Source organism: Nostoc sp. NMS9, from assembly GCF_017114995.1.
In the GTDB taxonomy this organism is placed as follows: domain Bacteria; phylum Cyanobacteriota; class Cyanobacteriia; order Cyanobacteriales; family Nostocaceae; genus Nostoc.
This window is the reverse complement of the sequence record NZ_JABXKL010000015.1, coordinates 57,953-115,623: the sequence shown is the minus strand read 5'-3', so window position 1 is coordinate 115,623 and position 57,671 is coordinate 57,953. Positions and strand designations below refer to the sequence as shown.

The 57,671-nt window shown below is 41.6% G+C and carries 45 protein-coding genes and 2 pseudogenes; 19 read left to right on the top strand and 28 right to left on the bottom strand.

The window, feature by feature from the left end; all coding sequences use genetic code 11:
* Positions 1-593: 593 nt before the first annotated feature.
* Positions 594-2,540: an amino acid transporter gene (locus tag HWQ40_RS05725; RefSeq protein ID WP_292775493.1), complete on the top strand. Its 1,947-nt coding sequence runs from the start codon at positions 594-596 to the stop codon at positions 2,538-2,540.
* A 229-nt stretch (positions 2,541-2,769) separates the two neighbouring features.
* On the top strand, positions 2,770-6,012 hold the full coding sequence (locus HWQ40_RS05720; protein ID WP_292775492.1) for a PAS domain-containing protein: 3,243 nt from the start codon (positions 2,770-2,772) through the stop codon (positions 6,010-6,012).
* Positions 6,013-6,092: 80 nt separating this feature from the next.
* On the opposite strand, the gene recR is transcribed toward HWQ40_RS05720, so the two are convergent.
* The 5 genes from recR to HWQ40_RS05695 all read right to left on the bottom strand — a co-directional run bounded on the left by recR (position 6,093) and on the right by HWQ40_RS05695 (position 10,787).
* Positions 6,093-6,650 carry a recombination mediator RecR gene (gene recR, locus HWQ40_RS05715; RefSeq protein WP_292775491.1) on the bottom strand — a complete coding sequence of 186 codons (558 nt, stop codon included), beginning with the start codon at positions 6,648-6,650 and terminating at the stop codon, positions 6,093-6,095.
* Between the two features lie 104 nt (positions 6,651-6,754).
* Positions 6,755-8,449 carry an AAA family ATPase gene (locus HWQ40_RS05710; protein ID WP_292775490.1) on the bottom strand — a complete coding sequence of 565 codons (1,695 nt, stop codon included), beginning with the start codon at positions 8,447-8,449 and terminating at the stop codon, positions 6,755-6,757.
* Complete coding sequence (locus HWQ40_RS05705) at positions 8,446-8,970, bottom strand: helix-turn-helix domain-containing protein (RefSeq protein ID WP_292775489.1); 525 nt, start codon at positions 8,968-8,970, stop codon at positions 8,446-8,448. The genes HWQ40_RS05710 and HWQ40_RS05705 overlap by 4 nt, the downstream gene beginning before the upstream one ends.
* A complete protein-coding gene (locus HWQ40_RS05700; RefSeq protein WP_292775488.1) occupies positions 8,960-9,355 on the bottom strand; it encodes a type II toxin-antitoxin system RelE/ParE family toxin in 396 nt (131 codons plus the stop codon). The genes HWQ40_RS05705 and HWQ40_RS05700 overlap by 11 nt, the downstream gene beginning before the upstream one ends.
* Before the next feature lie 394 nt (positions 9,356-9,749).
* Positions 9,750-10,787, bottom strand: coding sequence for an aldo/keto reductase (locus tag HWQ40_RS05695; RefSeq protein ID WP_292775636.1), 1,038 nt, complete (start codon positions 10,785-10,787; stop codon positions 9,750-9,752).
* Between the two features lie 167 nt (positions 10,788-10,954).
* Here HWQ40_RS05695 and HWQ40_RS05690 point away from each other — a divergent pair, with 167 nt between their 5' ends.
* The 4 genes from HWQ40_RS05690 to HWQ40_RS05675 all read left to right on the top strand — a co-directional run bounded on the left by HWQ40_RS05690 (position 10,955) and on the right by HWQ40_RS05675 (position 15,544).
* Positions 10,955-11,329, top strand: a complete 375-nt coding sequence (locus HWQ40_RS05690) for a hypothetical protein (protein ID WP_292775487.1) — start codon at positions 10,955-10,957, stop codon at positions 11,327-11,329.
* A 92-nt stretch (positions 11,330-11,421) separates the two neighbouring features.
* Entirely contained in the window at positions 11,422-13,314 is a 1,893-nt protein-coding gene (locus HWQ40_RS05685) for a lipoxygenase family protein (RefSeq protein ID WP_292775486.1), read from the top strand.
* A 118-nt stretch (positions 13,315-13,432) separates the two neighbouring features.
* Positions 13,433-14,782 carry a cytochrome P450 gene (locus HWQ40_RS05680; protein ID WP_292775485.1) on the top strand — a complete coding sequence of 450 codons (1,350 nt, stop codon included), beginning with the start codon at positions 13,433-13,435 and terminating at the stop codon, positions 14,780-14,782.
* 201 nt (positions 14,783-14,983) lie between these two features.
* Entirely contained in the window at positions 14,984-15,544 is a 561-nt protein-coding gene (locus tag HWQ40_RS05675) for a hypothetical protein (RefSeq protein ID WP_292775484.1), read from the top strand.
* 50 nt (positions 15,545-15,594) lie between these two features.
* Here the strand turns inward: HWQ40_RS05675 and HWQ40_RS05670 are convergent, their stop codons facing one another.
* Both HWQ40_RS05670 and HWQ40_RS05665 read right to left on the bottom strand, forming a co-directional pair.
* Positions 15,595-16,335 (bottom strand): chromophore lyase CpcT/CpeT, encoded by a 741-nt coding sequence (locus HWQ40_RS05670; protein ID WP_292775483.1) that lies wholly within the window; start codon positions 16,333-16,335, stop codon positions 15,595-15,597.
* Positions 16,336-16,541: 206 nt separating this feature from the next.
* A complete protein-coding gene (locus HWQ40_RS05665; protein WP_292775482.1) occupies positions 16,542-17,039 on the bottom strand; it encodes a GNAT family N-acetyltransferase in 498 nt (165 codons plus the stop codon).
* Positions 17,040-17,309: 270 nt separating this feature from the next.
* Here HWQ40_RS05665 and HWQ40_RS05660 point away from each other — a divergent pair, with 270 nt between their 5' ends.
* Both HWQ40_RS05660 and HWQ40_RS05655 read left to right on the top strand, forming a co-directional pair.
* Positions 17,310-17,900 carry a flavodoxin family protein gene (locus HWQ40_RS05660; protein ID WP_292775480.1) on the top strand — a complete coding sequence of 197 codons (591 nt, stop codon included), beginning with the start codon at positions 17,310-17,312 and terminating at the stop codon, positions 17,898-17,900.
* Positions 17,901-18,070: 170 nt separating this feature from the next.
* A complete protein-coding gene (locus tag HWQ40_RS05655) occupies positions 18,071-19,090 on the top strand; it encodes a tRNA-dihydrouridine synthase family protein (RefSeq protein WP_292775479.1) in 1,020 nt (339 codons plus the stop codon).
* 28 nt (positions 19,091-19,118) lie between these two features.
* On the opposite strand, the gene HWQ40_RS05650 is transcribed toward HWQ40_RS05655, so the two are convergent.
* Positions 19,119-19,922: an SDR family NAD(P)-dependent oxidoreductase gene (locus HWQ40_RS05650; protein ID WP_292775478.1), complete on the bottom strand. Its 804-nt coding sequence runs from the start codon at positions 19,920-19,922 to the stop codon at positions 19,119-19,121.
* Between the two features lie 536 nt (positions 19,923-20,458).
* The gene (gene dpdE, locus HWQ40_RS05645; protein WP_292775477.1) at positions 20,459-23,770 is read right to left on the bottom strand and encodes a protein DpdE; all 3,312 of its coding nucleotides are present in this window, start codon (positions 23,768-23,770) and stop codon (positions 20,459-20,461) included.
* An 867-nt stretch (positions 23,771-24,637) separates the two neighbouring features.
* On the opposite strand from dpdE, the gene HWQ40_RS05640 reads away from it, so the two are divergent.
* From HWQ40_RS05640 to HWQ40_RS05625, 4 genes are all read left to right on the top strand, one after another.
* Positions 24,638-24,841 (top strand): hypothetical protein, encoded by a 204-nt coding sequence (locus tag HWQ40_RS05640; RefSeq protein ID WP_292775476.1) that lies wholly within the window; start codon positions 24,638-24,640, stop codon positions 24,839-24,841.
* Positions 24,842-24,903: 62 nt separating this feature from the next.
* The gene (locus HWQ40_RS05635; RefSeq protein WP_292775475.1) at positions 24,904-25,158 is read left to right on the top strand and encodes an RNA-binding S4 domain-containing protein; all 255 of its coding nucleotides are present in this window, start codon (positions 24,904-24,906) and stop codon (positions 25,156-25,158) included.
* A gap of 47 nt (positions 25,159-25,205) precedes the next feature.
* Positions 25,206-25,622, top strand: coding sequence for an alternative ribosome rescue aminoacyl-tRNA hydrolase ArfB (gene arfB / locus HWQ40_RS05630; protein WP_292775474.1), 417 nt, complete (start codon positions 25,206-25,208; stop codon positions 25,620-25,622).
* Positions 25,623-25,671: 49 nt separating this feature from the next.
* On the top strand, positions 25,672-25,848 hold the full coding sequence (locus HWQ40_RS05625) for a hypothetical protein (protein ID WP_292775473.1): 177 nt from the start codon (positions 25,672-25,674) through the stop codon (positions 25,846-25,848).
* Positions 25,849-26,151: 303 nt separating this feature from the next.
* On the opposite strand, the gene HWQ40_RS05620 is transcribed toward HWQ40_RS05625, so the two are convergent.
* The 3 genes from HWQ40_RS05620 to HWQ40_RS05610 form a co-directional block, all read right to left on the bottom strand.
* Complete coding sequence (locus tag HWQ40_RS05620; RefSeq protein WP_292775472.1) at positions 26,152-27,078, bottom strand: NmrA family NAD(P)-binding protein; 927 nt, start codon at positions 27,076-27,078, stop codon at positions 26,152-26,154.
* A 136-nt stretch (positions 27,079-27,214) separates the two neighbouring features.
* Positions 27,215-27,724, bottom strand: a complete 510-nt coding sequence (locus HWQ40_RS05615; RefSeq protein WP_292775470.1) for a quercetin 2,3-dioxygenase — start codon at positions 27,722-27,724, stop codon at positions 27,215-27,217.
* Between the two features lie 174 nt (positions 27,725-27,898).
* The gene (locus HWQ40_RS05610) at positions 27,899-28,747 is read right to left on the bottom strand and encodes an AraC family transcriptional regulator (protein WP_292775469.1); all 849 of its coding nucleotides are present in this window, start codon (positions 28,745-28,747) and stop codon (positions 27,899-27,901) included.
* A 443-nt stretch (positions 28,748-29,190) separates the two neighbouring features.
* On the opposite strand from HWQ40_RS05610, the gene HWQ40_RS05605 reads away from it, so the two are divergent.
* The 4 genes from HWQ40_RS05605 (at position 29,191) to HWQ40_RS05590 (ending at position 33,085) form a co-directional block, all read left to right on the top strand.
* On the top strand, positions 29,191-30,075 hold the full coding sequence (locus tag HWQ40_RS05605) for a lipid kinase (protein WP_292775468.1): 885 nt from the start codon (positions 29,191-29,193) through the stop codon (positions 30,073-30,075).
* A gap of 124 nt (positions 30,076-30,199) precedes the next feature.
* Positions 30,200-30,805, top strand: coding sequence for an exopolysaccharide biosynthesis protein (locus HWQ40_RS05600; RefSeq protein ID WP_292775634.1), 606 nt, complete (start codon positions 30,200-30,202; stop codon positions 30,803-30,805).
* A gap of 740 nt (positions 30,806-31,545) precedes the next feature.
* Positions 31,546-32,103 (top strand): hypothetical protein, encoded by a 558-nt coding sequence (locus HWQ40_RS05595; protein ID WP_292775467.1) that lies wholly within the window; start codon positions 31,546-31,548, stop codon positions 32,101-32,103.
* 205 nt (positions 32,104-32,308) lie between these two features.
* Positions 32,309-33,085 carry an SDR family oxidoreductase gene (locus HWQ40_RS05590; protein WP_292775466.1) on the top strand — a complete coding sequence of 259 codons (777 nt, stop codon included), beginning with the start codon at positions 32,309-32,311 and terminating at the stop codon, positions 33,083-33,085.
* A 145-nt stretch (positions 33,086-33,230) separates the two neighbouring features.
* On the opposite strand, the gene HWQ40_RS05585 is transcribed toward HWQ40_RS05590, so the two are convergent.
* From HWQ40_RS05585 to HWQ40_RS05535, 11 genes and pseudogenes are all read right to left on the bottom strand, one after another.
* Positions 33,231-34,010 (bottom strand): photosystem II S4 domain protein, encoded by a 780-nt coding sequence (locus HWQ40_RS05585; RefSeq protein WP_292775465.1) that lies wholly within the window; start codon positions 34,008-34,010, stop codon positions 33,231-33,233.
* 205 nt (positions 34,011-34,215) lie between these two features.
* Positions 34,216-34,725, bottom strand: a complete 510-nt coding sequence (locus tag HWQ40_RS05580; RefSeq protein ID WP_292775464.1) for a hypothetical protein — start codon at positions 34,723-34,725, stop codon at positions 34,216-34,218.
* A 296-nt stretch (positions 34,726-35,021) separates the two neighbouring features.
* Positions 35,022-35,399 carry a hypothetical protein gene (locus HWQ40_RS05575; RefSeq protein WP_292775463.1) on the bottom strand — a complete coding sequence of 126 codons (378 nt, stop codon included), beginning with the start codon at positions 35,397-35,399 and terminating at the stop codon, positions 35,022-35,024.
* A gap of 298 nt (positions 35,400-35,697) precedes the next feature.
* Positions 35,698-37,515, bottom strand: a pseudogene (locus HWQ40_RS05570) (transglycosylase domain-containing protein); the annotation flags it as partial.
* Between the two features lie 552 nt (positions 37,516-38,067).
* Positions 38,068-38,703, bottom strand: a pseudogene (locus tag HWQ40_RS05565) (caspase family protein); the annotation flags it as partial.
* Between the two features lie 13 nt (positions 38,704-38,716).
* Positions 38,717-39,106 carry a hypothetical protein gene (locus tag HWQ40_RS05560; RefSeq protein ID WP_292775462.1) on the bottom strand — a complete coding sequence of 130 codons (390 nt, stop codon included), beginning with the start codon at positions 39,104-39,106 and terminating at the stop codon, positions 38,717-38,719.
* A 26-nt stretch (positions 39,107-39,132) separates the two neighbouring features.
* A complete protein-coding gene (locus HWQ40_RS05555) occupies positions 39,133-39,339 on the bottom strand; it encodes a DNA-binding domain-containing protein (RefSeq protein ID WP_292775461.1) in 207 nt (68 codons plus the stop codon).
* A gap of 581 nt (positions 39,340-39,920) precedes the next feature.
* Entirely contained in the window at positions 39,921-42,191 is a 2,271-nt protein-coding gene (locus HWQ40_RS05550) for a TolC family protein (RefSeq protein WP_292775460.1), read from the bottom strand.
* Positions 42,192-42,294: 103 nt separating this feature from the next.
* Positions 42,295-43,857, bottom strand: a complete 1,563-nt coding sequence (gene kaiC / locus HWQ40_RS05545) for a circadian clock protein KaiC (protein ID WP_292775459.1) — start codon at positions 43,855-43,857, stop codon at positions 42,295-42,297.
* A 76-nt stretch (positions 43,858-43,933) separates the two neighbouring features.
* The gene (gene kaiB / locus HWQ40_RS05540; protein WP_289797294.1) at positions 43,934-44,248 is read right to left on the bottom strand and encodes a circadian clock protein KaiB; all 315 of its coding nucleotides are present in this window, start codon (positions 44,246-44,248) and stop codon (positions 43,934-43,936) included.
* A gap of 101 nt (positions 44,249-44,349) precedes the next feature.
* A complete protein-coding gene (locus HWQ40_RS05535) occupies positions 44,350-44,931 on the bottom strand; it encodes a KaiA family protein (protein WP_292775458.1) in 582 nt (193 codons plus the stop codon).
* Positions 44,932-45,591: 660 nt separating this feature from the next.
* Between HWQ40_RS05535 and HWQ40_RS05530 the strand changes: the two genes are divergently transcribed.
* Positions 45,592-48,828, top strand: a complete 3,237-nt coding sequence (locus HWQ40_RS05530) for an ATP-binding protein (protein WP_292775633.1) — start codon at positions 45,592-45,594, stop codon at positions 48,826-48,828.
* Between the two features lie 128 nt (positions 48,829-48,956).
* On the opposite strand, the gene HWQ40_RS05525 is transcribed toward HWQ40_RS05530, so the two are convergent.
* On the bottom strand, positions 48,957-50,897 hold the full coding sequence (locus HWQ40_RS05525) for a glycosyltransferase family 39 protein (RefSeq protein ID WP_292775456.1): 1,941 nt from the start codon (positions 50,895-50,897) through the stop codon (positions 48,957-48,959).
* 212 nt (positions 50,898-51,109) lie between these two features.
* The gene (locus HWQ40_RS05520; RefSeq protein WP_292775455.1) at positions 51,110-51,748 is read right to left on the bottom strand and encodes a hypothetical protein; all 639 of its coding nucleotides are present in this window, start codon (positions 51,746-51,748) and stop codon (positions 51,110-51,112) included.
* Positions 51,749-52,556: 808 nt separating this feature from the next.
* Between HWQ40_RS05520 and HWQ40_RS05515 the strand changes: the two genes are divergently transcribed.
* The gene (locus tag HWQ40_RS05515) at positions 52,557-52,889 is read left to right on the top strand and encodes a DUF565 domain-containing protein (protein ID WP_292775454.1); all 333 of its coding nucleotides are present in this window, start codon (positions 52,557-52,559) and stop codon (positions 52,887-52,889) included.
* A gap of 15 nt (positions 52,890-52,904) precedes the next feature.
* Positions 52,905-53,957 (top strand): glycerate kinase, encoded by a 1,053-nt coding sequence (locus HWQ40_RS05510; RefSeq protein WP_292775452.1) that lies wholly within the window; start codon positions 52,905-52,907, stop codon positions 53,955-53,957.
* A gap of 17 nt (positions 53,958-53,974) precedes the next feature.
* Here HWQ40_RS05510 and HWQ40_RS05505 read toward each other — a convergent pair whose 3' ends face one another.
* The 3 genes from HWQ40_RS05505 to HWQ40_RS05495 all read right to left on the bottom strand — a co-directional run.
* A complete protein-coding gene (locus tag HWQ40_RS05505; protein WP_292775451.1) occupies positions 53,975-55,228 on the bottom strand; it encodes a hypothetical protein in 1,254 nt (417 codons plus the stop codon).
* 3 nt (positions 55,229-55,231) lie between these two features.
* Positions 55,232-55,960, bottom strand: coding sequence for a hypothetical protein (locus tag HWQ40_RS05500; protein ID WP_292775450.1), 729 nt, complete (start codon positions 55,958-55,960; stop codon positions 55,232-55,234).
* 54 nt (positions 55,961-56,014) lie between these two features.
* The coding region (locus tag HWQ40_RS05495; protein WP_292775449.1) for a serine protease at positions 56,015-57,671 on the bottom strand (1,657 nt) is incomplete at its 5' end.

The following is a 57,671-nucleotide window of genomic DNA, read 5'->3' as shown; positions in this document are numbered from 1 at the left end:
TCGCATGATGCTGGGAACCTATTTAATACATTGTCTGTATGTTGTGTACGACTATATGTCCATAATTCCATCAAACTAAAGTCTGCGTCTATACAAACAGAGTTATAGATTAGCCGATTAATTATTTTATAGTCAATTACACAAACATCATATAGGACTCCTATTTGATTTTTGAACAATCAAGCTGCCTAGAAGCTTGACATACAAAGCTTGACTTCTCAGTATACTGAGCAAGATTCAAGTAGGATTCCTATATAACTAAAAATGACTTTTATTTTAGGGGTGATTTGTTAATTGCGTACATACCTTGTTTAGCAGCGTCGTTTTTTTAGAACTGATAAAGCTTGAAGGTGCTAAGGATACGAAAGCGTTAATCCCCAAATATACGGTTGCAGTATTGATTATTCCTATACCACAACCTGCAACCGATCTTGATATGGTAGACGACTACGAACAGCTACTATATATTTTGTAAATCGGACAGGATGCTTAACATACAATAATAGTGCTATGCCTTTGTAGTTAAAAATTTTAATAAACCACGAAGGCTTAAAAAAATCACAAAGCCGACTTTTGCAACACAACCGTATTTGATGGCTAAATCAATTGTTTCAACAAAACGGCTCGGCAGCCAGTTAATCCATTGGTTGCTTGAAGAAAACCGACAAGAAAAAAAAGGGCCTTACCGCAAGGAAGAAGCACATCGCCAGCATTCTTGGTGGCAGGTGATGTGCTTGACTGGTGTAGATTATTTCTCGACCCTTGGCTATCAACCAGGGATTGCAGCACTGGCGGCTGGCGCTCTTTCTCCTATAGCTACCCTGATTCTGGTTTTGCTGACGCTCTTTGGAGCGTTGCCAATTTATCGGCGCATTGCTGCCGAAAGCCCTCATGGTGAAGGGTCGATCGCAATGTTAGAGCGTTTACTTCCCTGGTGGCAAGGCAAATTGCTTGTACTGTGCTTACTTGGCTTTGTGGCAACTGACTTTATTATTACCATTACTTTGTCAGCAGCTGATGCCACAGCCCATATCGTCGAAAATCCGCTTATACCAATTTGGCTTCACAATCAGACGATCGCAATTACCCTGATATTAGTTGCATTACTAGGTGCAGTTTTCTTGAAAGGTTTCCGAGAAGCCATTGGGATTGCAGTAGTTTTGGTGGCAGCTTATCTGCTGTTGAACTTTATTGTCGTTAGCGTCGGTGTGTATCAGATATTAACTCACACAGAAGCGATCGCGAACTGGCAAACTGCACTTTTTACACGCCATTCTAACCCTTTGATCCTAATCGGCATCTCTCTCCTCATATTCCCCAAACTCGCACTGGGATTATCAGGTTTTGAGACTGGTGTTACCGTTATGCCTCTGGTTAAAGGTAGCAGTAACAAGACTTCTCAGCATTCCAAAGGGCGGATTCGGAATACACGCAAGCTGCTCACCACTGCTGCTCTGATTATGAGCTTCTTTTTGCTTACCACCAGCTTTATAACCACTCTACTGATTCCAACTGCCGAATTTGCATCGGGGGGCAAAGCCAATGGACGGGCCCTTGCTTATTTAGCACATCTGTATTTAGGCAATGGCTTTGGCACAATTTACGATTTAAGTACTATTTCTATTTTGTGGTTTGCAGGTGCATCTGCAATGGCAGGGCTGTTAAATATTGTGCCTCGCTACCTACCACGCTATGGCATGGCACCCAATTGGGCACGAGTAACCCGACCTTTAGTGTTAGTCTACACAGCGATCGCTTTTGTTGTCACAATTATCTTCAAAGCAAGTGTAGAAGCCCAAGGTGGGGCTTACGCAACTGGTGTGCTTGTATTGATCACCTCAGCCGCCTTTGCCGTAACTTTATCAGCCCACCGTCACAGACAGAAGCGGGCCAGACTCGTTTTTGCCATTATTACACTGTTATTTGTATATACCACCATTGTCAATATCATCGAAAGACCAGAAGGGATTAGGATTGCTGGGTTTTTCATCGGTGCGATCATTTTTACCTCGCTGGTTTCTCGTGTTTGGCGTTCAACGGAACTGCGAGCAGAGCGAATTGAAGTTGACGAACTTGCTAGCCAATTCTTTGCTGAAGATAGCCAGGGAACAATACGACTGATTGCAAATCGGTTGAATACGGGCGATGTCCTAGAGTATTTTATGAAAGAGAAAGAGGTACGCGAAGACAATCATATTCCACCTAACGATCCAATTCTGTTTCTAGAAATTCATGTATCCGATGCTTCAGAATTTGCGGATGTGATCGTAGTAAAAGGGGTGCAAGTTGGTGACTATCGCATCCTCCGGGCTGAAAGTGCAGCAGTACCAAATGCGATCGCAGCTTTACTACTTTACATTCGTGACCAAACGGGTAAGATTCCCCATGCTTACTTCGGCTGGGTTGAGGGAAATCCCATACAATACCTATTGCGTTTTATCTTGTTTGGCGAAGGTGACATTGCTGTAGTTACCCGTGAAGTACTGCGTCGGGCTGAAAAGAATCCCCACATGCGACCTGGTATTCATGTTGGGGGTTGATTCAGGAGTGCTGAGTGCTGAGTAAATTAAAATCACTCAGCACTGTTTCGTTAACAGAGTTCTTTTTTCTCCTTGTCCCCTTGTCCTATAAAGATGTGGCAAAAAATAAACCAGTGATAGAAGTAGCGATCGCAGCTTATGCCTCAAGTTTGAAGAAATTGCCTTAAAATTTATGTAAATATGAGCCGCTCAATCTTAGATCAACTTTAAAATTATTTAACTTTTTAGAATGCCAGACGCGGAAAAGTTCCAGAACCAGCTGGCTAATCACAAGCTGCTGCATCAGCAAGTTAGTAAAAAGGCAAATTCTTCGCTAGTAGCCAGTAAAGAAGAAGGAATGGTGCTTCAGTTGGCTGATGGCACTATCCAGGCTTGCAATGCCGCTAGCGATCGCATTTTGGGACTGACCGCAGAACAGCTTGTAGGGCAAAATTTGCTCGATCCCAAGTGGCAGTTTATTCATGAAGATGGCTCTCCTTTACTCAGTGAAATTCACCCTGCGATCGTTACCCAAAATACAGGTAAACCTTGCTTAAATGTGGTGTGTGGCTTTTATAAGCCAAATGGTGAGCTAGTCTGGCTATTGTTTTCCTCGCAACCTCTGTTTCAAACTGAAGGAAGCAATCTGTATGCGATCGTGACAACTTTTTCGGATATTACGGCATCTAAGCACGCCCAGATCGAGGAGGACTGTAGTTGTGAACAAGATACTCAACAAGTTGATGCAGATGAATTTCAGACACTGTGGGATAGTCAACGTTTGTTTCAACAAATTGCTGGCACTCTTCCGGGGATAATCTACATTTATGACTTAATTGAGCAGCGAAATTCTTACGTTAATTACGAAATTGCTCAAGGTTGGGGCTACACACCAGCAGAAATCCAGGCGATGGGAAAGGAGTTATTTTCCCAACTTCTACACCCTGAAGATTTGGCTCGACTCCCTAGCTATTTTGAAAAATTTAATTCTGCTTATCAGGGTGAAGTCCTCAGCTTTGAATACCGAATTCGACACGCTAATGGAGAGTGGCGCTGGTTTTGTAGCTATGACACTGTGCACAGCAGAACGACTGATGGATTGCCGCAATATCTTTTGGGGATTGCTTTTGATATTACAGAGCGACGACACATAGAAATTTCCCTGCGGCAAAGTAACGAAAGGTTTGAGCTAGCAGCGGCAGCGGTTAATTGCCTAATCTATGACTGGGAGATTGGCAGAAATACTGTGGAAAGAACTCAGGGTCTAACCCAGGTTTTTGGCTACACACAACAAGAAACGGAACCTACCTTCCAGTGGTGGCAAGAACGCATTCATCCCGATGACCAACAAAGAGTTAATGACCAGTTCATGGCTAGTATGGTCAATGGAAACCGTTATCGCATCGAATATCGAGTACGTCACAAAGATGGTCGCTATTTGTGGGTGGTAGACCAGGGGTTTGCAGTCCGGGATGCAAATGGTCAGGTAGTTAGGGTAGTTGGTGCGAGTACTGATATTACCGAACAGCAAGCTGCCCTATGGGAACGTCAAAAAATTGAAACAAATCTGCGCGAAAGTGAAGAACGGATTCGGTTGGCTACTAATGCTGCTGAACTAGGTATGTGGTTTTGGAATATCACCACCAACGAGGTGATTTGGACAGACAAATGTCGGCAGTTGTTTGGACTATCCCTAGAAGCCGAAATCAGCTTTGAGATTTTCCTTAATTGTGTATATGCAGAAGACCGCCAATGCATTCATGAAGCGATCGCCCGCTCTCTTGAAAAACAGGTTGAGTGTGACATTGAATACCGCACCCTTTGGTCTGATGGTAGCATTCATTGGATTGCTGCTAAAGGTCGCGTCTTTTATGATGCCGAAGGTAACGCAGTACGAATGATGGGTACTACCCAGGATATTACCCAACGCAAACAGGTAGAAAATGATTTGCGCCAGCGTGAAACTCAATTAAGGCGGTTAGTTGATTCCAACATTATTGGCATTATGTTCGCCACTCCTGATTACATTACTGAGGCGAACGAGGCTTTTTTAGAAATGGTGGGTTATACACGAGAGGAACTTTTAGCGGGTAAGATACGCAGAAAACACATCACCCCACCTGAATATCATGCTCTCGATCGGCAGGGGATAGAGCAACTTTTAACGGTTGGGCTATGTACTCCCTTTGAAAAAGAATACATCCGCAAGGATGGTTCCCGCATTCCCATACTAATTGGTGGTGCCTTGGTGGAGCGAGATCCCGCGTCTTGGATCTGTTTTATTCTAGACCTAACCCCCAGAAAGCAATTAGAAAAGGCACTTAGGCAACAAGCAGAGGAACTTAAACAGGCAAACCGGAATAAAGATGAGTTTCTTGCTATTCTCTCCCACGAATTGCGATCGCCCCTCAATCCCATTTTAGGGTGGTCATCGCTACTCAAAAGCCGCAAATTTGATGAAGTGACTACAAATCGTGCTTTGGAAACCATCGAAAGAAATGCTCAATTGCAGATTCAATTAATTGATGAGTTGCTGGATGTCTCCCGAATTATTCGCGGTAAGTTGAACCTGACTTTTGCCACTGTTAACCTGGTAGCTGTAATTGATGCTGCATTAGAAACAGTCCGGTTAATTGCCGAAACCAAATCTATCCAGATTAAAGTACAGGTTGACCCCAAGGTTGGTAAAGTGTTAGGCGATTATAATCGCTTACAGCAAGTTGTAGGGAATTTACTCTCGAACGCAGTTAAGTTCACTCCCTCTCGTGGTTCAGTGGAAGTTAGCTTGTCATTGAGTCGTGAATTGACTTCCCACTCTGCACTAATTCAAGTTAAAGATACGGGTCAAGGTATTTCCCCTGAATTTTTACCCCAAGTATTTGAATATTTTCGTCAAGCTGATAGCAGCACAACCAGGAAATTTGGCGGACTGGGACTGGGATTGGCAATAGTTCGTCACTTAGTAGAGTTGCATGGTGGTACTGTAAGAGCAGCCAGTCCAGGAATCGGACAGGGAGCAGTTTTTACTGTCAGACTGCCCCTAATGAAGGAAAGTGAGGGTGCAGGGGAAGCAGGAGGAGCAGGGGAGAAATTTAACTCGTCAGTTCTCCGTGGACTACGGATATTAATTGTTGATGACGATGCTGACACACGAGAGTTTTTGCACTTCTTGCTACAACAGAATGGGGCGTTGATAACTGCCGCAGCATCGGTAAATGAGGCGCTTAATATTATAGCACAGGCTGTACCTAATTTATTAATCAGTGATTTAGGAATGCCAGAAATGGATGGCTACAGCCTGATTAAGATGCTCAGAGCCATGCCCAAAGAGGAGGGCGGGGAAATTCCGGCGATCGCTCTTACCGCCTATGCTGGAGAAAGCGATCGCGATCGAGTTTTAGCAGCTGGTTTTCAGAAACACATTGCCAAACCAGTACAACCAACCGAATTACTGACCAAAATTACAGAATTGCTAGGGCCAAATCATCGCTAAAACTCTATTTCTGTTCATTGGATTTTAGGCTCAACTGAACCGTATTGAGTAAAGTGATTAACCAGCAAAATCAACAAAATTTAATCTAATTCTCGGCGTCCTTCCAACGCCCTCGCCAAAGTAACTTCATCTGCGTACTCCAAATCGCCACCTACAGGTAAACCAAAAGCAATCCGCGTCACCTTGGCAAATGGTTTCAATAGCTGACCGATATACAGGGTTGTTGTCTCCCCTTCTACACTCGGACTAATTGCGAGAATTACTTCTTGAGGTTTTTGCTGACTCACCCGGCGCTGCAAAGCTAGTATAGTCAACTGATCTGGGCCAATTCCATCAATTGGCGAAATCACCCCGCCCAAAACGTGATATTTGCCTTTGTATTCGCGGGTTTTTTCCAGCGCAATCACATCACGAGGATCTGCAACAACACAGATAGTATTATTGTCACGGTTGGCATTGCGGCAAATTTCACAAACAGGTTCAGCAGATAAGTGAAAGCAAACAGAACACAAGCCTATCTGTTTTTTTGCCTCAACTAAAGCTTGTGCCAAAGCTTCTACTTCTGCTTCTGGTCGCTTCAAAATATGCAAAGCCAGTCGTTGGGCACTTTTGGGGCCAACTCCCGGTAGGCGTTGCAATTGTTCAATTAACCGTGCTAAAGGGCGTGCGTAAACCGTTGTCTTGTCTCCAGAATGTTTTTACCATAACTATGATGACACTTTTACAAGATTTTTTAGATTGGTTATTTAATATTCTGACCCGATGAATACTTATAGGATGACTTTTGTAATTCACGTGCTAGTTCAGACAATCCGCAGTCCTTTAAGTTTTGGTAAAAACTCTCGTCCTTTAAGGTACGGAATTTTGCAAGTGAACGTATTGCGTCTTCTAGCTCTTTCACACGATTTAACTGGTAAGCCAAACTAGCTGCTTGCTCTATAACGGTAGGATTGTACTCTCGGCGTATAAACTGCTTCGCCGACTCAAACGCACCTTCCAAATCTCCATTATCTTTCAAAGTTTCTATTGCTAAAAAGATGAGCGAACCTCCTAGCTGCTTCGGAGGAATATCTGGAATTAATCTGGCTGCAATCTCAGTTTGGCCTAACTTCAAAGCTGTTCTCGCTGCAATCAATTTTGCTGGGATTTGGATATCGTCATCAAGTTCTTGATCATCACACAAAGGAAAAACAACATCAAAACTTTTAGAATATTCTTCTATATCTTCCAATATATCTGCGTAGCGTACAGCTTGTTCTGAGTTAAGTTCTTCCCTTTGCCATAGGGAATCGATGACACGCACAGCTTTTTTCTTATCTTGTTTATCAAGCTTTCGCTCAGATAAATAGCTTTCTGCAAGAATTTGTTGTGCTTCTTGGTCAGTTGGTAATAGCTCAAGGAGTTCCCAACCAAAAGACCTTAATTTTTCTGTATTCTCCCTTAACCGGAAGAACCGCATAGCAGTACGATATACATCTGGATGCGGATAGAGTGCAACTAGCTCTAAAACATCCTCTTCTGACTTTTCGAGTGAAGATGAAAAGAGCAAGCGACTACCTATTTGCTCAATCTCAGCCCGAATATTTTCACTAGAAAGTTCTAAATTCAATCCATAGAAGAGTCGCACATAATTGCTTACTAGTTCCTTATTACTGTCAGGATCAGCAATTGCTAAAAACTCTTCTTGTTCTAGATTCTCACAGGAAAACAAAAAAAACAGTTTAGTCTCATCTGTTTCAAAAATTTGGCAACATCTTTGCTTAAAACTTTCTAAATCTTTAGGTTTTGGTACGCGTGATACAACAACTTTAACATCGATTGACTTTCCAAGCGCTTTAGCTACTGCACTCTGCTCAATTAGTTGCTTAATATGCTTACTTACTTTAATACTTTCTGAACTCAAAGGAGACAGCATGACAACTTCATCAGGTAGCTGCTGTGTACAAATACCTGCTATTTCGGTAATGCCTGTGCGGGAGTCTATAATCACAAAATCCGCCTGTAATTCTTTTTCAATCCGGGCAAGAAACTGTTGAAAAAACGCAACACCATCACGTTTTTTAGAGAATAATAAATTCCAGTCAAGCTCAGTCAGCTTTCTGTAATATTCATTGGAGAGATACTGCCCTGCTGGAATGAGCCACAAGGGTGAAGTTTTTTTTGAAGGAATTGGTACTTGAAGGCTTATTTGCTCAATGCTTCCTGGATCAGTATTTTGTTCCTGATAATCTAAGATGTAATCGAGAAGTCCTTTTTGATCAGCTGGTAATTCAAATCCAGAAAACTGGGCAAACTTTGCGTCTAAACCTGGTGCTTCAAGGTCAAAATCTACTAAAACAGTTTTTCGACCCAGTTTAGCTAGATAAAGTGCAAAATTTGCTGCTGCCAGTGTTCTACCAACACCACCTTTATATGAATAAAAAGTAATTGTCTTCATGCCACACTATCCCTCCCCCAAGAACCTCCTTGTCGATGCCGAACATGCTGTGCCTCAGAATATGTCTCTCTCTCTTTCGGTGAGATTAAGTTAAAATCTGGGGTTGGTACTTCCTTCACTGGCTCTGTGTCTTCAGCATCTTCAAATATTGCGTTGATGGCTGCCTCTACGTCTATCTTATCCACAGTCAGATTTGCTGCAATTATTTCAACCCGCTGCTTTTCTATAATAATCGCTGCCTCAAAATCTGCCCCTAAAGCATTTAAGTATTTAAGTACGGAGTCAAAAGTGTGATCATGATTGATGTCTTCCAACTTAGATACCCAACTTTGTCCCACACCAAACCGTTCACCCATTTCTTTTTGGGTAAATCCAAGCCGCTTACGTACATTTCGCATTGCCTGAGTTAAAGCAAGCCGAAAAATCTCCTGACGTTCGACGAGACGATTCTCTGGTGTGTCTTGGACAATTTTGTTTAAGGAAGCCAAAGCATCGCCACCTAGATGAGGATTATTGCTCATCTGTTTTATCCTCCTTCGCTATTGTAAAATCTCGCCTTTTAGCTGCAATCTTAATTTGTCTTAGTGGAGTCTTATCCCCTTTCTTCTTAAAAGCGTGCAGCAAAATTAGACGCTTACCTTTACCTGGTAAAGCACACACAAAGATACGGATATTGTTACGAGTGTTATCCAAACGTAATTCATAAAGCTTATCTTCTGTCTCTATTTTGTCTAAGATGTCCGAGCGTTCGCGCTGTAAGGCTAATCCTTTGTTCTTTAAATAGTAGAGGCGCAGTTTAAACTGCTTCAATTCGCCCTGAGTGAGCGAAGGATCATTGAAGAACTCCTCAACTGGTTTAGTCCCGTCTACCTCCTGGTAGTAAATAATCTCCCATTCTTCACTCACCACAGGCTCCTCACACCCTGAATTAATATGCCATATTTGGAATATTAATCGATATTACAATATTATCAACTTAAAAATTCGGTTGGTTTGATTGTCGGTGAGTTCAGTCGTTATACAGTTAGGTTATGAGTGGTGTAGTTTTGAGCCTATGGGGTTGGCGAGGTGAACTGTGAGGAGCGTAGGCGTAGCCCGCCGCAGGCATCGCCTCTTTGAGATATTCCTCTTCTGTCATTTTCCGGGTATTATAATTGATCCCTCTGCATTAAAAACGCTACGCTTTTACGCAAAATTGTACTTAGTTCTGGATTTTGCAGCCGTGCCAGTTTTGTGCCCACAGCAAGATATAAGGTTGTTTGCTGTGAACCTTAGTTTTCAAACACGCCCTAGCTAAAACTTATCCTAACCACTCAGGATTTTTGGCTGTACTATCAAATTGGTTAGTGGTTTTAAACAGTTCATACTGACCTTTGAGAGCAGCTTGGCGAGTCCGATTCAGTAATGCTCTAACTTGTTCCTGGCTCATGGGTGTAAAAGTACTTACTGCCTCGAAAGCCTGGTTTAAGATGGGCATACTTTCAATGCCTGTAATCACCGTTGAAGTTGGCAGATTCATCGCGTAATGCAGACATTCGATCGGTTTGACCACATTGCTTTTGAGAATGTTTTGGTCGCCCATTGATTTCATGCCCAGTACAGCAATTCCGTCTTGAACCAGTCTGGGTAAAACTTGCCTCTCAAAACTGCGGAAATGGGCATCCATAACATTTAACGGCATCTGCACTGCATCAAAACGGAAGTTGTTTTGATTGGCAACTTCCAACATTCTCAGGTGTACTAAAGGGTCTTTGTGTCCAGTAAAGCCTATGTAGCGAATCTTGCCAGCTTTTTGTGCTTCCACAACTGCTTCCATCGCACCACCAGGGGCAAAAATCCGGTCTGGGTCTTCCATGCGAATGACTTCATGATGCTGCAACAAATCAATCCGGTCTGTTTGCAAACGTTTTAAAGATTCATCAATTTGTTTAGCAGCAGCCGCCTTTGTGCGACCGTCAATTTTAGTCATCAGAAAAGCTTTTTGACGATAACCATTTTGTAGAGCTTTACCCATGCGAATTTCGCTACCTCCATTATGGTAATCCCAGCTATTATCCATAAAATTAATCCCGCGATCAAGAGCAGTACGGATCAGCGCAATACCCTCTTGTTCATCTTTTGGTCTACCAATATGATGACCACCTAGACCAATTACAGATATTTGTTCTTTGGTGCGTCCTAGTTGCCTGTAGAGCATTTCACCTTTTTTAATCTGGAGTGGGGTAGACTGATTTTGTGCTAAAACCTGTTTGGTTAAACCTTGTAAAGCAAATACCCCGGCTCCACCTAAACCAGAAGCAGAAACTACCTTCAGTAAATTTCGTCTGCTAATATCCACAAATTTATCCTTTTGCCACAGCATGAGAACTTGCCTTCATAGCTTTGCATGGAGCAAAATTCGCTGCTTCTAACTGTTGAAGGATAAAGGCAGTGAGATAGAGATAGATTTTTGATAGAGGGAAGGTAATAGAAAAATATTCCATCGCTGTGTAAGCAGAAGAAGCATTGGAGACATCAGCAGCAGAGGAAGAATCTGATAGTCGTATTCCTGATATTGTTTCAGTGGTTCAAATGTCAACTCAAACACAACACCTTATACCATTTCTTTGTGAGGCTGCGCCAAACCCTTTTAACTTCTTTCTTTGTGTCCAACTCTTACGAGACGCTGCGCGAATGCGGTTCGTTTTTCTTTCTTATACTTATGGTTTAGCGCATCTTCATACAGAATTGGTATTAGTACGAAAGTTCTCTTTGAGAATTGTTTCTAAATATTGGCAAATATTGTTTGTATTGCTAAATATTCTTTACAAGATTTATAAATGTTTAATGCGTGATTCAGGAGTTGATAAAATCCAGAAAATTTCTTTAGAAAAATCGTAATTTTAAACTTGATTGCGATAATACGTTTAGGTAACTCAAACCTGTTTATCCTAAACTATTAAAGTTCCCCATACTAAACATAAGTAGAGTCAATGACTGCTTCATCACCAGAAAATTCAATCAGCTCATCAAGTACTCATACTTTAGATATAGCTAGGCGAGAGTATCAATATAACTACATCCATATTCCATCTATTGCGATGCTAGATCGGCTTTCTATTGCCGAAGAGTTCACCACTAACTGGTATTTTTTATTAGCCCAGCAGTTACGAGTTGTGTTTATCAATACCTTGATTGTCAACAGAGGCAATCAAGGTTCTAAATCGATTCGTGATGATGTAAAAAGGTTTATTTTAGAAGCCTTGCTCAAGGGAGCAGTACCAGTAAAAATCAGTATTCTGGCAAGAATCTTGCAAATTATCCCTCAGTTTTTGCTCAATGGCATATCTAAGGATCTTAGAGAACTCGACGATCTTTTTTATTCTATTCTGAAAGAAAACGGGCTTGTGATCCTCAGAGATGCTCTCAATAGGATAATTAACCTTCTATATGAAGGACAGCCTACAGGACATGCAACCAGTCTCAAGGACTACGAAAATTTGTTTCCGGTGATTGGTGTGCCAGCGATCGCTAAAACTTACCAAGAAGATGAAGTATTTGCCTACATGAGAGTCGCTGGCTACAATCCCGTGATGATCGAGCGAGTAACGACTCCAGGCGATCGCTTCCCAGTCACAGACGAACATTACCAAGGAGTAATGGGAACTGACGATTCATTAGCAGCAGCCGGACTTGAAGGCAGGCTCTACTTAGCTGATTATAAAATTTTAGATGGTGCGATCAACGGTACATTCCCACACGAGCAAAAATATCTCTATGCTCCCCTAGCACTGTTTGCCTTACCCAAAGGCTCAGACCCCACCCGTCTATTGCGTCCGATAGCCATTCAATGCGGTCAAACCCCAATCCCAGATTATCCGATCGTTACCCCTAACTCCGGTAAATACTCTTGGCTTTTTGCCAAAACAGTAGTGCAAATAGCAGATGCCAACTTCCACGAACCTGTTACTCACCTAGCAAGAACTCACCTCTTAGTTGGTGTATTTGCGATCGCCACAGCTCGACAACTGCCACTCACCCATCCCCTAAGAATTCTACTGCACCCGCATTTTGACAGCACTTTAGCAATTAACGATGCCGCTCAACGTATTCTCATAGCTCCAGGCGGTGGTGTCGATAGATTACTCTCATCATCAATCGACAACTCTCGCGTTTTAGCAGTCCTAGGATTACAAAGCTATGGTTTTAACAGCGCCATCTTACCTAAGCAATTCCAACAGCGCGGTGTAGACGATCCCAATCTCTTACCTGTTTATCCTTACCGGGATGATGCCCTAATAGTCTGGGATGCCATTCATCAATGGGTTTGGGACTACCTGAACCTATACTACACCACGGATGAAGACATTCAAAAAGACAGAGCATTGCAAGCGTGGGCAGCCGAAATCTCAGCTTACGATGGTGGTCGCATCCCCGATTTTGGCGAAGATGGAAGCATCAAAACGCGCAATTACCTAATTGATGCCACTACGCTGATTATTTTCACTGCCAGCGCTCAACACGCTGCGGTTAACTTTCCGCAAAAAGATTTTATGAGCTACGCCGCAGCGATTCCAATGGCAGGTTATTTACCAGCCTCAACTCTCAAAAGAGAAGTTACTGAGCAAGACTACCTTAATTTGCTCCCTCCCTTAGATCAGGTACAACGGCAATACAACCTACTCAGCTTATTGGGATCTGTGTACTATAACAAGCTGGGCGATTATCAGCAAGGATACTTTACAGACCAAAAAGTAAAACCATTGTTACAAGCATTCCAGAGTAATCTTCAGCAGGTAGAAGATACCATCAAGCAACGTAATTTGCACCGTCCAACCTATGAGTATCTGCTTCCTTCTAAAATTCCTCAGAGCATCAATATTTGAATTGGGAACTGGGGGACAAGGGAAATTATTGAACAAATTGCTTCCTGTCTCTTTCCAATGCCCAATGACAAATGCCCAATGCCCAATGCCCAATGACAAATGACTCAAAATAAATACTATGACACTTAAAGATAAAATCCTCAAAGGTCACGATCGCCAGCTTTGGCTTGCACCTATACTAGCTAAAGTAGGTTACGACACTGCGATCGGCAAGTTTCTACGCTTGATTTTTTATTACACAGATGCATCAATCATACTCAATGCATGGCGGGACTTTCTCTATATCCGTAAGGATAATATTGGAGACAAGTATTTTGCAGTAGACCAAGCAATTATGCATTCCTCTCACTCGCAGGTGAGAGAACTAATGCAAACCCAACCACAACTGCGAGGAAATGATTTAGGCATCATCAGAATATTAGCTCCTAGCTACCTGCTGGATAATCCTCTGAGCTTGGGAACAAACGGTAACGAACACACAGGACTACGTGCTGTGTTTTTACAAGCCTTACCGGAACCGTCAGAGCAGATAGACTTTTTAGGGGATTTAGTTGAGCAAAGCCTGTTAGAGGCTGCTAGACAGGGTAAATTACACATCGGCAACGATTTGCCAAAGATCATGCTGTCGATTTTGCATCAACTAGTTTTTCAGATATCTTTATCTGAAGACGAAATCACAGCATCAAGTAGTTACATTAAAGGTTTGGCTCTCGCATCCTTACCTAACTTTATAAGCAAGTATCTGCTGGCAATATTAACAGCGCCAAAAATTCGGCATCGTCAATATTTAACTAAGCGATATAAACAATCGGCTAAATGGGCATCTTACTTTGAAACAGGCGCTCAGTATCAGTTGAACGAACACCAAATCGCTAATAGCCTTTTCGATATGATTCATATCGCTGGTACTGCCGGCACAAGTGCGCTTTTGGGATCTGTTATTGGTGTTCTCTGCTTGGATAATACTCTTAGAAATCATGTAGTATCAGAAATTAATGCAGTCTGGAATGGCAAGAAAACTTTAGACTCAGACGCTCTAGAACGGTTAACACTTTTCAATCAGGTGATTCTAGAAACGGCTCGTCTCTATCCACCTGTGCGATTTGTTAGCCAACTCACCACTGAAGCGGGTGAAGTTGAGATTGGAGAACAAAAATGTCCATTCCAAAAAGGTACTCGCTTGCTTGGCTCTATTCTTACAGCTAATCGGGATACCAATAGATATCAAAATCCAGATAATTTTGACCTAATACGAAATTTTTCAGATATTTTATCTTGGAATGGCGAAGGGCATGAACGAGCTTGTCCTGGTAAATCCTTATCAATTGGCTTTATCAAAATTTTCTGTTTACATCTGTTCCACAACTATCAATGGGACTCAATTACAGAAGTCAAGTGGGATTTTGAAAAAGTGACTGCCGTTACTCCTAATAATTTAGTACTACAAGGTTTTGCTCAACGACTGTGAGTAAGGGACTTGCAGTTAAAAAAAACATCCCATCTCTGCGGGACGCTCCGCGAACGTAGGGGCGCACAACTGTGCATTGGTGTCAACTTAAGCTGAAATCTTCTGCTCTTTTTCTAGTGCCAGATTCCTCATCTTTTCTCTTACTCGGTTCTTGAAAAATTTAGGTATTCTTTTAGCCGAAAGGAAGTAATTACAAATTATATGGCTGAATTAATTGAGAAAAAGCAACTTAATAATATTGCTATCTGGATGATTCCAATCAAAGAAACAAACTTACCATTTGTCCTTAAAGGTGTGTTTTTTATGGATGGCAATCCACTGCCAGATACTTGCATTACTATGTACAATTTAGAATGGGATATACAGAATAGAACTTTGCTTTTACCGATCTTTGCCCCGTTACAGTGGACTTTTCATGACTCGATTGCTGGCTGGATATTACTACGTTTAATTCAATGGTTTCAAGTAAGTTACAAAATTCAGTTTGAAGATGAAACTTTGCAACAAGCTCAAGTCATACCTGTTTTCCTGGGAATATCAGTTTCAAAATCGATTGTCAGTTTCACAATGTCCCAAGACAAAAATTCTCTCAATGGAGATATTTGGCATAGAAAGAACGTTTGGTTCGGCGGACTTTCTCGGGCTGGTGAGTATACTCTCCGTAAGGTTGTTGATAAAGATGGTTGTTATACTCCTGCTTTTAACGATATGCTTACCAGAGTCCAAAATGAATGTTTAGTGATTGGACACGACTCAAATTGATCCAGCTCAGGTTAGTCAGCTAAAGCTTAGAACCTTGTTGCCCCCCATCGCTAACTTGAAACAGAGGTTTTATTCTTTTTTGATTTCTGTTTTTGCCAATCTGAAATTGTATTTTTTGTACTCCAAATTCCCAAAGCCAGCAACCCGAATGTGACAGAAGGTTCTGGAACAGAATTAACTCGACGGAATTCGATGGGTGTGGCCACAAGTAAATTACCTTTTTTGTCAAAAATTTTGTCTAAGGAGTCGATGCTACTCTGCTCAATAGTTACATCGGAAACCACTTTGAAGCCATTACTTGTTATACAGCCATTGGGAGCGTTATTCCCAATGTAGCTGTTCGGCTCCCAAAATAATTGCAGATTACAGGTGTTCTTCTCAACATTGTTAATACCAAGCTGTCGCCTAGACTGAGAATGATTGCATAATCCGCGTACAATATTTTCATTTACAAAGCTGCTAATACTTAGATTCACAGCCGAATTTCCTTCATTAAAAGAATAGAGGCGTAGCCGCTCAAAACCTGGGCTTTCTTGCTCTAGATAAACGTTCTGTGTGCCAGCCAAAGGATTAGTATCATCTAGTTGCACACTACAATTTGACATAGTAATTAATGGCACAGAGGGGCTATTAGCAATCTGTTGGGCATTATCAAAAAAACCAGTGAACCACTGTGCTACTTCCTGAACCTGTGTTTTAATTGGTGGCGCACTGGTATCAGCACGGCTTTGTTGAAGAAATGAAAATGTTGTTACCAAGAATGTCAAAATTGATACTTTTAGTAAATGCATAGAGGTTTGGATTCCAACAAGAGCAGATTACAGACTTATGGACAACTAATTTACACCATCAAGCCCCATCTTCTGTCATGAAATAAATTTCCTAGCTGTTGGCTAATAACCCTCTTGTGTCACTTTCCAGATTAAGCAAGTAGTAAATAACTTAAATTATCCAAATTAGCCACTCAGTTTAATTTTAAAGATAACCTATCAACTAGTTAGCTATTATACGCGAATATCAAAAATTCAGTTCCTTCATAGATGAACTCTGCCATCTTGCACATACCCATCTTTTGATGTGCCTGAAGTGATGCTTTGTTGTTTGCGTTTATGAACAGTATTCCTTCCCGGTCTGGTAGAAAATCTTTCAACTTAGCAAACATTACCGCAGCAATACCTTGTCCACGCATAGTTTCATCAACACAAATGGGGCCATATAAGTAAGCATCTTTTGTACCAGGATAGGCTTGTAACATCACCGTTATAATTGGTAAATTAGCAGTTGTCTTTGACCAACTGAGTAAGAATCCTACAACTTGACCATCTTTACGGGCTACAACGCTCGGCATTTTAGATATGGTCATCATTACAGCCTCTGGCTCAAGATGACCTAACAACATACCACCATGTTCTGCATCATTGGCTTGGACCAACTTGACGATTTCAGTAACATCATTGGGGCTGGCACGGTCAATCACTACATTATTGAGACACATACCTGGTTGATATAAATAGGAGAAAGACTTGGAGCAAAAGAATTTTCTTTTAGAAGAATAACAGAGAAGAACAAATTAGAGACTAACAAAATCTATTTTTATGTTTTGTTACATAATAAGTTTAGCCCTAAGTTTCAGTACACGGCTCTAGCTCCAGAAAAAACCTGCTGGGATTTGCATGACTTTAAGATTGACTACTTTACTTTATAAGCCAGTAGTCCTTATGATATTTCTCGTTCAGTTTCAGTCAAAATTTTAACTAAACCTCTTATGCCCAGCGTTGTGATTATCTATTTTTCTAGTGCAGGTCATACTCATCTTATGGCCCAAGCTATTGCTGAAGGTGCAAGTAAAGTTAAAGACACTACTGTTGAACTGCTACGGATTACTGGAGAGCAGATAGTCAATGGTCGTTGGAAGAATGATGAGGTAATAGCAACTCTCAATCAAGCTGATGCAATTGTTTTTGGCTCTCCTACCTACATGGGTGGTGTCGCGGCTCAGTTCAAGGCATTTATTGATGCTGCTAGCGAAGTTTGGTTCCGACATGGATGGAAAGACAAAATCGCTGGGGGTTTTACCCATTCCAGCTCTCCTAGTGGCGATAAACAAGGCACACTTCTCTATTTAGCTACCAACGCAGCCCAACATGGCATGATTTGGGTAAATGTGGGAGACTTGCAAAGCTTTTTATCTGGTAAAGATGATGGGGTAAATCGATTAGGAGGATTTCTAGGTGTAATGGGTCAAAGTCAACTTGATATGAGTGGCAAAGAACCAGTGTTAGATTCGGGTGATTATCTGACTTCACTACGCTTTGGGGAACGCATTGCAGAGGCAACTAAACGTTGGATTAAGTAGCTTTTGACACTTATATTTGGTTATAGCACCCTTGTATCTGACAAAAAATTCAAAGAGTCAAAGTTGCACCAAAGCAGCGATCGCTTGGAACAGGCAGTACACTGCTACTATGCCAAAACTTCCAGAGTGCGTAGGCGTAGCCCGCCGTAGGCATCGCTGTCTTCATGTTTATGCCCCAGGTATCGCTCCCCCAATCGTTCTATCCACACCTACCCCTCACCGCTCTTGCGCCCATGCAGGATGTGACAAACCTCTGGTTTATGAGGGTCATCGCCCACTACGGCAGCCCTGACTACTTTTTTACCGAATATTTCCGCGTCAATGATACCTCACGGCTCAATCGTAGCATTCTGGCAGCAATCACCGAAAACGACACAGGTCGCCCCGTTTTTGCTCAAATGATTGGCGAAAGCATTCCAGACTTAGTAAGAACAGCAAAGGAACTCTGCAACTATAATATCGCTGGAGTTGACTTGAATATGGGCTGTCCAGCACCTAGAATCTATCGCAAAAATGTTGGAGGTGGATTGCTGCTCTTGCCGGAAAAAGTGGATCGGATTTTGGCAGAACTGCGGCAAGCAGTCAACGATCGACCTTTGACCGTCAAGATGCGTGTAGGCTTTGAAAATACAGATAATTTTTACAAAATTCTAGATATAATCAATCGCCACAGCATTGATTTGCTGAGTTTGCATGGTCGCACGGTGAAAGATATGTACCACGGGGCAGTGAAGTATGATTTGATCGCTGAAGCAGTCAGACGAGTTCATTGTCCAGTACTTGCTAATGGCAATATCAACTCGGCAACAACTGCTGTTGAAGTGCTTTCTCAAACGGGCGCGGCGGGTGTGATGGTAGGACGCTGGGCGATCGGGAATCCTTGGCTTTTTAATCAAATTCGGCAAGCTTTGCGTTTCGAGCCGATCGCGCCCGTTCCTTTAGCGGAGGTACGCAACTATATTGATCGTTTATGGCAAACCCCCACAGCAGCAACTATGCCAGAGCGATCGCGCGTAGGCTACATGAAAATGTTCCTCAACTACATTGCCCTGAGTGTTGACACTGAAGGTGATTTTTTACGGTTGATGCGCCAGACTTCTACTGAGGCAGAATTGTTTAACCTTTGCGATCGCGTTCTCCTTACCGATCTGACAAAAACTTTAGCCCTAGCACCTTCTTTGAGCGTGTAATATCGGGCGTTGTAGATTTGGCTGTGATTTATGGTAAATTCAACCGCTTACGCGCACCAAATCGAAACAAGTTATCTGGCAATATTGCTTTTAAGCGAGGCAACCATTGTGCCTCATTGCCAACACGATAGCGTAATCGTGGCAACCGACTACGAGCAGCAAATAGAATCGTCTGTGCAACTTTTTCAGGATCGTCGCCTTGTGCAATTGCTTGACTAACAGTTGAGCGAATCACATCGCGTACATTGTCGTAATCAGCGTAATTCAATGTGGGTGACAACATGGCGTGGTTGAAGTTGGTCTTAAAGTAACCAGGCTCAATTAAAGACACTTTAATATTGAAGGGGTCGAGTTCCACGCTCAATGCTTCACTATAACCTTCAATTGCAAACTTACTTGCACTGTAAAAACCTTGGCCTGGTGCGCCAATCAATCCCGCCAGCGAACTGATATTAATAATATGCCCACTACGCTGCTGTCTCATAACTGGCAAAACAGCATTGCTAACCCGGACAACACCCCAAAAGTTGGTTTCAAAAACCTCCTTGGCTTGTTCTAAAGAAGTTTCCTCAATCATGCTGGCATGAATTTGTCCAGCATTGTTAATCAGTAAATCAATGTGATTAGCCCGTGCGAGCAACTGTTTGATACAGGATTGTACTGAAGACTCAGAGGTAACATCGAGTGTCAACATTTCCACATCTTGTAAAGTTGGATGTTCCTTGCGACTGGTACCGAAGACCCAGTAACCTTCTTGAGCAAGCTTTTGAGCAGTTAACTGCCCAAATCCAGATGATGCTCCTGTTACTAGCACAACCTTTTTATCAGTCATCGGTTCTCCTGTTGTTTGTGAATTCTTTGGTACTGCGATGGATTACACCCTGACTAATAGTCGCGTTTTTTCTAAACCTTATTCATTCTCAATAAAAACCTAATTTTAGCGACAATCCTAATATCTAATTTGTCAAGTATGAAACTTCAGTGTTCGAGATACCGATCAAACAAGCGTTTCAAGATTGTTAAGAAAAAATGTGAGTAATGGATAGCCAAAGCATCGGGGAGGAGAAACAATTTATGTCTGATATCATGTCCGCTAGATTACTTATTAAACCCGAAGAACCCCACCCCCAGCCCCTCCCCGCAGGCGGGGAGGGGTGCAATGACTGTGGAAATCATAACTAATTATACGGACATGATATGATGCGTGAGTCCTGCACTTTGTACCTTATCTACTTGAGAACTGCTGTATATGTTTTTATAGCAATTTCATCAGTAACACCAGAACAAAAATATCCCCGACTTTTTAAAGAAGTTGGGGATCTCAAGCTCTCAATTAGGATTACCAAACCTATTTAATCACACACAATATCACTCAAATTGCACAAGCGATCGCCCCGATACCACAATAAAACCCACAGAATCAAGCCTCAGAAGCGGCTGGCGAATTCCCTCTAGAATGGCTGTATTTAAAGCAGTTTCTATCTTCAATTCTTCAGCCAATGTATTATCCCAACTTTGCTGATTTAAACGTAGACCTAATTGTTCTACTCTATTGGCTAATTTCTTTTCGGCGACTTTAGCACAACTTTGACATAAATCAATAAAATCGGGACGATTGGAAAGTAATTCTGAAGAAGCGTTATGCATTTCATAGCAAAAATTTTGCCATTTACTAGGATCAACAAAATCGTCAATAATTCCTAAGCGCTCTTTTGCTAGATTGTAATCTCGTCCTTGATTATTGTTTTTATCTTTATATGGACGTTGCAGAATACTTAAGAGAGCTTTATCCTCAACAACCCGGATTGGCTCGTTGCGACCATCAACATAGATAGTTTCTATAATTGGTGGAAATAGAGCATCAACACGTCGCTGCAAGTTTTTGAATTGAGAATTATCTAGTTTGTTATCTAGTAAAACTTGTTTGGCAATTCTTAAATTTGCCTCGACTACATAATTGCACTGGAAACCGAACCATTCCTTCCCTTCTTTAGCGTCCCAAGATGCATCAGTACGCCATAGAGCAAAGGCTTCACCTCGGTCATCCCAGTTGATATAGTTCAAGAGTGCTTCGACAAATCCTTCGCCAACTCGAAAGAGTTTAACACCAGCATTCTGGTTTGCCACCCTGCGATTATAAGTACCAAATTGGTCAAGGGAACTCTCAGCAAAACGGTTTTGTAACTCATTTATCGGAACCAAGGTACGCGTTGTCGGTTGATAACGTCGCATCTCTGATGAATCGGGGTTATTCAGTCCTCTAAATCCCAGCGCGTCACAAATCCAGCCTTCAATTGCTCGCCTAATTTCTAGATGACGAGCATCGTAATTATCTAGGTCTTGAAAATACTCGGTAGCAATTTCATCGTTTGCATCAATTTCATCTAGAGCATTTTGTTCGCTAATTTTGGCTATTTCCGCTTCAATTTGCTCTTGAATTGGTGAAACCATCTCTAACAATCCAGCCGCACCTGACTGAAACAAAACTGTTTCTAATTCTGCAAGTTTTTCATCGACATAAAACTGGAGACTGGCAATTGATTGTTGGAAAATTCCAAACCCATCCTTTAATACTTTATACCAAGCATTGTGAGGGCTATCTTCTAAGTAGGGGCCAATCAAGGCACTAGATTGGATGCCAATTTTGCTGCCAATGCGGTCAAGTCTGCCAATTCTCTGTTCTAATTGATTAGGCGACCAAGGAAGGTCAAAATGAATTAACCAATCGGCAAACTGGAGGTTCCGTCCTTCTTCTCCAGAGCGATCGCATACTAAAATAAAGCAGTTTGGGTTATCCTTGAACCTATTTAAGCCTTCCTCAACCTTGTCTGGTGATTCTCCAAATTGATGACTGGCTATTGTCTCTGCACCAAAGGTATTAGATAAATATCGGACAATTTCGCCACAAGTTTGCACAAAACTGGTAAATACAATAAATTTGGGCAGAATATCGCCAGTAATTGGTCTCTTGATTCTCTGCTGTATTCTCGTGATGAATTCGTTTTGATTCTTCCGAACGTTTGCGGGAATTTTGAAGTATGTACCTAGCTGATTCAGCAGCACTGTTTTCAAATTTTCCGTCCGTTGTCCGTCCTCTTGAGGTTGACGAACAATTTTTAGTAAAGATTGGAGAATCTCTTCTTCCCCTGAAAATTTGGGGGTTGTAGTTAATAGGCGAACATCATCTTCTTTAAACTCCTGGATGAGTTTAGCATGAGGTTTCGCAGTTAAACGCGCCGTAATTACTTGTTCTAAAATCCCTAACCAAGTACCAGCAGCGAGAAATAACAGCAGAAAAACTCGTTGATATTGCTTTTCACCAGGAGCAACACTCCGCCATTGATTGAGGAGTTCGTGGATATCAAGCGATCGCTCGTCTAAATCATACTCTTCTTTTGGCGTAAAATTGCGGTCAAATATCACATCTTCCACCGCAGCGCGACGGTTGCGAAGCATTCGCCGATGTAGTCGATAGATATCGCTAACGTGGACGCGAATCGCTTGGACGATTTGCTCTTGTTCAGTAGAATTTGCTTGTAAACAATTTTCCAAATCATCCGCCAGCTTCAGTAAATACTTATCCTCAGCAAAAAGGTTTCGCAATTGCTGCAAGTTGCTTTTGAGAACTTCTGATTCTGCACCTTCTTTAAAAGAAAGTAGAAGTTTACCAATTTGCTGACGGCTTTCAACTTTGGTGCGGAAACCTGCTAAATCACCAAGTTTATAAGTTGTCGGGTCGAGCAAGTGCAACATGGCCAGAAAATCCTGCTCATGATTGAGAACCGGAGTGGCAGATAATAAAAGTAAGCGATCGCTTTTATGAGCAAGTTCTTTGCAAGTCTGAAAACGCTGGCGCACTGTTGCATCCTTAGAGGTTGCCATTGCTGCGATGTGATGGGCTTCATCTAAAATTAAGCAGCCTATCTTTGCTTTCAGGTTGATTTTATGAATATCTTCAACCGCCAGCACCGCTACCCGTTTGGGAAAATGGGAAATGTAAAACTTGTTTTCTAACTCAGTCCGCCATTGTTTGAGCAAATATTGCGGAACTATCACCACCGCACCTTTTTTCGGTTCATCAAGGAGGAATTGACGGAGAATCGCACCCGCTTCGATGGTTTTTCCGAGTCCCACCTCATCTGCTAACAAGTAACGTTGAATTGGGTCTTCCAGTACCCGCCTGACTACTTCAACTTGGTGAGGATAAAGATTAATATTTGCCGAAATCAGTCCCGTCATCCCGCGACTCACAGCGCGTTGCTGAATCAAGGATTTCACGAAAGCCAATCTTTTGTCGTGGAAGTAGGGCGTTTCGTGACCCTTCATCGCCAGAGTTTGGATAGGGTCTGTATTTGGTAGATTACAACGAACGTAAATGTCTTCAACAGAAGCGATCGCAGTTTTCTTATCTGGTAAATCAATTTGATACATTTCTGTATCATCATCCCAAATGAAAACTCTGCCAACTATCCATTTATCCTGAGTTTGGGATTTAATATAGCATCGAGCCTGGGGTTCCAGCTTGACTTGAGAAAGAGAATTTAAAGGTAAAGTTTTTTGGAGACGTTGCCCTATAGAGCAGAAATACTCAACGTTTGCATTAGTATCAGATATTTCTGTAACTTTTCCGATACCCAAAGAATTATTCTGGGACTGTACCAATAAACCAAGCTTAATCATAGATCCAGTCCCCTGAACACACTAAAAGAACCTTCCAGACTAGTTTTTAGCCCATATCTGGCAGTTTTGTCGATCAACATTATAGATAATAAACTGGTATTAGAGTTTTTGTTAGAGCGATATCTACGACGGTCACTGAGCGGAGTCGAACCATGCCGTACCACTTCGTTGAAGCAAGCTACGCGCAGCGTCTCGTAGAGAAGTGCAGGCTATTCGGCGTCGCTCCACCACAGCCAATTAATAAAATTAGCAATTTTCAGGTAAATACACCACGCAGTAGAAGTACAGCATTGTTCATTGGTGTTAACTTAACATGAAACCCTTGTCAAGACTTGATATTGAGTTCATTCACTTAACCATTACGATCCCCATCACCCCACCCCAGTTTTGTCTAAATCCAAAACCGCCCCTCCCCTTGGTAAGCTGTTAAGTACTTAATTTACACATTGAGACCGCAGGGGAGCAGAGGAGCAGGGGAGCAGGGGAGAGGGTTTGAAGTTCTTACCCACAATTTAAATTGTGCAACTTGTATGTACAACAGCTTAACTACCGTGTATACACAAGTCTGAAATAGCTGAGAAATCACGGTTTTACCCCACCCTAACCCTCCCCGATGCATTGGGGAGGGAACTAGATTCCTGTTTCCCCCTTTTCTAAGGGGGGTAATTTGACTTCTGTATACACGGTAGTTGGTAAGGGGAGGGGTAAAGCGTATGTGGGACAGCACTTGAGCTTAAGTTGACACCAATGAGCATTGCTGTGCTTACACAACATATACGGTTCAATTAAATGAAAACTGCTGTAAATTCACATTTCTCAGCAAAGTTTTGCGTAAAAGCATAACGTTGTTAAACGCAAGGCGACGCAATGGCATTGTTTGCCAACACAATGGCATTGTTCGCCGACGCAATGACATTGTTTGCCGACGCAATGACATTGTTTGCCGACGCAATGGCATTGTTTGCCAACACAATGGCATTGTTTGCCAACACAATGCCATTGCAGGGTATGACCAAATTTAATTTACTACAAATTAATGAAATGCTGTACTTAGCTGATTATGTGGTGTAACAGATTTACGCTTTGGCTTGAGAAGCCCACGATACAATTAAGATCGTATACATTTATTTACTATGAAGAAAATTAGAGACAACACAATTAAGTTAAATCAATTTTTAAAATTGATGGGTATAGTGCCAACTGGAGGTCAAGCCAAGCTGATGATTCAAGGTGGTGATGTCCAAGTAAACGGTATGCTGGAAACTCGACGAGGACGGCGACTAGTACCGGGCGATAAAGTGACAATCCAAGGACAGACTTTAGAAGTGAATTTGAACAACAATGAACACCCAGATGTAATGATAGATTTAAGCGAACAAACCGAGTAAAGAAAAGTTAGCCCAAAGTTACAAGTTTCTCTTTTGCCTTGTGAGTAATGCTGCAAATTTCCAACAATGTTATTATCCCACAGACTGAAATTGAAATTACTGCAATTCGCTCCCAAGGAGCGGGAGGTCAAAATGTGAATAAGGTTTCTACCGCGATCCATTTGCGCTTTGATATTGCAGCTTCATCATTACCCGATTATTATAAACAACAGCTTTTAAAGCTCAACGATCGACGTATTAACCAAGAAGGAGTAGTTGTAATTAAAGCCCAAGAACATCGAAGCCAAGAGAACAATCGTGAGTCAGCGTTGAGACGACTTCGAGAACTCATTCAAAGCGCAGTTGTCGTGACAATAAAACGCAAACCCACCAAACCAACTCGCAGTTCTCAAAGAAAGCGCCTTGACCACAAAAGTAAGCGTGCACAGATTAAATATAACAGAGGGCAGGTGACAGATTGTTGATTCATCTGTTATGTGTAGAACACACACTTATTATTAAATGTGAAACAAGATGAATAAGACATTACTAAAGATTTTGATGTTTGGGCTTTTAATTTTGTTTATCATCTCTCCCTTTGCAGCCCTTGCTAGTTTAATGCTTCTAGTATTAGTTTCGGCGTTTTTATTTTTACTAAGTGACGTGTTTCAAGCAATTATTGGTGGCGACACCGACCCGAAAAAGTCATAAAAGCAAAATTCCAAATGCAGATAGAGATTGACACGAAAAAGCCGCTTTCAAGGTGCGATCGCTTTAGCTTAGACAATTGCCAATCTGTCACTGCATAAGTTGACAGATACAATTGCTTTCTTAACCAAAAATTAAACAATTATAATAACGATTTCCTAAAAGGAAAGAGACTTTGAATCTTATTCCTTAACGTTAGTAGGGGAGCCAGTGCGTTGCGAAGGTTCCCCCCCGTTGTAGCAGCTGGCGTAAGGGGTTGAGGAACTCCTGAGTTTAACCATCGCTTTTCCTACTCAAGCCGCCGTTTTACGAATCTCCTTTGCTGAGAAATTGCTTAACTGTCATGGGTTTGATGTGAGGATAGCGAGCATTTCCAATCCGATCAAGTTTGCCCTTGCCCGACACCATCGCGTACATATACTGGTGGTAAACGTACTCTTCGAGCGAGCTGGCTGACGTTTTTTTGTTAGTAATCCAAGCTTTCATCTCGGCGATACTGCCCAATGATTTTTCGGTTAATTTACTGCCCGTCGCCCCTTCATAAGTGGCTTTCAACTGCTTCGAGGTCAGTGTGTCACCCGCAACTTCCAATGCCATGTTTGCCAAGCTTGGGTCGCTCACCGCTTCCGCCACATACTTGGCGGTATCATCAGTGGTCGTGAGATCGAGCGGCGTTTCACCATCGCCCCAGTATTGAAAGGTCTGATGTTCTAGGTCAAACAGTGGCATATAGGTGATGAACTCCATAAATACCCCGTTGAGAACTAAGGTATATTCCAAACCACTTTGCTGAAGATACTCAAATACTTCCTTGCGTTTATCCAGGTTGTCGTTGTCGCCGTAGTCCAGCTTGCGATAGTCCACGGAGTAATCAGAGGGAATGAACCGCTTCACACCCTGCTGTTTGGCAGCATCAATCAAGTTTTTCTGCCCTGGCACAGTCACTTCACTATTACCTATAGCAGAGACAACAACATCGACCCCTGCACACAATGGCAGTAGGGTTTCAGGCTCCATCACGTTGCCTTCGACGATCGCTGCGCCCTTGGCTTTCATTGCGTCGATCTTTTTACGATTTTCTCCATTGCTGTCGTCGATTGATGCCTGCGCTGGGCTAAGCCTACGCACCATTGCTCGAACATCAATGTTGCCTTTGTCCAGTAGAGCAGAAACAATCTTAGAACCCAGCATCCCAGTAGAACCAGCAACCAGAGCCGTCAATTTTGTCGTCATTATTTTCCTTGTAAAGGTTACAGAATTCATCCTTTGCCGCTATCTATCAATGAGGCATACTCATTACCTGAAAAGCAACTGCACGCCAGCGATCGCTTTGCCAAAGCCAAACTTAGATCATCTGGTGTCGGGTAATTTAGCTGAAACCTTGTAAGAATTTGGTTTTAGCCGCAGGATACTTTTGAATGACTTGCTCAAGCGCTTGATTAGCTTGTTCTTGATTGGGAAAAGGCATCGAAGCAGGAGGCAATGTACGTGCCTCTGCGGGCACTGTCGTCGCCATAATCACGTACTCAAAACCTGCGGGCACATAAGTATTGAGTAATCGTGCCGTTTCAGAATCGATTTGAAAAGCGTGTTTTGTGCCTCGTGGAATTGACACAAACGATCCGGCGGTTGCTTTAATTGGCTGGTCTTCTACAAAAAAGGTTGCTTCGCCTTCCAAAATGTAGAATGTTTCATCTGCCGCTTCATGGATGTGAGGCCCAGCAGCAGGGCCGTGCGGCACCAACTGTTCTATACAAGAATACTGTCCATCCGTATCTTCGGCAGTCGCCAGCATAATCCAGAGAATGCCCATACCCCAGTAAGCGCGACCTTCGGCATTATTGACTTGAAAAGATTGTGGCTTGTTTTGTGCGTTCATGTATAAATCCTTTATTTCAATTGGTTATGACAACGATCGCCGGCTAGCTCTCCCAATCGGGTTCAACTTGAGTTTGGTGCGAACCTAATCTATTGTTTAAAGAGTCCAATTCAGCCTTCGTCGCCATAGCTTGCGACCTTAATTTATAAAAAGCCTATTGAGAGATTAATGAATTTAAGCATCGAAATCTATCACGTTCTTGCTGTCTTGTATGTATTGCCTCGGAGTAACACAAACAAGGCGCTTGAAGTGTGAGCCAAAGTGGCTTTGACTCGCAAATCCAGTTTCGACGGCTACTTTATTGATCGACCACTCTTTTCTTAGCAGCCGTTTTGCCTGCAAAATTCGCACTTGAATTTGATAAGCGTGGGGTGGCATTCCAAAGGTTTTGCAAAATGATCGATTGAGATGAAAGGAACTCAAGTTCGCAATCTGTGCTAATTGTTCTAACGAAACCTCTTGACTGTAATGGTCTTCTAAATATGCCCGGATGCGCTCGACGGGCTGACGTTCTTCCCCTAACTTGGCTTGTCTTGGCGGATTTTCTGCACAGCGCAAAATTAATTGTGCTAACAAATTCAGGATCAATGTTTGTTGTTCAAGCTGAGAAATGGATTGTTCTAGGGCTTGATGAACTTGAACAATTTGTGTATTAAGGTCGCGGTCATGGACTAGAGGCATCCCAAAAGATGGCAGCGCTGTTTTGCATCCTGCCACTTCTGTGGCAACTTGTTGAAGTAAATCTATACCTACCCGTAGCCCTCGAAAAGTGCAGTCTAGATCGCTCGTAGAATCAGCATAATGTGCTTCGCCGGGTTGTGTCACCACCAAGGTATTTGATGGAACGCTATACATCGTGCCTCGGTAGTTAAACTGCCAGCCGTCACCCTGCCTGATGCCGAGTTCCAGTTCTTCGTGAAAATGGCGGGGCAATGAATAGCGTTTAGAAACACCATGCACCAACTCGATCGATTGCAGGTACTGCGATCGCCAGATTCTAGGGTGTGACAGATTTGCTTTCATTAAAGAAATTGAGCGTATTTTAGGTATTGATACAAGCTGGTATTTTGATCACAAAAAAGGTAGGATTCCCAAAAATAAACTAGGGAATACCTACCATTAATGACAAAAAATACATATTCAAGTCTTGATTTAACCAAATCCTTGAACGATTTTCAAGAGAAGGTTACGAAACTTTTAGAAGTTACTAATATCACAAAAAATACCTAAAGTTCATTTATATAGGAAGTAATAAATATATTTGTTGAAGATAAACACACTGAGGGATAGTAGCGCTAAACTAAAGAACAAGAAAAATTAAAAATTAGTAGTCACAATATAATAAGTGTTAGGAAAATGAATTGTTGATAACTTTCATAACAGCCTAAACACTTTTTTATAGTCAACATCAAGCAGAATACATAGATGCGGATAATTGGACATATCAACAACAAAAGGTACCACCCATGAGTTCCCGCGCACTGCTGTTAGTAAATCGTCATGCTCGCCAAGGGCAAAAGAGTCTGTCGGAAGCGATTCAATATCTGAAAACACTTGGCTTTGATTTAATTGAGGAGTCTACAGAAGATCCCAAACATCTTGCTGAAGTTATACTTCGCTATAAGCATCAAGTTGACTTGGTAATTATTGGCGGAGGAGATGGTACTTTAAATGCTGCCGTAGATGCTTTAATTGAGACTCAGTTACCTTTGGGAATCTTGCCTCTGGGAACTGCCAACGATCTAGCGAGAACTTTGGGAATCCCAAATTCCCTCAACGAAGCTTGCAAAATTATTGCAGATGGACATTTACACCGCATCGACTTGGGTTGTGTCAATGATAAGCACTTTTTTAACGTTGCCAGTATGGGATTGAGTGTAAAAATTACCCAACGACTTACCAAAGAAGTTAAGCGCCGTTGGGGAGTATTTGCCTATGCTGCCACTGCATTGCAAGTGATTTTGGAAGCCAGACCTTTTACAGCAGAGATTGCGATCAACGGTGAATTGGTTCGCGTCAAAACAGTGCAAATTGCAGTCGGTAACGGCCGCTATTACGGTGGTGGTATGGCAGTGGCTGACGATGCCACAATAGACGATCAAAGGCTAGACCTTTATAGCTTGGAGATTGAACACTGGTGGCAGGTTATATTATTACTACCCGCAATGCGACGAGGGCGACATATACATTGGCAGAGTGTACGCTCCCATCAAGGTCAAGAAATAGAGGTACATACTCGCAAACCTCGCCCTATCAATACAGATGGTGAAATCACTACCTACACACCTGCTCATTTTCGGGTTATACCTAAAGCTATAGCTGTTTTTGTACCCCTAGAAAGCAGGAGTTAGGAGTCATTCAATTTTAGATTTTCTTTCAATCCAAAATTCAAAATCTAAAATTGGCAGAGTTTAGAAGTTATTCTCCCTCATCTTCCTTTAGTACAAAGTGGGAACTCGCATCAACTCACGCCAAATGCATCTGAGATTTTCTCAAGATATAAAGTCCCTGTTGCAACGCCTAGCTGAACAACCTCTAACTCTAGGTGATATTCTGACAGAAACCTCAGAACGGGGCTTCAGCCTGGTAATTACATTATTAGTTTTGCCTTTTTTACTTCCTATGCCACCGGGATTAACAGGCCCATTTGGTGGTGCTTGTTTACTGTTGTCAGTGCAAATGCTTTTAGGAAGGCGATCGCCTTGGCTACCGAAAAGAATCGCTAACTACAAATTTCCTCGTTCCTTCGCCCAGTTACTTTTGCAAAATTTGGGACGGCTTACCAAAGTTTTCCAGAAAATCGCCCGTCCCCGATTAGCAAAAATAGCTCAGAATCCTTTAGTTTGGCGAATTAATGGGTTTTGTATCTCTTTATTAACAGTATTACTAATATTACCAATCCCGTTTACAAATCCTATCCCGACTATCGGTATTTTACTTTTGACTGTTGCCACTATCGAATCTGACGGTTTATTAATTTGTATCAGCTACGGCATAACTGCCCTGATTACCTTGCTATTTGGATTTATTGGTTATGCAGTGTGGTTAGCTCCCAGTTTGCTGCCATCGATATTGAAATAATAAAAGCCTTCAGCTTTTGGCTGAAGGCTGTAATTTTTTAGGGTGCATCTACCATTTCTTAATCCGCTTTATTTATTACCATATCCGGGAAAATTATACTTTTAAGCAATTTTTTTCTTGAATAAAAAGTATCAGCAATAAAAAAGCCTTCAACTAAAAGCTGAGGGCTATGATTTAATTAAGGTGCATCTACCATTTCTTAATCCGCTTTATTTATTGCCATATCCGGGGAAATTATACTTTTAAGCAAATTTATTTTTTCCCTGGATAAAAAAGTATCAGCAATAAAAAAAAGCCCTCAACTAAAAGCTAAGGGCTGTGATTTAATTAAGGTGCATCTACTATTTATATATCCGCTTTAGTTATTGCTGCATCAGGAAGAATTGAAAAAAAATGGATGACTGTGGAATTAATTTTGTTAGCTACAACGGTAGTACTAGTACAGCATGGCGTAAATAAACATACCATTTCAAATGGCGCAAGAAGCTCGGAATATAATTATGCGTGACTTTTGACTTTTGACTTTTGACTTCCGCCCTGCGGTACTAGCCTCAATAAGGATCGCTTGCGGTATTTGACTAGGTAATCATTGACCAACTTCACAGTAATTTTACACTTATCCTAATTTTCCTCTAAATATACAAAGTTTCTGTTAATATTTCTGATCTGATATCCGTAATAGTACGAATTTAGTTTATTAGTTGGGTATATGACTATGAAAGTTAGACGTAGCCAACTTGATGAAGCGATCGCAATTTCTATTAGCCCTTGCTAGTCTTAGTATTGTCGGGGGAAGCTTTTTTCTGAGAACAACTTTTAACAGTACTAGTGAGCCTAAAATTATAACTGATACATCACGTTATAAAGAAATTCGTAATCAACTATGGTCTGATAATGACCAAGTAAAACATTTTCCTAATGAGATTCCTCCTGATGCTAAAGATGTTCGTATTGCTTACTCTCCCAAAGTTTTACAAGGAAGTAGTTTTTTTCAAATTAGGTTAAAAGAGCCACCAAAGAAGATAGGAAAATTACTTTCACAATACAGAAATAGTGCCAAGCACAAATATAGAGGTGGTAACACAAACGACCACATAAATCAACCTAACGGTGTGCCGACAACTTTCTTCTACACTAGTGACTCTCCTACAGAATCTTTTCCAGCTACTTATGAAATATTGGTATTAAATACAGATGACAAAGGTAGACCTGGCTTTAAGTGGAATCATGGAGATAGTTACGGCGTCGCTATTAATAGTTCCACCTCAGAAATTATCTATTGGTCTGAAAAATGGTAATTAGCAATTCAAACTCATTTTGAATCGCCATAATAAGAATCATTATTTGTGACATCGGACTTAATAAACTTCTTAGATAAATTCAAAGCCCTCATAGTACTAAGTGCTGCTTTTACCCTTTTGGATATATCACTTTGGGTAGTTAAAACTTATAGTCTGTATAGCTAAGATTTATAAGTGCTTAAAAACTATCTGAATATGTAGAATGTCAACTGCTTTAATTACTGGTTCCTCTAGTGGTATTGGTAAAGCCTTTGCTCAAGAACTAGCTGCACGCAAGACAAATCTTGTACTCGTTGCTCGTTCTGAAGACAAACTAAGCCAATTAGCTAAACAACTACAAGAACAATACAACATTCAAGTAGACGTTATAGTAAAAGACCTCACAGAACCTAATGCAGCTACTAGTGTATTTGAGACCACGAAAGCAAAGGGATTAACCATTGACTTATTAATCAACAATGCTGGTTTTGGTTACTATGGCGACTTTGCTGAAGTGGATGGAGAAAAACAAGTCAAAATCGTACAATTAAACATTTTGGCATTGGTAGATTTAACTCATAAATTTTTACCCTTGATGCGGCAACGTCGTTCTGGAAGTATTATTAATGTATCCTCTATTACCGCATTTCAACCGATACCATACCTTTCTGTTTATGCTGCCAGTAAAGCTTTTATTCTCAGTTTTAGTGAAGCGTTATGGGCAGAAAATCATCAGTATGGTGTGCGTATTTTAGTCACTTGTCCAGGGCCAATAGAAACAAACTTTTTTGCAGAAGCTAATTTTCCCCCAGCGCTGGCAAGCAGTACAGATAAAGTCTATTCTTCCGAAAAAGTGGTTTGGGAATCTTTAGAGGCTTTAGAAAAAGGCTATCCAACTGTTATTAGCTCTGATAGTAGCACTCAAATTAGAAGCAAATTATCTCGGCTTGTACCGCGCAAAATTCTACTGAATATGTTAGCAAAACACTTTAAAGCCTAAGTATTAAGTATATATTTAGGAGTTAGGAGTAGAGACGCGATTAATCGCATCTGTACAAGAGTTAGGAGTTAGGAGTTAGGAGTTAGAAGTTAAAGAAAATGATGAATTTAAAACTCTTAACTTTTCACTCCTAACTCCTAACTTATTACATATACCTTGTTAATTGAACTCGGTAACGCTCTTTTTTGGTAACGGCTATTTCCCCAACTTCTAAACGCCCTTTAGAGCGAATGGCGATTAAGTCACCTGATTTGAGTTGAGAACTAGCTTGGGTAACTTCCTTCCAATTGACGCGGACATCACCAGCATCGATGAAATCAACCATTTTACTGCGGGACATACCAAAACCAGCAGATGCGATCGCATCTAATCTTAAAGAAGCCTCCACAGTAGTTAATTCTTTTTTCTTGGGTTCCCGAACCTTTAATTCAGTTAGCTCAATCTGCTGAGTTTTCACAGGAACCGATCGCACCTGTTTGAGGCTCATTGACAAAAATTCCACCAACTCTGGTGCAACAATCGCCTGCGCCCCTCGTTCTCCTAAGACGATCACATCTCCCGTCTTTTCACGAACAATTCCCGTCCCCAACATTGCGCCTAAAAAGTCGCGGTGAGAGGCGGTATCAAACAGGAAATTACCTGCTATTTCCACAGCGACAAGGCTGACTTGAGATTGATCTAACGGAAGTTCTGAACGAGCGATCGCTATTCTTTGGCGTTCAGCTTGCGGATATCCACCCCACGCCACCAATTGCACTTCTGTTAATCGGTTAAACACGCGTTGAATTTCTGCCAATTCTGGGGGAGATAGAAAATCTGTCAAAACTACTTCCCAAGTTTTGATCGCTTGTTCCGCTTGATCGATTACACGAGCCAGACTATCTCGATTTTCAACACCTTTTAAAAGTTCTTCTCGTGGCAACATTCTTAAAAATTATGAGTTATGAATTGAGAATTAATTTGCTATAACTATCTTGATTCTAGCTTTAATTCCCATTTCTACAGTTCCTGTCAGATTGGGTTAGCCTTTCTACTTGGGATTTGTTTGCGATCGCAGCGGCTTATGCCATCTCCAAAGAACAGGAAAGTAACTCAAGCCGCTGTGTCATGATGTGTAAACTATGATTTATTCAATACACAGTATTTGTGTCGGCATAACCTTGGATATTTTCTGGATCAAACTGACGTAATATTTTGGTTGCTTGGCGAGTAAGAGTTTCAGAACCTTGAACGGCGACTAAATATTTACCTGCATCTAAGCGGTTGCGATAAGGTAAAGCATCACCACCACCTACTAGTAAACCGACTCCGCCACCGACAAATACACCACCCATCGCACCACTAGCAGCACCCAGGAGTCCGCCAACAATGTGATTGCCAACTTCACCCGCCCAGGCAAAAGTATCTAAACCAGTAATCAGGCTGAATGTAAAACCTGCAAAAAAGCCAAATGGTATCAGCCAGGTTGCCATCAGTTTTGCTTGTTTTTTAGCTTGGTCTTGGGGGTCAATTAAGCCAAACTCGTCAGCCGTTTTATACCCCCTCCCCAAAATAGTGCTGTTAATGCCTTCTTTTTCTAAAGCTAAGTAAGCAGCTTCGGCTTGAATGCGGTCTGGTAATACGGCAACAAGGTAATTCATTGATTTTACAATTTATTTAATAGAAGTTTTGCCTTAATTAACAGCGTATCAGTCCTGGTCGATTGAACCTCACATGACTAGAAGTCACACACCTGAATTGACTCTAAGACTTACATCGGAGTTAGGAGGCTCATATCTTGCACCAAAGCACTGAAAGGACTACACAAACGCAGTAAAAGTCTTCCCACAGGGTAGTCCGTCTGCACGGACTAAGGTCAGATTAAGGGTTTTGAAGCCGCTTTGCGTCTATGTTTGGGTAGCCGCGATTTGAATCTCACGATTAATATGCGGGACGATCATTTTAGCAAATCTAATGGCTCACAAAAATTGTTTACGCCTTGCTTGAGGACATATAGCAAAACTGGCGTTGCCAAAATCTTAGGAAATGTCGGCGTTGTTTTTAGATGTTCCATCATCTTCACAAGAGAAGTATTAAGCAAATCTTCTCGATATTCTTGTTCGCAAATGACCACACGCCATTTTCTAGCCAAGGCATCTAACCACTCGGAATTTGCTCTTTCTGGTTGTTGTCCTGCTCGGATAGCTAGCGTCATGGCTGCATCTTCCAAATCTCCATCACAGTCTTCAATTAAATCCAGCGCTTCCATATCGCTAGGATCGTCTGCCAATTGAGAGCGAAACTGTGCAATTTCTTGAGATGTTACTTTAGTCATGAGTCTTTGACAAGGCAAGCGATCGAACACTCAGTTATGTTAATCCAAATTTGACTATAGCGCTTCTCTGTTAAGTCCAATACGACCAAGTTGCATGGTAGGGTGCGCGAACAAGTAAAAAAAACCGCAGTGGACAACCCTAATAATGATTGACTCACAAGCAGTAAAAAACACTTGTAATGCCAGCATTGAATCCAAAGGGTTTTGTTTTTACAAAGCAACAAATGGGATCAAAAGACATCTAGCAGTTGATATAGACTCTATTTAAAAAGTTTTAGATGCCGTACGTATTTTTGATTTACCTTGTAATTCTCCTCATATAATTTCCCCATAACTGAGCTGGTTGAGCGCTACTACCAGAGGTGGGAGAATTATTATCATTTCCCAGCCAAACACCAGTCACAAGCCGCCGACTGGGGATAAAGCCAATAAACCATAAGTCAACGTTATTATTAGTTGTACCGGTTTTGCCAGCCTCCCCTAGTCCAATGGCAGCCGTGCGACCAGTACCCCTTGTTATGACTCCGCGCATTAAAGAGGTCATTTCATCGGCTACTTCATTTGATAAAACTCGTTTGTTAGCGTCTGGGTCTTGGTCAAACGAATAGATGACACGGCAGGTGTTGATATCGTTGCGATCCTTGCAATCACTACTATCTAGTACCCGACTAATTGCATGAGGTTGATTCCATACACCGCGATTGCCAATAGCGCCGAAAGCACCAGTCATCTCTAAAACATTTACTACACTTTCACCCAGTACTAATCCAGGAACCGGATCGAGCGATGATTTTATTCCCAAACGCTGCGCCATCGATACTACTTTATCCAACCCGATTTCTCTAGCAACACGCAAAGCGATCGGATTTTCTGAAAGAGCAAGTCCGGTGGCAATATCGAAACTAGCGTCAGCACCAGCACGACAAGGTTTATAAGTAAAACCTTGCCAAGTTAAGGGAGCGCAAGAATAAGTTTTTGATGCTGGAATCCCCTGCTGGATAGCGGCGGTATAGGTAAAGATTTTGAAGGTTGTACCTGGTTGTCTTTTAGCTTGGACAGCACGATTTAACTTACTTTTTTTATAATCAGTTCCGCCTACCATAGCCAGGATGCTACCAGTAGTAGAATCAAGGGTGATCACTGCTCCTTGAGAAAAACCAAAAGTTGAGCCAGCGTTGTTCACCGAATTACGCAAGGCTGCTTCCGCTTGGCTCTGTATCGCTGGATCGAGTTGCGTCTCTATGATATAGTTACCTTCCTTCGCAGCTTCTTGCCCTAAGATTGATTGGAGTTCTTGGAAGACGTAATTATAAAAATAAGGAGCGATCGTCTTGGCTTGCTGTTCGCAGACCTGGGGACTGATTTTTATGGTTGAGCGCCTGGCTTGGTTCGCTTCCTCTAGTTTGATTTTGCCTATCTCCACCATCCGCTTAATTACGCGATTGCGGTATTCACCTGGTTCTAACTTATTGGGGCCATCTCCGCAAAAATTGAAAGCGTTGGGAGCAGTTAAAATTCCTACCAAGGTTGCTGCTTCGGAGAGCGTTAATTCTTTAGCCGACTTATAAAAGTAATACTGCGCTGCATCCTCAAAACCGTAGGTATCTTCACCCAATTTTACTTGATTTAAATAGATCAATAATATTTCATCTTTGCTGTAAAAAGTTTCTAACTTCAAAGCAACTATTGCTTCTCGTAGCTTACTCCCAAAAGAATTTTGTTTGCCAATATAATCACTGAATAAATTGCGAGCAACTTGTTGAGTTAGTGTTTGATAACTTGATTGAGCATTCTCACTATTATTCACTAATAAACCTTGTAAAAATCTCAATATATCAACACCAAAGTGCCAGTAATAACCGTTATCCTTTGAGCTAATTATTGCAGATGGCAGATAAGGACTAAAATCTTCTAAACGCTTCATGTTAACGTGAATTTGAGAAGCTCGTAGCGGTGTACTTCCATCACGGGCGTAAATAATCACTGATGAACCTAATATAGGTAAAGGTTTCACCGAAAATTTCAGCCATTCAATGCCAATCATTAGCGTTGACAGTACAGTTACACCACTAATACTATAAACAAACCAAGTTAAGGCTTTTGGATACCATGCAGGCAAGATAGCACGCAACACCTCCGTCCTATCAGTTCTTGCAGAAAATATTAGTATCCAGAGTTCTGGGACTCTAACAATGTTATTAAGTAATTTGTTAGAAAATCTCTGAAAAGCTTGCTGAAAATTAGCTAATTTATATTGATGTTCCTCTTTTGTTCTAGTCAATTGTAATTGTTGGGTTGTCTCAATTGGTATAGATGTAGCAGCTTCTGATTCAGAAATAACTGCTCTATCTCCTGTTAATAAAGTAACAGGCTCAGAAATTGAGGAAGTAAATTCTCGGACTCCTCGTTGACGTAAAACAATCCTTCCAATAGCCCTAATTGCATCTCTATCAACACGAGATACTGCTAAAACTCTGAGCCATAATTGCTCTGCTAAATTTAAATCTCCCTCATTTTCAGCTAAAGACGCTTGATACTTTAATGGTTCTACATCTCTGATTCTGGCATATTGTTCTAGCAAAATGTAATACATCTTGTACGGTGGCTCTGCCTTGAAAGCCGGATTTTGTATGGGCTTTTTATAATCAACATTTGTTTGGGGAACTCTGTAACGCAGATGTTGATCTAAACGCTCCACTGTCGCACAATTTGCCTCTCCCTGAATTCGCAATCCTTCTAATAGACTGTAGGTAAACGATCCATGTTGTAATTCATCTATCTCCCAAGACTTTTGGTTGGCAGTGCAGGAATAAAAGGTAATAACTCCTTTATGTTCCTGTATACCTACGCCTAATCCAGAGCGATCGCCTTCATCACGGCAAGCATCTATCAACAAAACTACATTATCTGCTCCACAGCGCCGTAACCTTTGTGTTATAAACTCTACAGAAATTGCTGTTGTATAATCTGTTGGGTCACTATCCAAAAACATCAGATAATCTTGGTCTATATAACGTTTACCATGACCAGCGAAGAAGAACCACAAATTATCTTCTGGTTTGAGCAGCGGATTTTCAAACTGTGCATTCAAAAATCGCTTAAAACGACCTTGAGTCGGTTGAGTTGGTATTGGAGGATTGGTTTTTATGGCAGGCGAATCTTCAGTAAATAGAAAAACTTGGTCAAAGTTGGCTTCATTTCCAAACCAAGCCATCATCGCTTCAGCATCGCGTTTAGCATACTTCAACGGCTGAAGGTTATCGTAATTATTTATTCCAACTACAATCGCCCAGTTTTTACCCATTTTAAAATGCTTGTTATTTACGCTTGAACTTGAAGGTCATTGCACCTTTCCCCCCTGCTTTGCCACCAATTCCAAATAGGCTAATTTGCCCTTCTCCGTTAATTTCTACTGATAGCTCTACTTCGTCAAGTTGCATTTTAGAATCCGGCTGGTCTGCTTCGTCAAGCGTTTCTTTCATTGCTTGCAGAAACCCTTTCATTTCCTGCTTGAGTTTGCTTACTTCAATTGCTTTTCGTCGAGTGATACTAACTTCAGTTGTTTCTGTTATTTCTGCACCGAGCCGTCCTCCTATGTCACTACTCCCTCTAGCGCCTCTGGTAATTGTAGTTTCATGACTAGCTGTAGCTTCAGCTTCTTCGGTAATAATCCAAATTTTTTCAGGAGTTGATATTTCTGCTGTCATAAGATTTGTTAATTTACTCCTCAGATTTAATTGACTTTTTCTTCTATTGCCGCAACTTTAAATTCAAGCTCTGCTAACCTTTGATTTAGTGGTACAGTCTCAGTGCACCCTAAATACTGTGCTAAAACGCCAACCACCACGTCAGTCTTTGATGTGCCTGTTTTTTGAGCATAGTTGTTAAGCTTTTCTAATAGATGCAGAGGTAGCCTGACAACTATTTGAGGTTTGACCATAATGGGCAACTAATTTTATTTATAGAGAATAAATTGCATGACATAGCATTACTACTATTCAGTAGTAACACCTAAATTTAATAAAGTAAAGCAAAAAAAGTTTAGTCAAAAATTTTGACCGGACACTCGCTCGTGCCAATGCCAAGCTCAAGCTTTGTTTTATCAGATTGATGCTCAGAAGACTAGCTGCTAGCTAGAAAAAAGATATCAAATGGGTTCTATAGACTCTTATCCTTTAGTGATCGCTAAAGGATTTCTAAAAAATCACAATAGACTTCTTGCATAAATCAAAAAAAGAACCCCACCCCGCCTTTGACTTACGTCAAATTCTCCCCTCCCCGCCTGCGGGGAGGGGTTGGGGGTGGGGTGTTAGGGGACTTTTGCAAGAGGTCTAATTTACAATACTGCCTTTTGGACTAAAAAGCCTCATCTTTCCAGTAAATACACTGAATAAATGAGGCTTTTAGCTAGCTTTTTATCAGAAACGCTACTGGACTCTGTGATGCTCTAATAGCAGGTGCAAAGTGCATTACAAAACACAACAGCAGTCAAAAATACTGATTCAGTTGAGTTTCAGCTAATTAACGGAATGCTCTGAGGGTAACAGACCGTTGTAACTGAGCTAAAGCGCGGTTGTAATCCAAAATTGCTGTGACTCGATTACCTTCAGCTTGTGTGAGGTCATTTTCAGAGTTAATGACATCAGTTTGAGTACCTACACCAGCTTGGAATCGCAAACGTGCTAAACGTAGAGCTTCCCTGGCTTGTTCTAAAGCGGTATTAGCGGTTTGAACATTCTCCAAACTAGATTGCTGGGTAGAATAGGCTTGTTCTACCTGAAAGCGAATTTGGTTGCGCTGTTCAGCAAATTGAGTTTCTGCGATCGCAATATTAGCTTTCTGCTGAGATGCTCTTGCTCTTGCTGCTCCTCCATCATACAAATTTAGGGTTGCCTGAATTCCGAATGAATAACCATCAGTAACGCTGACATTATCATCAAACTGATCTAGCAGGTTGTAGCTGGCGACCAAACTAACTTGAGGACCTAGTTCTGCAAGAGCTTGTTTACGCTGTTGCTCATTAGTATTGCGTTGTGCCAACTGCTGTTGCAGTTCTGGACGATTTTGATAAGCCAACACAATACTTTGTTCTAGGGTTGGGTTCCAAAGACCAGCTAATTGTACAGGGTCAGCCGCACTGATATTTATTGCTTGCGGCAAACTTATCCGAGTTGCTAATTGACGACGGGAAATTGACTGCTGGGATCTAGCATTAGTTAAATTTTGTTGGGCATTTGCTAAATTCACCTGCGATCGCAACACATCGAACCGCGTACCAACCCCAGCTCGCTCTAAAGCTTCTGCATCACGCAAACTAGCTTCAGAGTTCTGCACAGCCGATTGGGCAATCCGTACTTGTTCATCCGCTTGTTGCAGATTGTAGTAGTCAGTGGCAACATTCAGACGGATTGTCTCAAACTGAGTTTCTACAGCCAACTCATAGAAACGTACCTGTTCTTCAGCCGCTCTGATGGTAGCTTGCACTCTCCCAGAACTATAAAGGTTATATGAAAGTTGTGCTTGACCATTGAAAGATGTACTGGGTTGATCTACCTTAGCGGCGAACGGATTTTGCCCGTTTATTTCGTCCTGAAGCTGACTACCAGCAGACTGACTACGAGTCAGATCCGTGCTAACTCCCAGAGTGGGCAATAAAGCAGCTTGCGCCTCGCGTAGAGCCGCTTTATTGCGTTCTAACTCCAATAAGGACACCTGTAGATCGTGATTGTTACGCCGTGCTAACTCCAGAGCCTGTGCCAAAGTAATTGGTTGATTTTCCTGAAGTCTCACTTCCTCCGCTTTGGTGGGAAATTGCAGAGGATTTGAGTTAGGAATCAGGTTCTCTGGAATTTGTACCCGTCCTGACGGCACTGGAGTTACCGTTGTTGGTACAGTGGGAGGTTGCACCGAACCCCCTGGTGCAGGAGTTACGGTTGTTGGCACAGTTAGAGTTGGCACCGAACCCCCTGGCGCAGGAGTTACGGTTGTTGGTACATTAGCAGGTTGCACCGAACCCCCTGGTGCAGGAGTTACGGTTCCTGGCGCAGTGAGAGTTGGCGTCGAATCTGTCGGAATTGTGGTATTAGTCTGAGCCAAGCGACCAATAGCATTTTGTTGTAAGCAGGTGCTTGAGGTTAATAGCAAATCAGCCAAGGAGTCAGTTTTGCTTTTGCTCAACTCCTGTGGACACCTCTGCGCTGACAACAGTTTTGCTGCACCTGCACCTGTGACTGAAGTTTGTAAAAATGTTTGCAACTGAGTAACAGTATTTATCTTTTGAACCACTGGCTGCGGTGTAGAAGACAGGGACAAAATTCCTTTTTGGACAGAAGGGGATTTTGAAGTGTAGTTGGGAACTACTATCTTCTTTAATTTCTGCCCATAAGCGCTTGAATTACTCTGTTTTTGGTTCTTTTGAGCTTGGGAAGGATTAGAGGTAGGTGTCAAACTGAAAAATCTACCTTTATCTTTCTTAAGTAGTTGTTTTATTGGCACAACAGTATTTTCAGCCGTAAATACGGGAATACTGTTATCATTTAAAGGTTTCACACTAAGTTTAGTAAAACCCAAAGCAGGTACTAGGGTTGGAACACTAACATTTGCACTGTTAGGCAGTTGCCTATTCATGGTATCCACAACCAAGCCTTGACCATAAGTAGAAGTCAAAACACTAGGAGAAGATGCCAGTTGTATCCCAGTTAGTTTCGCAGTACCAGCCCAAGCAGGCTGAGTTGTTAAAACCGCTGCCGTTACACCAGGTAAGAAGCTATAAAATAATTGCTGTCCTTTCACCGCATCCCTCACACGAAAATCAATCTAGCGGCAGAAAACCTTTCTTCACCACAGAATATAGCACGATACTAAACTTAGGAAAGAATATACTACGATACTAAATTTAGGGTTCGGAACTCTGTTTGTCTTCAAAACGTCTAACAATGCGAGAAAGTTCCGCCTTTTCATCGATACTAACGCGAGTAGGAGCACCGCTGATAATCCGTTCGTAATTTCGGAAAGAATCTTTAATTTCGGGTCCGTCAGCAGTAATATTATACTCACGAATGCCCTTATCATGCCAAGACCCGCGCATTTTGAATACGTTAATTGCCCGCGACATTTCTCCGCGAATTTCTACGTACTGTAACATCAGAATTGTATCGGTAATCGTGGAAATATGAGAGTCAGTAATCGAATGCGCTCCCAGAAATTGGTCGGTTGTGTTGGTAAAGAAACCAGTAATTTCTTCTTGTTTAGCATAACCTGTCACACCAATTACAAACTGTCGAAATGCATTATTCGTAACTCCTCTAGCTAGTGCTGATAGGGAATCAATGGCAATCCGAGCAGGTTTGAAAATAGCAATTTCTGATTTAATAATTTGTAAGTGGTCTTCTAAACCAGTTGATTCCGGATAGGTACAGATTATTTTGAGTAAACCTTGATGTTCTAATTCTTCAAAATCAATTCCCCAAGAGGAAGCATTACGAGATAGTTGAGCGCGTGATTCTTCATAAGCAAATAATATCGCCTGTTCTCCATTGAGGCAGCCATCTTGAATAAATTTACTTACTAACAGGGTTTTACCAGTACCTGTGGCTCCTGTTGCCAAAATAATTGAATCTTTAAAGAAACCACCACCGCACATTTCATCTAAGGTTCTGACACCAGAAGATACTCTGACATTGGAAGAACGTTGAGTCAAGCGCATTGCTCCGAGTGGGAAGATGTTAACTCCTTCATTAGTAATCGTGAAGGGATACTCACCTTTCATGTGAGTTGTGCCGCGCAACTTGAGAATTTCAATTGTGCGGCGGCGGCGTTCTCCTTCTAAAGCGTTGCGAACAATTACTACATTATCGGAAACAAATTCTTCGACTCCGAAAGAGGCAACAGGCCCATACTCTTCACTACGTTCAGTGGTAATTAGAGTAGTGACACTCAGTAGTTTGAGACGTGCTACTAGGCGAAAAATTTCGCGTCGCACTACTCCCATCGCTTCATACTGCTGAAATACCGCTGTTATTGAGTCGATTGAAACTCGTTTAGCTTTGTATTTGCGGATGGCATATTGCAAGCGCTCAATGAGTGCAGAAAGATCAAAATTTCCAACGATATCTTGACCTTCTGGATCGGGAGATGCATCAAGAATAAACAACTTGCCTTCTTCAATTAAGCGGGGCAAGTTCCAACCAAAAATATTGGCATTTTTAATAATATCACTCGGTGATTCCTCAAAGGTTACAAATACTCCCGCTTCATCAAAATAGGTAATACCGTTATAGAGAAACTGAAGAGAGAATAAGGTTTTGCCTGTGCCGGATGTACCACTAATCAAGGTAGTTCTACCAATTGGTAAACCACCATGACTAATATCGTCAAACCCTTCGATCATCGTCCGAATTTTTTCTATACCCCCAATTTTCGGTGGTTGCTTTGGTTCTAGTTGCTCGTTTTCACTCATTGCTTGATAACAAAAGGGTATTAAAACCTATTTTTTTATTACTAAAGTTTGTACTCAATTTTTTATGATTAAAAATTTACTCTTCAAAATCTTCTTCACTCAGTTCTTCATAGAGCAAATCCAATCCAATCAACACTCTTTCTCTATCTGAAAGATCCCCAATAATTTTGCGAACTGGTGGAGGCAAAATTTTAGATAATGTTGGCGTTGCCAATATTTTATCTTCTTCCGCCAGTTGCGGGCTTTTCAGTACATCAATCACTTTTAAAGCATAAACACCTTCAAACTCCTGCTCTAAAATCTCTTTGAGTGTTTTTAATGCCCGGACTGAATTTGGAGTATTTCCTGCTACGTAAAGCTTAAGAACGTAGGTTTTTCTGGCTTTAATCATATACTTAATAGCTAGTCATGAGCATAAAAATAACAAGATCTGTTGGCGCATTGGGAGTAAGTAGCTCGTTCCAATTTGAATATATAACGATAAACTTAAATTTATTTAGATATCGAACTCCTATAGACTTCGCACAGGTGAGCCAAGATATCGATCAACGTTAGGCGGTAATCAAGTAACGTTTCATTGCTCCTGCCTTCTAATTTTAGCTGGGTAGAAAATTCTTCAATTATCTCCATGTGAATTTCGATTATTTGGGGCACAGGAATATTAGCATAAAATATAGTATTGATAAATTTATCAATTTTATCTTTGAGTGTTTTGTCTGTAGTAAAATAATCTATAAGAATCAGGCTATAATCTGTTTTAAGCTGTCTTAATAATCCTTGTCTTTCTGCCGGAGTCATCTCCTGAAAATGCTGCTGACTTTTTTGCATCTGACTGGCAAATACATAAACGTACTTGCTAGTGTATGCCTTACTTGGATTTAGTGGCGGCCAATTTGGTAAGTAGTTGATTTTTTCAGAGGTCGTTGCAGCAACAGGTAAGTAGCAAAATTGGGCAATAATTGCATCCATCAATTTCCCCACCCACGTACTCAAACCTTTTAGGTTGGCTAAGTCAACTGGATTATTTAAGCATTTGTTAACATTAGATTGCAGAATCAATATCGGTAATAACATCTATTCTTGAATATATCTCCTCGATCGCCCTGACCAATAAACATGGGCTGATAACTTTGGCTAACGCTTGTAGGGGATACTGGGTGTGCAGTCAACTGGTAATTTAACCCCAAAATAACGCTCTATGTGAGCAGATAGTGCTATGCACTTAACAATCTAGTGCAGTAACTAACTGGTAGAACTTAGTAGGTCTTTGATGATAAGGTATCTGTCGGCATAGCAAGACACAATAATTAACTCATGATTTACATATCTATGTATATAAATAGATAGATATTTTTATTTTGCTCCTTGATAAGATACTTAAACGAACTTAAAGGATTGTCGCATTCCAAATCATTATAATTCCTCAAGGTTCTAAAGCGAATCTTTGGGGCCATAATTGTTTTAGCCGTCGCTATCGATGAGGAGTTTAAATACCAGTAAGACCCTGGGGAGGCTGGCTAGTTACTAGAAATTAGAAACGTCGCCTCTTGGAAAAATGTACTCGTTCGCAATTCCCGTGTCCGTTAGGGTAAATCCCGTTGTTTTAATGGCGTTGAAATAACCAGAGTTGCTTATATGAGTCTTCTTAAAGGATATGACTTCAGGCGAAAAGACCATCAACTGGCAGATGGAAATGCCGGAGGGTTCCACAGGAAGAATGACCCCCAAATCCCTATGTTAATGCTAGATTACCCGCTTTATGACTTTCAGGCAACCGTACCTAGCTGCCCCCAAACAAGTTCTCTGGCAGTGGTGTTGGAGATTTTTGAGCAAGAGCAGTGCGATCGCTTGGTAGTAGTGAATCAACAGCAATGCCCCATCGGATTGCTGTATTCTGCCCGTTTAATCCCAAAATTATTAGCACATAGTGACGATAAAAATCTAAATTTACAACAATCGCTCTCTACCTGGGGTCAAGGTCTAATTGAGCCAATACAGACAATATCAGCTTCGGAGCGTGTAGAGCGATTAAGCTTGCGCTGGTGCGATTCACAAGTCGAAAAACCTCAAAACTTAGATTGGGCGTTGATTGACTCTGAGGGTCGATATTTGGGGCTGCTGGATAGTTCACGCCTGTTGCGATCGCTGGCTCAGGAACGTATGGCTGGTTTACAAAGGTCTAGTGAACATCGCCATGAGTATGATGGTGAACCAAATGAATCCAATTCGTTAGGACACCAGCCACTGGTACACTTGCTAGAAAGACTGCCTTGGCCTTTGATGTTGCAAACGGCTACTGGTGAGGTGGTAGCGCGAAATCCCGCCTGGTGGCAGCAATTAGGAACCTTGAAAGATCCAGAAGGGGTTAGGCAACAGGTGGAGGCAATACTTGTCCCTAAACGCTCCGAAATAGTAGAATATGTCACCCAACCAGCGATCAAGGTTCATCCCAATGGCAGGGAGAATGAGCATACTGGTGAAGAAGAACTGATTCCGCAAGAAGCATCAGGTGATGTTGCATACAGCCGATGCTATTTAGATAGTCAGGTGGGTACTTGTACCTGCGTTGTCGAAGTGCAAAATGGTCAAGAGCGAATCTGGCAGTTTGCCAAAATTCCCTTAGATAGTCCTGAGTTTAAAGTTATGAGTGCTGAAGAGGAGATTGCACTCAGCACTGATTTGTGGTTGGTTTTAGCTACTGATGTCACTGAACAGCAGCAACTTTGTAAAGAACTAGCAGCGAAGAATGCCGATTTAATTCAACTAAATCGGTTAAAAGACGAGTTTTTAGCTTGTATTAGTCATGAACTCAAAACTCCTCTAACTGCCGTTTTGGGATTATCACGCTTGCTAGTGGATCAGCAGTTGGGAGAACTTAACGAGCGTCAAGCCCGTTATGCGGGACTGATTCATCAAAGCGGACGCCACCTGATGAGTGTGGTGAATGACATTTTAGATTTGACCCGGATGGAAACGGGACAAATGGATTTGACACTGACTCAGGTGAAAATTCGGGCTGTGTGCGATCGCGCCCTATCGGAAGCCAAAGCTATCCACACTCAAACCACCAAAGCAACATCTGCCCCGCCACCTCCAAATGCCCGTTCATCTGCTCCCCAATTCAGTCTTTCCATTGAACTAGGTTTAGATCAGATGGTGGCAGACGAATTGCGCTTACGCCAGATGCTAGTACACCTACTTTCCAACGCCTTTAAATTCACCGAAATATCTGGCGAAATTGGGCTGCGGGTAAGTCGTTGGGAAGGATGGATTGCCTTTACAGTTTGGGATACAGGTATTGGCATTCCTGAACACCAGCAACACTTAATCTTTCAAAAATTCCAACAACTAGAAAATCCCCTCACTCGGCAATTTGAAGGCACTGGTTTGGGGCTAGTATTAACTCGTGCCTTGGCTCGTCTCCACGGAGGAGATGTCAGCTTCTTATCGCGTGAAGGTAAAGGCAGCCAGTTTACCCTACTTCTGCCGCCCAGTCCCCCGAAAACAGGCTTTTCGGAACCAGATATGGGAATCAGAGAAGACGAGGAGACACGATATCAACCGACACGGGAAAATCTCGCCGCCGCTCGTCAGCATCCTAGTACGCCCACACAGCATCATCCCGCGAGTTCGCAACGATTGGTCTTGGTAGTCGAGGCAGTAGCCCGATATATTGAAGACTTGACCGAACAACTCAAAGGTTTAGGATATCGGGTAGTGATTGCGCGATCGGGGACAGAAGCAGTCGAAAAAGCGCGGCGCTTGCAACCAATAGCGATATTTTTAAATCCGTTGTTACCCCTGCTATCAGGTTGGGATGTACTGACTTTACTAAAATCTGACACCGCAACCCGTCATATATCTGTAATTGTGACAGCGACGGCAGCCGAAAAGGAGCAAGCATTTGCTAACCGAGCCGATGGTTTCTTAAGTTTGCCAGTAGAGCATCAGGTCTTAGCACCAGTTTTAGAAAAATTATGTACTGCACAAGTAATACCGCAGATAGGGTTAAATAATAGTGCAATTATCCCAACTAAAACCCCACTGCGAATTCTCAGGTTGGTGAATCCCCAGTTAGAATCGGTCAATCCCCATCCCTCACTTCGAGAACATCGGGTGATTGAAGTAGATGACCTAGATCAGGCAGAACTCTTGGCGCGGGTATGGCAGTTTGATGTGATTTTGCTAGATGTCGAAAGTACCACCGCCCAAATTTATTTGCAACAATTAATTGGACATCCGCGTTTAGCAGCTATACCACTGGTTACTTGTGATGTTGCAACTACCTTAATCGCTTCTAAAATACCAGGGCTATCTGTATTTCCTTACTTAACACCATTTGCTAAAGACAACAGCAGTCGCACCGAGAAAACAGATGCTTTACTATCAGTACTAGAAATTGCTTCTGGTATTTGCTGCCCTGCAAACATCTTAGTAGTGGATTTAACAATGCTACGGGATTTCCCCCAGGTAAGACGTAAGTCAGCTAAGGGTTATCGGACAGAAAAAAATTGCTCAATTAGTAGTGAAACTGCTGAACGGGGATCTGAATGGTTCCAAGCTTTAATTCAATACCTCCAAACAGCAGGCTTCAAAGCAGCGATGAGTCCTTGTTGGGCAGAAGTGTTGCAACAGATTCGCCACGAAAGCGTTGATTTACTGCTAATTTGTTTAGGAGAAACCCCTATCCACAAAGATGTGCTCAAAGCACTGAAAACATTGGGAGATTCGCCTTTAAAGTTGCCACCAATTTTGGTACTAAATCAGCGATTAAATCGCTCAGAAACCACTTTCCAGGATGGAGTAGCTTATCAGGAAATTAACAAGCAGAAAAAGAATGGTTTGGAATCGATAGAAACTGTTGTTGGTGCGATCGCTACCCAAATCTTACCGCGATCGATATCAATGGAAGACCTATTAAGCCAGATCAATCAAGCTTTAGCTGTCAATGGCTACAACAGCAAATGTTAATGGGAGTGGGGAATGGGGAAGATGAGGGAGATGGGGGAGATGAGGGAGCTCTTGATGCAGGGGAAGAAAGAATAACTAATGCCCCATGTCCCATGCCCAATGCCCAATTCCCAATTCCCAATTCCCAATTATGATATGTCTATTTTTTCATTTTTCATTTTCTTAAAAGGAACTCGAACCAAGTTATAAGCACCCTTGGTCGATAAATTCTTGTAATCATCTGGCTGTAAGTCCATTTGTAAAAACTTTTTCTGTTCAGCCAACAGCAGCACTGAGGAAGGTTTTAGTCCTTTGGCAGCCTGGTTTTTAATATGCTCCACAGCCTCTTTAGGAAATTTTAAATAATTTACGTGGATGTGGCTGTAAAATACCACACTAGGCTTTTTGAAGCCAAGCATGATCAATTCTTCGTTTGGTTGTTTTGCTTCTAAAATGACCGCAGACAATTCCCTTAAGGGTAATTGACGTTCTCGATCAATAAAGAACGAAGCAGGCGTTAAGACAAAAATTATAAACGCCACAAACCCGATTAAATTAATACTGATAATGTAGTTCCAGCGGCGACTCAATAATAAACCCGCAACCAAAACAGCACAAACTAGCCAAATTATACCCGCTATTACTGGTAAACCAGATTGTTCAATTAGTTCGTGGAAGTTACTGATCGCTGGATCGGTACCTAATATGTGAGTTATGTTAAGTAGTGCTGTTGCCAGAACTGATAAAAATACTACATTCACCCAACCACTCATTCGCAGCAAAGACGCGGAGATGGACGGAGTGGGAGAGGGGGAAACAGGAATTGTTTGCCGTGTCTTTGGATCTGAAAAAAGGTCGCTCCACAACAGGGCTACCAGGATTGCTGCTGCTGGCATTAAAGGCAATACGTAGCTAGGGAGTTTAGTAACGGCAATGGTAAAAAAGGCAAAGATGCTGGCAAACCAGAACCAGGCAAATAAACCAAATTGCTGAAAACGTTCAAGGGATCGCCAATGCGATCGCTGCCAAAACTTTAATCTGATTATAGAAGCTGGTAAATACACTGAGTATGGTGCAAAACCCAACAACACGACTAAAAAGTAAAAATACCAAGGTGCTGAGTGACCATTAACTACTTCTGTAAAGCGTTCCAGGTTATGATAACCAAAAAAGGAGTTAATGTAATTCCAGCCATTGCGCCAAATTACTAAAGCATACCAGGGCACTGACAAAGCGAGAATTATCAGTATACCTACGAGAAGGTGCATTTCCCGCAACACCTCTCGTACTTTACCCACGTAAAGCAAAAAGGCAGCAACAATTAGCCCCGGCAAAACAATTCCCACTGGCCCTTTGGTCAAAATTGCACCAGCAATCAGCACATAAAAAGCTAAGTACCATTTATTAGGAAATAGGGCATGGGGCATTAGGGATTGGGCATTGGTGATTATTAATTCTGCTCCCCTGCTCCCCTGCTCCCCTGCTCCACTGCTGCCCTGCTCCCTACTCCCTTCCTTCCCTGCGTACCCTAGAAAAAAACATAACAAAGCCGATGCCATACATCCGGTGAGTAGCATATCAGAGACACCCGTTCTCGCCCAAATAATAGTTTCGGGATTGAGTGCCATAAGTGCTGCTGCTATAAAAGATGTTAAGTAGCGACGAGTAGGACTTGAAACTTCCTCTAATTCGTCTTGTTTAGCCAGATACCACTGGATGGTGTAAAAAGCTAAACAAACTAAGCCGAATGCTGCGATCGCAGAAGGAAGGCGTACTGCCCATTCATTCACGCCAATTATGTGATATGCGATCGCCTGACACCAGTAAATTAAAGCAGGTTTATCGAAACGAGTGTCACCATTGAAAAATGGGGTAATCCAATCACCTGTGACGAACATCTGGCGGGAAGCTTCGGCAAAGAGCGGCTCTGTCTCATCAATCAAGCCAGTGTTGCCCAAATTCCACCCAAAAGCCACCCAGCCAACTACCATCAACCACAAAATCGACACAGTTACACTCAGGGCTGGATTTTTTGCTATTTTGTTGAACCACCGATCAACAGTGTGCTTAACACTCAATTTCATTCTCATTTAGTCAATAGTCAACAATCACTAATCAATAGTCGTTGGTTATCGATCTTTTGTTCTTCGGAGTTTTTAATTCAACAATTTTCCTCTATCCATTACTTAACACTTTACCAACTGTAGGCTAAGGATGTAAAAATAAAGGTTTGAGCAAACGGTAAACAATGCTCACTCTCCAAAAATTGCTTCCGTACTCAATATTTACCACTTAGCAATATTTATTGACTTAGCACAAGTTGCCATTCTCTGTTTTGGGAATTCCACTTAGGTAATTGAGTTTCGCCAATAATATAAGGGCCCCAGTAACGACGGGAACCATCTTGTGCAAAAGCAACTAAAACATCTCCCTTCTCTAGCTTTAAATTATTCTGAGGTAGGGATAGAACCAGTCCCTTCTCACTACCTTCTTCGGGAGCAAAATCCCAATGTGCCGGTACATCGTAGTGAGTCTGTTTTTTACTAGATCCTTTTGCTACTGACTGTCGTGCCAGTAGAACCAGCCGCACAGGCTGATTTGTTTGATTGCTCATTCGCAAAGTCCCTTGATCCTTGGCAATGCTTGCTGATTTATCACGCTCTGCCAAGACAGGATAAGTATTCTCTTTACTGCTGTGTTCTACTTGATTGGTTGGGGTAGGTGCTGGTGTAGATAGACTAGCGGAAATACCTTTTTCAGGTAAAACCGAAGTTGTCTGCCACTCTTGAGTTTCTTTTGGCAGTTGTGAAGATGTATCTGGGTTTGTATTTGGGTTGGTGGACTCAAAGGATACGCTCACTCCAAAGTATCCCACCAGAGCAACAAGCAGTCCCAAGCAAGAAGCTGTAATACCGACGTTACGATACACTGAAGATTTCATATTAATAGTTATTAGAAATAAATATTTTGTCTAGGCTTGACCAAATAGTAGCCTATTATCCCAAAAGGCAATCACACAAAATAGCCGAATATAGACTTTCCTAAAATTAGGAACACGAATGTATGATAAATATCATTTTGATTAGAAAACATTTGAAGGATATAATCTCTTTGATGTTTGAAAAACAAGAGGTACAGACACCCATTACTTTGGATTTTGACCGTAAGTATGGATAAAAACAAGATAATTTGATACCTATTCAGCCAATTCATTTGTATAAAAAAAATAAAAGTTTCCTGGAACCGCTACCGGCCTCTACAAGACATCCTTTGCTAAACGTCAGATAAATCTAAGTAGTATATTTTTTCTTGTGCTATGAAAAGCTACCTTAAGAGGATGTTTAAAAAGTGCTTGGTGATATACCAATAGCTTAGAGATCCTCCTTCCTAAATCTACGCAAGTCCCTTCTCCTGTTGGGAGATGCTGCGAGTAGCTTACTTCCGTATATGGATACAAGTCATGAAACCCACTTAATGGACTAGCTTCCTTTAAAAAGGGGAATTTTGAATCATTTTCCCATTTTTTAAGGCTTGCTCGTGGGGATCAAACTAAATATTTATTGTTTCCAAACATCCTCTAAGAAACTGTACTTCTCTGAAGATGATAGAATGGTCGAATTTGAATAAACACTGGAATTCCAGTAGATATATACAATAGTAACAAACAAGCTGATGCTAAAACCAATATCCTCCTTACCTTAATATAGATATATTTCAAGATATCTTGACTTTTCCCAGAAGTCCTTTTGATGCAAAACACTCGTCTCAACAACTTGTTCGATGCCATTGCTACACGCTTTGGGCAATGGTTTTTAAATCCTTGGCGACGACTATCGTTGCTGATAATTAGTTTTTTGTTCGGTTTTTTTCTGGGAAACGCAGTTTCCACTACAGCTGGACAACGTGCAGAGCTAGACATTGTGGCAGCTGGTTTTTTAGTCTTGTTGACGGAAATTACCAGCAGAATATTTTATAGTCGCAGCTTTTTAGATAGGCGATCGCTCTTGGTAGACTCACTAAATCTCCTGAAAGTTGGTTTCATCTACAGCCTGTTTCTCGAAGCTTTTAAGCTGGGATCGTAGTGAGATGCAGAATTTATGAATTTGTGGCTGAGTGTTTTGGCAACCAATGAGGTGGGGGAAACTTGGAAGCAGGAAGCAAGAGAAGCAGCGCTGGCAGATGAGTTAAGGGCAAAAGCTTTTGGGATCGCGCCGGAAAATGTTGATGAAATGATCGAAAGGCGATCGCATTTACTAAAATCTGTCTTTCCAGCTTTTAGCGAATTCTGCCAAGCCACTCTCCAAGTACAACCCCAGGAAATGTTACAGGTATTGTGGGACTTGTGGCTACCTTTGGGGATCAAACTAGCATCGCAGCGCCAACAGTTGAGACGCCCCCTGATTCAAGGAATATTGGGAGGACAAGGCACTGGTAAAACCACTATGTCAAAGGTTCTGATTTTGATTCTCGATCATTTGGGATACAGGACTGTGAGTTTATCTTTGGATGACTTATATAAAACTTACAGCGATCGCTTGCTTTTAACACAGCAAGATCCCCGCTTAATTTGGCGCGGTCCACCAGGAACCCACGATATAGATTTAGGCTTAAATGTACTAGATCAAATCCGCCACTTGCAAAATCCAGTGATGCTTCCCCGCTTTGATAAATCTGCTTTTGGAGGTGCTGGCGATCGCACTACTTCCGAAATGGTGGCGGATGTAGATATTGTACTATTTGAAGGTTGGTTTGTGGGTGTGCGACCAATCGACCCAGATGTATTTGATACTGCGCCACCGCCAATTGTCACAGATGAAGATAGAGCATTTGCTTGTGATATGAATCTTCGCCTCCACGATTATTTACCACTGTGGGAGCGATTGGACAGTTTAATTGTACTTTATCCGACTGATTACCGCTGTTCTTTAGAGTGGCGTAAACAGGCAGAACAGCAGATGATTGCTGCGGGTAAATCGGGGATGAGCAATGCAGAGATAGAGCAATTTGTCAATTATTTTTGGCGATCACTTCACCCGGAATTATTCATCACGCCGTTGGTAAGAGATGCGACAGCAGTTGATTTAGTGATTGAGATTAATCCCGATCATAGCTTTGGTCAAGTGTATTGCGGATTAATTCGTAATTCGTAATTCGTAATTCGTAATGGCTATGATTTTGATGCAGATTTAGAAGCATTACTAAATAACCAAGATAGAAGATTTGCAACTGTAGCAGCCCCAAAAGAGAACAGCGCAATAATTGCATCACGAGGTAAAACACCATCTAACCAGCTACCCTGTATTTGAGAAACTGGAAAATTCTGATCTAGACCAATTTGAATCTCTTTAGTTTTCCCAGAAAAGCGAGCTTCTATTCCTTTTTTAGGGACAATTTGTAGATGGCGTATCAGTTGAATATTTAGAGGAGTATCAGGGTTTTCTCCCATGAGAAACTGATTTTGCTTAATATCCTGTTCCTGACCTACCATGCGGATTTTACCTTCCACAATAGTAGAAATTTGTAAATCGTCTCTGGCATCTTTACCATTTCTGTCTAAATCTAGAAATTTCACATCTTTGGTCTCTATTTTTTCTCTAAACCATTGTTCTGATTCATATTTGGGAGGTTTAGCTAAGGTAATATAAATATTGGTATTTGGTGCTATTTCTAAATTAAATTTTTTATTATTTGGATTTACAATAAATTCTAGCGGTGTTTGCTTATCAGGTTGATTTGGTAATTTTAAATCTAGTAATTCATAACCTTCTACTATAACTTTTATTGGTTGTTCGCCTAAATATAAGTCTAATGTTGTATTTTGGTTGTTTTTTAAGTCGGATTTAGAGTTAGATTGCAGAGAAAAAGCAAGCTGATTGCGATAAAAGTCATAACTTAGTCCAGCTACTTTTGTATTTGGTTGCACTCGGAGTTCGTCTAAGTTGATATCACTTGTTGCTTGGAGATTAGCCGGAGCAATAATCCATCTACTCTCGCTGTCTTTAAGCTGGATTTTTAAGGAGTCTAACTGATTAATTTCTGACCAAGTTTCACTTTGAAAATTGCCTGTAAAAGTTAGGGTTTGTCTGCCTTCCTTTTCTAGTTCTTTAATACCGTGAATATCTTGAATAAAGAGTTTAGATACTTCTCCGTTATAGGTAAAAGTCATTTCCTTAGAAAGGATATTACCTTCAAATGTATGTGTACCCGGTACAATAGCGGCAAAGGTGACGATAGCCAAAACTAAAAGTAGCAGCAACACCAACAATAAATTTCGATGATTTGAAATAGTTCGTAGTAAGCGCTTTAGCGCTGAAGCACTGACTACAAACAAAGCAACTAGATATGTTTTCAGAAAATTCAACCATTGCCGAATATTGATGAAGTCAGAAAACTTTTGTTTGGCTTTTTGCCGAGATGCCATAATTTATTTCAACCAATTTGGGTTATGTTCAAATACAATTCGCCTTTCGATGCGATCGCTAGGTTCATCTCTTCGGTCAATATTAGCAACATAGTGCAGTTCATAGCGCCCAGATGGCGCATTGCGACCATCCCAGGTAAAAATAGTTTCACCCTTTTTCGGGTTGGGGCGGGAAGTGCTATAGATTGCTGGTTCACCTTTGGAGAGGATTTCAAAGTTGGTAAATCTCACTCTGTCTTGAGAATAAAAGACAAATTCATACTTACCCGAAGTTTGCCCCAGAATGACTGGAACATAGACAGGCTGGGAACCAAGGTTATAGGATGCCACAGCGCGAAGGCTGTTAGCTGGTATTTTTGCTTGCCTGAGAACGTAAGTATCCCAGCTAAAGCTGAAACGCGAACCATTATTAGACAATAACAAGTCATCCATTTGATAGTGATAATTATCACCCAAGGATTTCACTATTACTTGAGGATTTTTACCTCCATTGATGCGGGGAATTTGCACTGTCAGGGTTTTGCCGAAATTAGCAAGGTTGCGGGTAGCAATGGAAATTAAGCTCAAGCTATTGCCGCTTAATTGTTCTTCTTTGACACCTTCACAACGGTTGGGTGGTTTGCGGCGGATATAATCAGTAGATTTTGGGTTCCCTTCTGGGCAAGAAGCAGCAGCAGGAAGATGGCTGATGCTGAGGATTAATAGGCTGGCAAGGATAATTTTATAATTCATAGTTTGTTGAAAGTAAAGAAGTAGAGACACAATTAATCGCGTCTGTATAAAAGGCTATTTAATATTCCAAGTGGACAGTTGTTTTTGAATCTCAAACATGGCATAAGCAAAATTTTGGTCTTTATCTTTTCTGCGTGTAACAATAATGCCTAAAAGCCGATTTTGCGAATCAATTACAGGACTGCCAGAATAACCAGGTTCGAGTGCGGTTTGAGATATTTCTAATCGCTGATTGTTAGAACTACTGATTTGTCCTGATTCCATAGACCAATCTTTTTCTCTTTGAGCAGAATGGATAATCCGAATGGGCATTTTTGGGGCGATCGCAGTTGAGGAAATGGCTAATGGTTGGATATCTTCTGGAAGATTCTCGGTAACTTCTAAAACGGCTAAATCGAGTTGTTCGTCTACGGAAGTCATTTTGAACAGCTTGGCATTTCGCCGCATTCGCACTCGGTTTGATGGCGGTGAACTGAAAAATTCAACTTGAATATTTTTACCTTGTTCATAGTCATCAAAAATGACATGACGATTAGTGAGGATTAATGTCCGGTTGTCTTCTCGCTTAATTATTATGCCAGTTCCACTCTCAATTCCTTGGCGTTCAATACTCAGAGGAAAATTCGCAGTAATGCGTACCACAGAACGCTTAATGGGTACAGTTGGATCATCTTTAGGCAACCATTGGCGATCGTCTTCTACGCTTCCTAGTTTATTCTCTTGTTCTATCAATAACTGCCTTGCTTCTATATTGTTATTACTGGCATATACATAATTGGGGTCAATTTCTTCTGCTTTATCAAACTGTTGAATGGCTTGTTTTAGTTTTCCTTGCTGTTGGAACACTAAACCCAAAGCAGTATGAGCGAAAGTGTGTTTATCTCGGCGGGAAATTGTAGAATCATTTTCTGGTAATTTAAAGACTTTTTGGAGCGTGGCTACGGCGGCATCGGATTTGTTCTGTTGTGACAGCAAAAGGCCCAAAATGATGTAACCTGTAGCATCATTAGGGTTAAGTTGAATCACTTTTTGTAAGACGGCAACTGCTGCATCTAATTTCTTCTGCTGTGTGAGGGCAATGCCGAGATTGTAGTAAGCCTTAGCATCGTTGGGGTTGAGTTGAATCGCTTTTTGGTAAGCGGTGACTGCTGCATCTAATTTCTTCTGCTCACTCAGGGCATTGCCGAGATTGTAGTAAGCATCAGCATAGTTGGGGTTAAGTTGAATTGCTTTTTCGTAGGCGGCGACTGCTGCATCTAATTTCTTCTGGTCATATAGGGCATCACCGAGATTATTGTAAGCCCTAGCATCGTTGGGGTTGAGTTGAATTGCTTTTTCGTAGGCGGAAACTGCGGCATCGGATTTGTTCTGTTGTGACAGCAAAAGGCCCAAAATGATGTAACCTGTAGCATCATTAGGGTTAAGTTGAATCACTTTTTGTAAGACGGCAACTGCTGCATCTAATTTCTTCTGCTGTGTGAGGGCAATGCCGAGATTGTAGTAAGCCTTAGCATCGTTGGGGTTGAGTTGAATCGCTTTTTGGTAAGCGGTGACTGCTGCATCTAATTTCTTCTGCTCACTCAGGGCATTGCCGAGATTGTAGTAAGCATCAGCATAGTTGGGGTTAAGTTGAATTGCTTTTTCGTAGGCGGCGACTGCTGCATCTAATTTCTTCTGGTCATATAGGGCATCACCGAGATTATTGTAAGCC

What these genes read in the sequence shown, in the direction of transcription:
- HWQ40_RS05675 (WP_292775484.1), top strand. Translation starts at nt 14,984, where the DNA reads ATGGCTGAATTAATTGAGAAAAAGCAACTTAATAATATTGCTATCTGG.
- HWQ40_RS05590 (WP_292775466.1), top strand. Translation starts at nt 32,309, where the DNA reads ATGTCAACTGCTTTAATTACTGGTTCCTCTAGTGGTATTGGTAAAGCC.
- HWQ40_RS05620 (WP_292775472.1), bottom strand. Translation starts at nt 27,078, where the DNA reads ATGACGACAAAATTGACGGCTCTGGTTGCTGGTTCTACTGGGATGCTG.
- HWQ40_RS05615 (WP_292775470.1), bottom strand. Translation starts at nt 27,724, where the DNA reads ATGAACGCACAAAACAAGCCACAATCTTTTCAAGTCAATAATGCCGAA.
- HWQ40_RS05660 (WP_292775480.1), top strand. Translation starts at nt 17,310, where the DNA reads ATGCCCAGCGTTGTGATTATCTATTTTTCTAGTGCAGGTCATACTCAT.
- dpdE (WP_292775477.1), bottom strand. Translation starts at nt 23,770, where the DNA reads ATGATTAAGCTTGGTTTATTGGTACAGTCCCAGAATAATTCTTTGGGT.
- HWQ40_RS05515 (WP_292775454.1), top strand. Translation starts at nt 52,557, where the DNA reads ATGCAAAACACTCGTCTCAACAACTTGTTCGATGCCATTGCTACACGC.
- HWQ40_RS05525 (WP_292775456.1), bottom strand. Translation starts at nt 50,897, where the DNA reads ATGAGAATGAAATTGAGTGTTAAGCACACTGTTGATCGGTGGTTCAAC.
- HWQ40_RS05705 (WP_292775489.1), bottom strand. Translation starts at nt 8,970, where the DNA reads ATGAGCAATAATCCTCATCTAGGTGGCGATGCTTTGGCTTCCTTAAAC.
- HWQ40_RS05640 (WP_292775476.1), top strand. Translation starts at nt 24,638, where the DNA reads ATGGCATTGTTTGCCAACACAATGGCATTGTTCGCCGACGCAATGACA.
- HWQ40_RS05725 (WP_292775493.1), top strand. Translation starts at nt 594, where the DNA reads ATGGCTAAATCAATTGTTTCAACAAAACGGCTCGGCAGCCAGTTAATC.
- HWQ40_RS05720 (WP_292775492.1), top strand. Translation starts at nt 2,770, where the DNA reads ATGCCAGACGCGGAAAAGTTCCAGAACCAGCTGGCTAATCACAAGCTG.
- HWQ40_RS05575 (WP_292775463.1), bottom strand. Translation starts at nt 35,399, where the DNA reads ATGACTAAAGTAACATCTCAAGAAATTGCACAGTTTCGCTCTCAATTG.
- HWQ40_RS05520 (WP_292775455.1), bottom strand. Translation starts at nt 51,748, where the DNA reads ATGAAATCTTCAGTGTATCGTAACGTCGGTATTACAGCTTCTTGCTTG.
- HWQ40_RS05600 (WP_292775634.1), top strand. Translation starts at nt 30,200, where the DNA reads ATGCATCTGAGATTTTCTCAAGATATAAAGTCCCTGTTGCAACGCCTA.
- HWQ40_RS05670 (WP_292775483.1), bottom strand. Translation starts at nt 16,335, where the DNA reads ATGCATTTACTAAAAGTATCAATTTTGACATTCTTGGTAACAACATTT.
- HWQ40_RS05685 (WP_292775486.1), top strand. Translation starts at nt 11,422, where the DNA reads ATGACTGCTTCATCACCAGAAAATTCAATCAGCTCATCAAGTACTCAT.
- kaiB (WP_289797294.1), bottom strand. Translation starts at nt 44,248, where the DNA reads ATGATTAAAGCCAGAAAAACCTACGTTCTTAAGCTTTACGTAGCAGGA.
- HWQ40_RS05595 (WP_292775467.1), top strand. Translation starts at nt 31,546, where the DNA reads ATGAAGCGATCGCAATTTCTATTAGCCCTTGCTAGTCTTAGTATTGTC.
- HWQ40_RS05510 (WP_292775452.1), top strand. Translation starts at nt 52,905, where the DNA reads ATGAATTTGTGGCTGAGTGTTTTGGCAACCAATGAGGTGGGGGAAACT.
- HWQ40_RS05605 (WP_292775468.1), top strand. Translation starts at nt 29,191, where the DNA reads ATGAGTTCCCGCGCACTGCTGTTAGTAAATCGTCATGCTCGCCAAGGG.
- HWQ40_RS05535 (WP_292775458.1), bottom strand. Translation starts at nt 44,931, where the DNA reads ATGTTATTACCGATATTGATTCTGCAATCTAATGTTAACAAATGCTTA.
- HWQ40_RS05650 (WP_292775478.1), bottom strand. Translation starts at nt 19,922, where the DNA reads ATGACTGATAAAAAGGTTGTGCTAGTAACAGGAGCATCATCTGGATTT.
- HWQ40_RS05500 (WP_292775450.1), bottom strand. Translation starts at nt 55,960, where the DNA reads ATGAATTATAAAATTATCCTTGCCAGCCTATTAATCCTCAGCATCAGC.
- arfB (WP_292775474.1), top strand. Translation starts at nt 25,206, where the DNA reads ATGCTGCAAATTTCCAACAATGTTATTATCCCACAGACTGAAATTGAA.
- HWQ40_RS05655 (WP_292775479.1), top strand. Translation starts at nt 18,071, where the DNA reads ATGCCCCAGGTATCGCTCCCCCAATCGTTCTATCCACACCTACCCCTC.
- HWQ40_RS05635 (WP_292775475.1), top strand. Translation starts at nt 24,904, where the DNA reads ATGAAGAAAATTAGAGACAACACAATTAAGTTAAATCAATTTTTAAAA.
- HWQ40_RS05710 (WP_292775490.1), bottom strand. Translation starts at nt 8,449, where the DNA reads ATGAAGACAATTACTTTTTATTCATATAAAGGTGGTGTTGGTAGAACA.
- HWQ40_RS05585 (WP_292775465.1), bottom strand. Translation starts at nt 34,010, where the DNA reads ATGTTGCCACGAGAAGAACTTTTAAAAGGTGTTGAAAATCGAGATAGT.
- HWQ40_RS05625 (WP_292775473.1), top strand. Translation starts at nt 25,672, where the DNA reads ATGAATAAGACATTACTAAAGATTTTGATGTTTGGGCTTTTAATTTTG.
- HWQ40_RS05665 (WP_292775482.1), bottom strand. Translation starts at nt 17,039, where the DNA reads ATGTGTCTCAATAATGTAGTGATTGACCGTGCCAGCCCCAATGATGTT.
- HWQ40_RS05555 (WP_292775461.1), bottom strand. Translation starts at nt 39,339, where the DNA reads ATGGTCAAACCTCAAATAGTTGTCAGGCTACCTCTGCATCTATTAGAA.
- HWQ40_RS05505 (WP_292775451.1), bottom strand. Translation starts at nt 55,228, where the DNA reads ATGGCATCTCGGCAAAAAGCCAAACAAAAGTTTTCTGACTTCATCAAT.
- HWQ40_RS05610 (WP_292775469.1), bottom strand. Translation starts at nt 28,747, where the DNA reads ATGAAAGCAAATCTGTCACACCCTAGAATCTGGCGATCGCAGTACCTG.
- HWQ40_RS05530 (WP_292775633.1), top strand. Translation starts at nt 45,592, where the DNA reads ATGTTAATGCTAGATTACCCGCTTTATGACTTTCAGGCAACCGTACCT.
- kaiC (WP_292775459.1), bottom strand. Translation starts at nt 43,857, where the DNA reads ATGAGTGAAAACGAGCAACTAGAACCAAAGCAACCACCGAAAATTGGG.
- HWQ40_RS05560 (WP_292775462.1), bottom strand. Translation starts at nt 39,106, where the DNA reads ATGACAGCAGAAATATCAACTCCTGAAAAAATTTGGATTATTACCGAA.
- HWQ40_RS05580 (WP_292775464.1), bottom strand. Translation starts at nt 34,725, where the DNA reads ATGAATTACCTTGTTGCCGTATTACCAGACCGCATTCAAGCCGAAGCT.
- HWQ40_RS05680 (WP_292775485.1), top strand. Translation starts at nt 13,433, where the DNA reads ATGACACTTAAAGATAAAATCCTCAAAGGTCACGATCGCCAGCTTTGG.